The 57535-nt window shown below is 73.2% G+C and carries 49 protein-coding genes and 1 pseudogene (2 of these 50 cut by a window edge); 28 read left to right on the top strand and 22 right to left on the bottom strand.

The window, feature by feature from the left end; genetic code table 11:
* On the bottom strand, positions 1-903 hold the 5' portion of the coding sequence (locus HIR71_RS04270) for a TerC family protein (RefSeq protein WP_169323744.1). 291 nt of this gene lie to the left of the window's left edge; 903 of the gene's 1194 nt are visible here — the first part of the coding sequence; the start codon lies at positions 901-903; its stop codon lies beyond the left edge, outside the window.
* Positions 904-1062: 159 nt separating this feature from the next.
* Positions 1063-2250, bottom strand: a complete 1188-nt coding sequence (locus HIR71_RS04265) for an AI-2E family transporter (RefSeq protein WP_169323742.1) — start codon at positions 2248-2250, stop codon at positions 1063-1065.
* A gap of 144 nt (positions 2251-2394) precedes the next feature.
* Between HIR71_RS04265 and HIR71_RS04260 the strand changes: the two genes are divergently transcribed.
* From HIR71_RS04260 to HIR71_RS04245, 4 genes and pseudogenes are all read left to right on the top strand, one after another.
* Entirely contained in the window at positions 2395-3054 is a 660-nt protein-coding gene (locus tag HIR71_RS04260; protein ID WP_311836080.1) for an alpha/beta hydrolase, read from the top strand.
* 7 nt (positions 3055-3061) lie between these two features.
* A pseudogene (locus HIR71_RS04255) lies at positions 3062-3457 on the top strand (metallophosphoesterase family protein); the annotation flags it as partial.
* 107 nt (positions 3458-3564) lie between these two features.
* A complete protein-coding gene (locus tag HIR71_RS04250) occupies positions 3565-5175 on the top strand; it encodes an esterase/lipase family protein (RefSeq protein ID WP_169323738.1) in 1611 nt (536 codons plus the stop codon).
* Positions 5176-5263: 88 nt separating this feature from the next.
* The gene (locus HIR71_RS04245; RefSeq protein ID WP_169323736.1) at positions 5264-5485 is read left to right on the top strand and encodes a hypothetical protein; all 222 of its coding nucleotides are present in this window, start codon (positions 5264-5266) and stop codon (positions 5483-5485) included.
* A 24-nt stretch (positions 5486-5509) separates the two neighbouring features.
* Here the strand turns inward: HIR71_RS04245 and HIR71_RS04240 are convergent, their stop codons facing one another.
* From HIR71_RS04240 to HIR71_RS04225, 4 genes are read right to left on the bottom strand one after another with little or no spacing between them, the layout of a single operon-like run.
* Positions 5510-6328, bottom strand: coding sequence for a serine hydrolase domain-containing protein (locus HIR71_RS04240; RefSeq protein ID WP_169323734.1), 819 nt, complete (start codon positions 6326-6328; stop codon positions 5510-5512).
* A gap of 29 nt (positions 6329-6357) precedes the next feature.
* Positions 6358-7290: a carbohydrate ABC transporter permease gene (locus HIR71_RS04235; protein WP_169323732.1), complete on the bottom strand. Its 933-nt coding sequence runs from the start codon at positions 7288-7290 to the stop codon at positions 6358-6360.
* Positions 7287-8255, bottom strand: coding sequence for a carbohydrate ABC transporter permease (locus tag HIR71_RS04230; protein ID WP_169323729.1), 969 nt, complete (start codon positions 8253-8255; stop codon positions 7287-7289). The genes HIR71_RS04235 and HIR71_RS04230 overlap by 4 nt, the downstream gene beginning before the upstream one ends.
* Positions 8256-8272: 17 nt before the next feature.
* Positions 8273-9718 (bottom strand): ABC transporter substrate-binding protein, encoded by a 1446-nt coding sequence (locus HIR71_RS04225; RefSeq protein ID WP_311836079.1) that lies wholly within the window; start codon positions 9716-9718, stop codon positions 8273-8275.
* Between the two features lie 381 nt (positions 9719-10099).
* On the opposite strand from HIR71_RS04225, the gene HIR71_RS04220 reads away from it, so the two are divergent.
* A complete protein-coding gene (locus tag HIR71_RS04220) occupies positions 10100-12217 on the top strand; it encodes a thioredoxin domain-containing protein (protein WP_169323725.1) in 2118 nt (705 codons plus the stop codon).
* Here the strand turns inward: HIR71_RS04220 and HIR71_RS04215 are convergent.
* The 5 genes from HIR71_RS04215 to HIR71_RS04195 form a co-directional block, all read right to left on the bottom strand.
* On the bottom strand, positions 12195-12644 hold the full coding sequence (locus HIR71_RS04215; RefSeq protein WP_169323723.1) for a hypothetical protein: 450 nt from the start codon (positions 12642-12644) through the stop codon (positions 12195-12197). The two genes, HIR71_RS04220 and HIR71_RS04215, sit on opposite strands and share 23 nt — an antisense overlap.
* A gap of 129 nt (positions 12645-12773) precedes the next feature.
* The gene (locus HIR71_RS04210; protein WP_169323721.1) at positions 12774-13463 is read right to left on the bottom strand and encodes a class I SAM-dependent methyltransferase; all 690 of its coding nucleotides are present in this window, start codon (positions 13461-13463) and stop codon (positions 12774-12776) included.
* Positions 13463-14302 (bottom strand): ChbG/HpnK family deacetylase, encoded by an 840-nt coding sequence (locus HIR71_RS04205; RefSeq protein ID WP_169323719.1) that lies wholly within the window; start codon positions 14300-14302, stop codon positions 13463-13465. Before HIR71_RS04205 ends, HIR71_RS04210 begins: the two co-directional genes overlap by 1 nt.
* Positions 14299-15060 (bottom strand): glycosyltransferase family 2 protein, encoded by a 762-nt coding sequence (locus HIR71_RS04200; RefSeq protein ID WP_169323717.1) that lies wholly within the window; start codon positions 15058-15060, stop codon positions 14299-14301. Before HIR71_RS04200 ends, HIR71_RS04205 begins: the two co-directional genes overlap by 4 nt.
* A complete protein-coding gene (locus HIR71_RS04195) occupies positions 15057-16322 on the bottom strand; it encodes a hypothetical protein (protein ID WP_169323715.1) in 1266 nt (421 codons plus the stop codon). The genes HIR71_RS04200 and HIR71_RS04195 overlap by 4 nt, the downstream gene beginning before the upstream one ends.
* A gap of 168 nt (positions 16323-16490) precedes the next feature.
* Here HIR71_RS04195 and HIR71_RS04190 point away from each other — a divergent pair, with 168 nt between their 5' ends.
* Entirely contained in the window at positions 16491-17357 is an 867-nt protein-coding gene (locus HIR71_RS04190; protein WP_169323713.1) for a hypothetical protein, read from the top strand.
* Between the two features lie 51 nt (positions 17358-17408).
* Here the strand turns inward: HIR71_RS04190 and HIR71_RS16695 are convergent, their stop codons facing one another.
* Entirely contained in the window at positions 17409-17813 is a 405-nt protein-coding gene (locus tag HIR71_RS16695) for a Fur family transcriptional regulator (RefSeq protein WP_311836078.1), read from the bottom strand.
* A 156-nt stretch (positions 17814-17969) separates the two neighbouring features.
* Here HIR71_RS16695 and glgX point away from each other — a divergent pair, with 156 nt between their 5' ends.
* The 6 genes from glgX to HIR71_RS04155 are packed head-to-tail and all read left to right on the top strand — an operon-like array spanning position 17970 to position 26161.
* Positions 17970-20117 carry a glycogen debranching protein GlgX gene (gene glgX, locus HIR71_RS04180; protein ID WP_169323711.1) on the top strand — a complete coding sequence of 716 codons (2148 nt, stop codon included), beginning with the start codon at positions 17970-17972 and terminating at the stop codon, positions 20115-20117.
* On the top strand, positions 20114-22645 hold the full coding sequence (treY, locus tag HIR71_RS04175; protein WP_169323709.1) for a malto-oligosyltrehalose synthase: 2532 nt from the start codon (positions 20114-20116) through the stop codon (positions 22643-22645). Before glgX ends, treY begins: the two co-directional genes overlap by 4 nt.
* Before the next feature lies 1 nt (position 22646).
* A complete protein-coding gene (gene treZ / locus HIR71_RS04170; RefSeq protein ID WP_169323707.1) occupies positions 22647-24461 on the top strand; it encodes a malto-oligosyltrehalose trehalohydrolase in 1815 nt (604 codons plus the stop codon).
* A 25-nt stretch (positions 24462-24486) separates the two neighbouring features.
* Positions 24487-25344, top strand: coding sequence for a PPK2 family polyphosphate kinase (locus HIR71_RS04165; protein ID WP_169323706.1), 858 nt, complete (start codon positions 24487-24489; stop codon positions 25342-25344).
* Positions 25341-25511: a hypothetical protein gene (locus HIR71_RS04160; protein ID WP_169323704.1), complete on the top strand. Its 171-nt coding sequence runs from the start codon at positions 25341-25343 to the stop codon at positions 25509-25511. The genes HIR71_RS04165 and HIR71_RS04160 overlap by 4 nt, the downstream gene beginning before the upstream one ends.
* Positions 25508-26161 (top strand): class I SAM-dependent methyltransferase, encoded by a 654-nt coding sequence (locus HIR71_RS04155; RefSeq protein WP_311836077.1) that lies wholly within the window; start codon positions 25508-25510, stop codon positions 26159-26161. The genes HIR71_RS04160 and HIR71_RS04155 overlap by 4 nt, the downstream gene beginning before the upstream one ends.
* Here the strand turns inward: HIR71_RS04155 and HIR71_RS04150 are convergent.
* Both HIR71_RS04150 and zapE read right to left on the bottom strand, forming a co-directional pair.
* Positions 26154-27692, bottom strand: coding sequence for an alpha/beta hydrolase domain-containing protein (locus tag HIR71_RS04150; RefSeq protein WP_169323701.1), 1539 nt, complete (start codon positions 27690-27692; stop codon positions 26154-26156). The genes HIR71_RS04155 and HIR71_RS04150 overlap by 8 nt on opposite strands.
* Positions 27693-27853: 161 nt before the next feature.
* On the bottom strand, positions 27854-28909 hold the full coding sequence (gene zapE, locus HIR71_RS04145) for a cell division protein ZapE (RefSeq protein ID WP_169323699.1): 1056 nt from the start codon (positions 28907-28909) through the stop codon (positions 27854-27856).
* Positions 28910-28949: 40 nt separating this feature from the next.
* Between zapE and HIR71_RS04140 the strand changes: the two genes are divergently transcribed.
* Positions 28950-29738 carry a dihydrofolate reductase family protein gene (locus HIR71_RS04140; RefSeq protein WP_169323697.1) on the top strand — a complete coding sequence of 263 codons (789 nt, stop codon included), beginning with the start codon at positions 28950-28952 and terminating at the stop codon, positions 29736-29738.
* 30 nt (positions 29739-29768) lie between these two features.
* Positions 29769-30284 (top strand): hypothetical protein, encoded by a 516-nt coding sequence (locus HIR71_RS04135; protein WP_169323868.1) that lies wholly within the window; start codon positions 29769-29771, stop codon positions 30282-30284.
* Positions 30285-30319: 35 nt separating this feature from the next.
* Here the strand turns inward: HIR71_RS04135 and HIR71_RS04130 are convergent, their stop codons facing one another.
* Together HIR71_RS04130 and gndA are read right to left on the bottom strand one after the other, a co-directional pair.
* A complete protein-coding gene (locus HIR71_RS04130; RefSeq protein WP_311836089.1) occupies positions 30320-31537 on the bottom strand; it encodes a carboxylate--amine ligase in 1218 nt (405 codons plus the stop codon).
* A 95-nt stretch (positions 31538-31632) separates the two neighbouring features.
* Positions 31633-33069: an NADP-dependent phosphogluconate dehydrogenase gene (gene gndA, locus HIR71_RS04125; RefSeq protein ID WP_169323694.1), complete on the bottom strand. Its 1437-nt coding sequence runs from the start codon at positions 33067-33069 to the stop codon at positions 31633-31635.
* A 165-nt stretch (positions 33070-33234) separates the two neighbouring features.
* Between gndA and HIR71_RS04120 the strand changes: the two genes are divergently transcribed.
* The 5 genes from HIR71_RS04120 to HIR71_RS04100 all read left to right on the top strand — a co-directional run bounded on the left by HIR71_RS04120 (position 33235) and on the right by HIR71_RS04100 (position 39385).
* A complete protein-coding gene (locus tag HIR71_RS04120) occupies positions 33235-33759 on the top strand; it encodes a DUF3000 domain-containing protein (RefSeq protein ID WP_169323866.1) in 525 nt (174 codons plus the stop codon).
* A gap of 116 nt (positions 33760-33875) precedes the next feature.
* Positions 33876-34424, top strand: coding sequence for a helix-turn-helix transcriptional regulator (locus HIR71_RS04115; protein WP_311836075.1), 549 nt, complete (start codon positions 33876-33878; stop codon positions 34422-34424).
* A gap of 178 nt (positions 34425-34602) precedes the next feature.
* The gene (locus HIR71_RS04110; RefSeq protein WP_169323862.1) at positions 34603-35856 is read left to right on the top strand and encodes a ribonuclease D; all 1254 of its coding nucleotides are present in this window, start codon (positions 34603-34605) and stop codon (positions 35854-35856) included.
* A 98-nt stretch (positions 35857-35954) separates the two neighbouring features.
* Complete coding sequence (locus HIR71_RS04105) at positions 35955-37229, top strand: thiolase family protein (RefSeq protein WP_169323691.1); 1275 nt, start codon at positions 35955-35957, stop codon at positions 37227-37229.
* A gap of 74 nt (positions 37230-37303) precedes the next feature.
* Positions 37304-39385: a 3-hydroxyacyl-CoA dehydrogenase NAD-binding domain-containing protein gene (locus tag HIR71_RS04100; protein WP_249051559.1), complete on the top strand. Its 2082-nt coding sequence runs from the start codon at positions 37304-37306 to the stop codon at positions 39383-39385.
* A gap of 28 nt (positions 39386-39413) precedes the next feature.
* Here the strand turns inward: HIR71_RS04100 and pflA are convergent, their stop codons facing one another.
* From pflA to HIR71_RS04080, 4 genes are all read right to left on the bottom strand, one after another.
* Entirely contained in the window at positions 39414-40295 is an 882-nt protein-coding gene (pflA, locus tag HIR71_RS04095; RefSeq protein ID WP_169323688.1) for a pyruvate formate-lyase-activating protein, read from the bottom strand.
* A 10-nt stretch (positions 40296-40305) separates the two neighbouring features.
* Positions 40306-42576, bottom strand: coding sequence for a formate C-acetyltransferase (pflB, locus tag HIR71_RS04090; RefSeq protein WP_169323686.1), 2271 nt, complete (start codon positions 42574-42576; stop codon positions 40306-40308).
* A 229-nt stretch (positions 42577-42805) separates the two neighbouring features.
* Complete coding sequence (gene dxs / locus HIR71_RS04085) at positions 42806-44701, bottom strand: 1-deoxy-D-xylulose-5-phosphate synthase (protein ID WP_169323684.1); 1896 nt, start codon at positions 44699-44701, stop codon at positions 42806-42808.
* 123 nt (positions 44702-44824) lie between these two features.
* Positions 44825-46924 carry an amylo-alpha-1,6-glucosidase gene (locus HIR71_RS04080; RefSeq protein ID WP_169323683.1) on the bottom strand — a complete coding sequence of 700 codons (2100 nt, stop codon included), beginning with the start codon at positions 46922-46924 and terminating at the stop codon, positions 44825-44827.
* Between the two features lie 206 nt (positions 46925-47130).
* Between HIR71_RS04080 and HIR71_RS04075 the strand changes: the two genes are divergently transcribed.
* The 9 genes from HIR71_RS04075 (at position 47131) to HIR71_RS04035 (ending at position 56510) form a co-directional block, all read left to right on the top strand.
* A complete protein-coding gene (locus tag HIR71_RS04075; RefSeq protein ID WP_169323681.1) occupies positions 47131-48219 on the top strand; it encodes a LacI family DNA-binding transcriptional regulator in 1089 nt (362 codons plus the stop codon).
* A 94-nt stretch (positions 48220-48313) separates the two neighbouring features.
* Complete coding sequence (locus tag HIR71_RS04070; RefSeq protein ID WP_169323679.1) at positions 48314-49576, top strand: extracellular solute-binding protein; 1263 nt, start codon at positions 48314-48316, stop codon at positions 49574-49576.
* Positions 49576-50766: a carbohydrate ABC transporter permease gene (locus HIR71_RS04065; RefSeq protein WP_169323677.1), complete on the top strand. Its 1191-nt coding sequence runs from the start codon at positions 49576-49578 to the stop codon at positions 50764-50766. Before HIR71_RS04070 ends, HIR71_RS04065 begins: the two co-directional genes overlap by 1 nt.
* A complete protein-coding gene (locus tag HIR71_RS04060) occupies positions 50763-51677 on the top strand; it encodes a carbohydrate ABC transporter permease (RefSeq protein WP_169323675.1) in 915 nt (304 codons plus the stop codon). The genes HIR71_RS04065 and HIR71_RS04060 overlap by 4 nt, the downstream gene beginning before the upstream one ends.
* Positions 51678-51709: 32 nt before the next feature.
* Complete coding sequence (locus tag HIR71_RS04055; protein WP_169323673.1) at positions 51710-53155, top strand: GuaB1 family IMP dehydrogenase-related protein; 1446 nt, start codon at positions 51710-51712, stop codon at positions 53153-53155.
* 4 nt (positions 53156-53159) lie between these two features.
* On the top strand, positions 53160-53849 hold the full coding sequence (locus tag HIR71_RS04050) for an NUDIX hydrolase (protein ID WP_169323671.1): 690 nt from the start codon (positions 53160-53162) through the stop codon (positions 53847-53849).
* A 368-nt stretch (positions 53850-54217) separates the two neighbouring features.
* Positions 54218-55090: a hypothetical protein gene (locus tag HIR71_RS04045; protein ID WP_169323669.1), complete on the top strand. Its 873-nt coding sequence runs from the start codon at positions 54218-54220 to the stop codon at positions 55088-55090.
* 122 nt (positions 55091-55212) lie between these two features.
* Positions 55213-56193 (top strand): cytochrome b, encoded by a 981-nt coding sequence (locus HIR71_RS04040; protein ID WP_249051558.1) that lies wholly within the window; start codon positions 55213-55215, stop codon positions 56191-56193.
* A 53-nt stretch (positions 56194-56246) separates the two neighbouring features.
* The gene (locus tag HIR71_RS04035) at positions 56247-56510 is read left to right on the top strand and encodes a hypothetical protein (protein ID WP_211373753.1); all 264 of its coding nucleotides are present in this window, start codon (positions 56247-56249) and stop codon (positions 56508-56510) included.
* A gap of 139 nt (positions 56511-56649) precedes the next feature.
* On the opposite strand, the gene HIR71_RS04030 is transcribed toward HIR71_RS04035, so the two are convergent.
* Together HIR71_RS04030 and acnA are read right to left on the bottom strand one after the other, a co-directional pair.
* A complete protein-coding gene (locus tag HIR71_RS04030; protein WP_169323665.1) occupies positions 56650-57105 on the bottom strand; it encodes a DUF1801 domain-containing protein in 456 nt (151 codons plus the stop codon).
* A gap of 93 nt (positions 57106-57198) precedes the next feature.
* A protein-coding gene (gene acnA, locus HIR71_RS04025; RefSeq protein ID WP_169323664.1) for an aconitate hydratase AcnA crosses the window boundary here: on the bottom strand, positions 57199-57535 show its 3' portion. The gene runs 2501 nt beyond the window's last position; only the last 337 of its 2838 coding nucleotides appear in the window; its start codon lies beyond the right edge, outside the window; the stop codon is at positions 57199-57201.

Here is a 57535-nt window from a genome sequence, read left to right as displayed (position 1 = left end):
CACCGTGAGCGACAGGCCCGTGGTCACCTCGACCGTCTCGACGTGCTCGCCGCCGTTGATGAACGGCAGGGTGTTCTCGTTCAGCGCCTCCAGGATCAGCTTGACGCCGATGAAGCCGAGGATCGCCGCGAGCCCGTACGAGAGGTAGATGAGCCGGTCGAGCAGGCCGTCGATGAGGAAGTACAGCTGGCGCAGGCCGAGGAGCGAGAACGCGGTCGCGGTGAAGACGATGTACACGTTCTGCGTGAGGCCGAAGATCGCGGGGATCGAGTCGAGCGCGAAGAGGATGTCCGTGCCGCCGATGGCGACCATCACGAGCAGCATCGGCGTCATGACGCGCTTGCCGTTCTCGATCGTGAACATCTTGTCGCCGTCGTACCGCTCGGTGGTGTGGAAGAGCCGCTTGGCGATCCGGATGACGAAGTTGTCCGCCGAGTGGGCGTCCTCGCCCTCCGGGCGCAGCAGGTTCCCGGCCGTGAGCAGCAGGATCAGCCCGAACCCGTAGAAGACCCACGAGAAGGTGCTGATCAGCGCGGCGCCCAACAAGATGAAGCCGGTCCGCGCGATCAGCGCGAAGACGATGCCGAAGAGCAGCACCTTCTGCTGGTCGGCCCGCGGGACCTTGAAGCTCGCCATGATGATGAGGAAGACGAACAGGTTGTCGACGGAGAGCGCCTTCTCCGTGACGTAGCCGGCGAAGTACTCGGCCCCCGTGTCCGTCCCGCCGAACACCCACACGCCGATGCCGAACACGATGGCGATGCCGACGTAGAGGGCGGACCACCGCGCGGCCTCGCCGAGCGACGGGGTGTGCGCCTTGCGCACGTGGAAGAAGAAGTCGAACGCGAGCAGTGCGACGATCGCGACGATCGTCAGGGTCCAGACCAGGCCGGACACTTCCATGGGAGTACCACTTTCCATCGGTGGGGACCATAGGTCTCTCCGACAGCGCCGGTGGCGACTGACCGCTGCATCCGGCCGTGCGTCGATACGCGGCGTGTTGACGTCTGCAGCGAAGTGGATACTCCCCTATGTGCGGGCCACTCTAACAACCGACGGCGTTCAGCCGCCCTCCGAGGGCGGCGGCTCCCCCGCGGCCTCCGACGCCGTGGCGGCTCGGGCCTCCACGGCGCCCTCCGCCTGGGACTCCTCGAGCTCGGGCAGGACCTCGTAGCGCGTCCGGTAGATGTCGAGCAGGGCCAGCAGCATCGCGACGAACGGGATCGCGAGGAGCGCGCCCGCGACGCCGAACAGCGACGTCCCGAGGATGACCGAGGCGAAGCTGACGGCCGGGTGCACGTTCACGGCCCGCGCGCTGATGCGCGGCTCGATCGTGAGGTTCTCGACCTGCTGGTACACCACCGCCCACGCGAGCACGATGACGCCGAGCCACGGGTTGGGGCTCAGCAGGCCGACGATCACCGGCAGGACGATCGAGATGTAGGTGCCGATCGCCGGGACGAACTGGGCGACGAGCCCCGTCCAGATCGCCAGGGCCAGCCAGGACGGCAGGTCGATGACGAGGAACACGATGCCGCTCGTCGTGCCGTTGACGGCCGCGAGGATGACGCGTGCGCTCACGTACCGGCCGGTCTTCTCCGCCATCGTGTCCCACACGACGACCGTCTTCTCCTGGACCGACGGCGGGAACAGCGAGGCGAGCCAGCGGCGCAGCCGGGGCCCGTCGGCCGAGAGGTAGAAGAGCAGCAGGGCGAACATGAAGAACGTCGCGACCGCGCCGACCACCGACCCGAGCACGCTCAGCACCCCGCCCGCGAGCTGCGTCGCGTACCCCGCGGCCTTCTCGGGGGTGAGGTTGAGCTGGTCGAGGATGTCGCTCAGCCGGTAGTCCGTCCCGAGGGTCGAGTTGACCCACCGCACGCCGCTCGTGACGAGCTGGGGCAGCCCCTCGACCAGCTGCGCGACCTGCTGGACGAACAGCTGACCGAACAGCGCGAGGAACACAGCGAGGAAGAGCACGACGCCGAGCATCACGAGCCCGGTCGCGGCGCCGCGACGCATGTGGCGCGCCAGCCGGCTGACGGCGGGCTCCATCGCGAGCGACGCGAACCACGCCATGACCACCGTGAACAGCAGCGCCGAGCCCTGCACGAGCACGAAGCGGCCCACCACGACCAGCAGCAGCAGCGCGATGACGACGAAGCCGATGCGCCACACGTTCGCCGGGTCGAGCAGCACGCGGACGTTCCGTGTGCCTCCCCGGCCGGCCACTCGATCGCTGGCTCTCATGCGCCCCTCCTGACGGTCCGCGCCTGATGCTGCCGCACGGAGCGGGAGTCCGCGCACGCGGCGCGCGGATCGGTTATTCGTTGAAGCGTCAACTACTGCGGTACGCTGAGTCAGGTCCCCTCCCCGACACCTCAGGAGCACCCCGTGAGCACCGCCCCCGTCCCGGACGCAGCGCGCCCGACGCTGCACGCCCTCTGGTCGGATGCCGCCGAGCGCGGCGACCGGCCGCTCGTCGTGGCCCTGCACGGCTTCGGTTCGGACGAGCGCGACCTCGCGGGGCTCGCGGGCGCCCTGCCCGACGTCGACCTGGTCGCCCTGCGCGCTCCGCACGCTCAGGGTCGGGGCTTCATGTGGTTCCCCATCACGACCCCCGGCGTGCCCGACCCCGCGACCGTCGACGCCGCAGCGCACGCGGTCGCCGCCTGGGTCGACGACGAGGTCGCGCCCGGGCGGCCGGTGCTGCTCCTGGGCTTCTCCCAGGGCGGCACCGTTGCGCTCCAGGCGCTGCGGCACCGTCCCGACCGGTACGCCGGCGTGGTCCTGCTCTCCGGCTTCGTGGCCCCCGGAGCGGCTCCCGGCGACGACGCCCTGGCCGCACAGCCCGTCCCGGTGTTCTGGGGCCGCGACCCGCAGGACCCGGTGATCGCCCCGGTCGCCGTCGAGCGGACGAGCGCCTGGCTCCCGGGCCACGCGGCTCTCACGGAGCGGACGTACGCGGACATGAGCCACGGGATCAGCCGCGCCGAGCTCGACGACGTCGTGACGTTCCTCCGTGACGCCGCGGCGCTCTCGACCGGACGCTGACCACGCCGTGCGGGGACCCGAGCGTGCGGCGCGTCTGCTGCTGCTCGCGGACACCCACGTCCCCACCCGAGCTCGCGACCTCCCCGCCGCGGTGTGGGACGAGGTGGACCGGGCGGACGTCGTCGTGCACGCGGGCGACTGGGTCGACGTCGCGCTGCTCGACCGGCTCGAGGACCGGTCCCGACTGCTGGTCGCGTGCCACGGCAACAACGACGGGCCCGCGCTCCGCGCGCGGCTTCCGCTCGTCGCCCGCCACGACGTCGACGGCCTGCGGCTCGGCGTCGTGCACGAGACCGGGCCCGCGGCGGGGCGTGAGGTACGCGCCGATGCGGCGTACCCGGACCTCGACGTGCTGGTCTTCGGGCACTCGCACATCCCGTGGGACTCCACGACCCCGCGCGGGACCGCCGTATCTGACCGCTGACATGGGTGCTCGTTCGTCGTGATGTGACCCGCTCGTGGACGCCGCGCACCGCACGGCCGGCGGGTCCGGTGGTCCAGGAGCGTCCCATGGCCTATCCGGGCGACGGTCACCTGCCGGTCATCTACGTGCGGGGGTTCGCGGGGAGCGGCGCGAGCATCAACACCGCGGTCGCCGACCCGTTCTACGGGTTCAACGAGGGCTCGGTGCAGGTCCGCCTGGACGGCTCCGACCGGCCGGCGTTCCACCAGTTCGAGAGCCCCCTGCTGCGCCTGATGATCGACGAGGGCTACCAGCTGCTGGTCCACGGCGACCAGGGCGCCTACCTCCGCAGCCAGCCGGCGGGCTCGGTGCCCGCCGCGACGATCTGGGTGCACCGCTTCTACGACGAGGTCGCGTCGACCCTGACCCACGACCCCGGCGGGTTCTCGCTTGAGCGGGCGGCCGCGAGCCTCCTCGACCTCGTCCGGCTGGTCCGGCTCAAGACGGGCGCCCCTCGCGTCTTCCTCGTGGCCCACTCGATGGGAGGGCTGATCGTCCGCTCGCTGCTCCAGCGGATCGTCCCGGACGACCCGGAGCTCGGCGGCTCGCTGGACGCCGCGACCTCCGTCGTCGACCGCGTGTTCACCTACGCCACCCCGCACGGCGGGATCGAGTTCGCGGGCTTCGGGCTGCTCGAGCGGCTCCGTGACCTCACGGGGGTCCTGGGCGCCGACGTCTTCGGCCCCGACCGCATGTTCGAGTACCTGACGCCGCGCTCCGTCCCCGGCGCGCCGGGTCGCGACGCGTTCGACCCGACGCGGATGCCGACGGACGGGTTCCCGCTGGACCGCGTCTTCTGCCTGGTGGGCACCAACTCCGACGACTACACCACGGCCCTCGGCCTGGCGACCCAGGCGGTCGGGCCGCGCAGCGACGGCCTGGTGCAGATCGAGAACGCCTACGTGCGAGGGACGCCGCGCGCGCTCGTGCACCGCAGCCACAGCGGCCGGTTCGGCATCGTGAACTCCGAGGAGGGGTACCAGAACCTGCGCCGCTTCCTGTTCGGCACCCTGTCCGTGGAGGCGAGCCTCGTGGGCCTGCAGCCGGGGCACGCCTCGGACGACACGTCGTGGCAGCTCGAGACGTCGCTGTCGGTCCGGGGCCTCCCGGTCGTGCTCCACGAGCAGAGCGCCGCGCACCTGTGCCCGGTGCGGGTCGAACGACGACCGCGCGACGACACCGTCGACACGCCCGTCCCGCTCGTCTCCACGTTCCTCTCGGCCGCGGCCGCCCGGCCGGTGGACCGGGCGACCGGGAGGCAGCTCGGCACGTTGCGGCACGTCCTGCACCTGCGTCTGATCTCGCTGCGGGAGTCCGACGGGGTCCTGTCGTTCCTCGACCACCTCGAGCAGACGGCGGACTGGTCCGACGCCCTGGTGGTCGACGTCGACGCGGACGCCCGCGGCCGGTTCGCGACCTGGGCGACGTGGTCCTCCACGATCCAGAGCGCCATCCGCGACTGGGACCCGGCCGGCTCCCCCGCGCTCGAGGACCTCGACGACCGGCCGAGCAGCTGGCGGGTGCGGGTGCCCGTGCCGTGGGCCGCGCGCTCGCTGCTCGGGCCCGACGCCGCGGTCGAGATCGTGGTCACGCCGCGCGGGACGTCGGACCAGGAGGCGGCGCGGGTCGCGCGGGCTCCCGTCCTCGTCGGGCGATAGCCTGGACCGCCGGTCGACCGCACGCGGCCGACCCACCCCGACCCACGACGACCGACCACGACCCACCGACGAGCCCGGGAGCGCCACCATGTCCACCCTCGATGACCGAGCCGCCGAGCAGCCCACGACCACCGCAGGTGTGGGCAACGTGATGACGTTCGTCGTCGGCTTCGTCCTGCTCCTCGGCGGCTTCTGGCTGATGGACCGCTCCTTCGCCCAGGGCTCCGGCCTGCTCTTCGCGGCCGGGATCGTGGCGTGCGGGCTCGCCTACTTCATCCCGACGTCGATCCTCGGCAGGACGCGTCGCTGAGGCACCCGACAGCCGGGCCGCGCGTCAACCGCGGAGCTCGGCCAGCACCGCGTCGGTGTAGACCGGCCAGCTCTCGGCCGCCCAGGGGCCGAAGCTGCGGTCCGTCAGCGTGACGCACGCGACCTGAGCGTCGGGGTCGACCCAGAGGAACGCGCCGGCCTGGCCGAAGTGCCCGAAGGTGCGCGGCGAGCTGGTCGCACCGGTCCAGTGCGGGTCCTTGTGGTCGCGGATCTCGAAGCCCAGCCCCCAGTCGTTGCTGCGCTGACGACCGAAGCCCGGCAGCACGCCGTCGAGGCCGGGGAAGACGACGGAGGTCGCCGCGGTGACGGTCGACCCGTGGAGCAGCTGCGGGCGCTGGACCTCGGACGCGAAGCGCACGAGGTCGGCGACCGTCGAGCTCGCCCCTGCGGCGGGCGAGCCGGTGAACGACGTGGCGTCCATCCCGAGCGGCTCGAGCAGCGCCTCGCGCACGTAGGCCGCGAACGGGATGCCGGAGCGCGCGGCGACCGTCTCCCCCAGCACCTCGAAGCCCGCGTTCGAGTAGATGCGCCGGCGCCCGGGGGTCGACCGGCGCGCCGAGGGGTCCGAGAAGTCCAGGCCCGAGGCGTGGGCCAGGAGATGGCGCACGGTCGCGCCGTCGGGCCCCGCGGCGTCGTCCAGCCCGACGGCGCCCTCCTCCACCGCGACGAGCGTCGCGTAGGCGGTGAGCAGCTTGGTCACCGAGGCGAGCCGGTACACGCGCGCCTGGTCCCCGTGCGCGCCGAGCATCTCCCCGGCCGCGGAGACCACCGCGGTCGAGGCGTTGTGCACGGGCCACTCGTCGATCGTCCGGACGCTTCGCATGCCCCGACGATAGGCGAGCCGGGACGCCGTCAGCCCTTCGTGCCGGTCGTCGCGATGCCTTCGACGAAGTGCCGCTGGCCGAGGAAGAACAGGATGATCATCGGCACCGTCGTGATGACGCTCGCCGTCACGATGATCTCCCAGTGCCACTCCCCGCCGAACCCGAACTGGTCGACCAGCGCCTTGAGCCCGCGGGGGATGGTGAACGTGCTCGAGTCGCGCAGGTAGATGAGCGGGCGCATCAGGTCGGTCCATGCCGCCTGGAACTCGAACAGCAGCGTCACCACGAGAGCCGGCTTCGTGAGCGGCAGCGCGATCCGGCGGAAGATCGTCCAGTTGTTCGCCCCGTCGATCCGGGCCGCCTCGAACAGCTCGCGCGGCAGGCCGAGGAAGAACTGCCGCAGCAGGAAGATGTAGAACGCGCTGCCGAAGAGGTTCCCCGCCCACAGCGGCGTGAGGGTGCCCGTCATGCCGAGCGCGTTCCAGATGAGGAACGTCGGGATCATCGTGACCGCGCCCGGCAGCATCATCGTGGCCAGGACGAGCCCGAACAGCACGCCGCGGCCCCGGAACCTGAAGTACGCGAAGCCCCACGCGACCAGCGCGCTCGAGATCGTCACCGTCACGCACGCCAGCACGGTGACGATCAGGGTGTTGAGCAGCCAGAGCGCCATCGGCGCCTCCTGCCACACCTGCACGTAGTTGTCGAGCGTGAAGGTCTGCGGGACCAGCCGGTTGTCGAACACCTCCCCGCGCGGCTTGAACGACGCGCTGACGAGCCACACGAACGGGTAGATGAAGACGATCGTGGACACCACCAGCAGGGTGACCACGAGGATCCGGACCGGCGTCGGTCGCTTCGGACGCCGCTCGGCAGCCGGCGGGGTGCGCGCCTCGATCTCGGCCTGGGCGGCGACGCGGCTCGCGTCGGCGCGCCCGGCGTCGAGCGTTCCGGAGCTCATCGTCCCTCCCCCTCGTAGTAGACGTACCGGCGGGAGACGGCCAGCTGGATCGCCGTGAAGATCAGGATGATGACGAACAGCAGCCAGGCCAGCGCCGAGGCGTAGCCCATGTTCAGCGCCTCGAAGCCCTGCTGGAACAGGTAGATGACGTAGAACAGCGCGGCGTCGTTCGAGTAGGTCGTGTTGCCGGAGCCGAAGAACGCGGTGTACGCCTCGGTGAAGATCTGGAACGAGGCGATCGTGTTGACGATCACGACGAAGAAGATCGCGCCGCTGATCATCGGGACGGTGATCCGCCTCGTCTGCTGCCAGAAGCTCGCGCCGTCGACCCGGGCCGAGTCGTAGAGCTCGGCGGGCACGTTCCGGAGGGCGGCGAGCAGGATGATCACCGACGAACCGACCGCCCACAGGCTCATCAGGACGAGGCCAGGCTTGATCCAGTTCTGGTCCGTGGTCCAGTTCGGTCCGTCGATGCCGAACCAGCCGAGCACCTCGTTGATGAGCCCGTCCTGCCCGTTGAACAACAGCAGGAGGAGCACGCCGACGGCGACTGGCGGGGTCATCTTGGGCAGGAAGAAGGCCGTGCGGAAGAACCCGGACGCGCGGCCGGCCTGGTTGAGCAGCAGGGCCAGGCCGAGCGAGAAGATCGTGTACAGCGGGACGTGCAGCACGGTGTAGACGAACGTGTTCCACAGCGAGAGGCGGACCTTGGGGTCCTCCATCATGCGCTGGTAGTTCTCGAGCCCGACGAACGTCGGGTCGTTGATGACGTCGTAGTCGGTGAACGACAGGTAGGCGCTGTAGATCACCGGCCACGCCGTGAAGACCAGGAAGCCGAGGATCCACGGGCTGAGGAACAGCAACGCAGCGCGCAGGTTCTGCCGCTTGCGGGCGCGCCGGGCCCGGAGCCGCTGCGGGTTCTCCGCGGCGACGCCGGGCCCCGCCACCCGGGCGACTGTGCTCATCGCCGGATCACCGCCGGTCAGCCCCGCGCATCCCAGTCGGCCCAGGCCTCGTCGAGCGCCGCCTGCGCCTCCTCCTGGGCCTGGGCGAGCGCCTCCGCCGGCTCCTGCTGCCCGTTGAGCACCCGGTTGACGCCGTCCTGCCACGCGGTCTTGAACTCGGCGTCAGCCGGGTTCGCGGGCAGCGTGAAGGTCTTCTCGAGGCCCGCGTACATGGCCTCGAGGCCGGGGCCGAACTTGGGTTCGTCGAGGTCGACCATCGCGCGGATCTGCTCGTCGGCCTCGGTGTTGGCCGTCGGGGACATCGTGAAGGGCTTGCCCTCCTCCGCACGGATGTCGGCGCGCGCCTGCGCGGCGGCCATCCAGCTGTCCGTCGCGACCATCGTGGCCGCGAACGTGCAGGCCGCCTGCGGGTTGGCGCTCCCCTTCGGGATGGCCCATGCCGAGCCGGACGAGAAGGCGAGCGGTTCGCCGTCCCTGCCACGGAAGCTGTCGTAGACCACGGGCGCGTCGGGTGAGACGTCGTTGACGACGTTGATGTACCACTGCTCCATCGGCATCGCGCCGAGCGTCGAGGTCGCGAACTGGTTGTTCTCGCCGAAGAAGTCCGCCGAGTCCCGGAAAGCCTTGACGGCGGGGAAACCGCCCTGGGCGTCGTAGATCCCGACGGCGAACTCCAGCGCCTCGACGACCGCCGGGTCGTCGAGCTGTGCTGTGCGCCCGTCCTGCGAGAGGAGGTCGGCACCGTTCGCCTTGGCCCAGAGCGGCAGGAACTCGGGCAGCTTGCTGTCGTAGCCGATCACGGAGACCTTGCCGCCCTCGCTCTTCGCGAGCGCCTGGTTCGCCGCCGCGATGCGCTCCCAGCTCGAGCCGTTCACGTCCTCGATCGTCAGGCCCGCGGCCGCCAGCAGGTCGCCGTTGGCCTGGGTCAGCTGCACCTGGTTGAACTCGGGGATGCCGTACACCTGGTCGTTGAACGTGACCTGCGCGAGGGCCGCCTCCTGGAACACCGACGTGTCGACGCCCTCGGCATCGAGGCAGTCGTCGAGCGGGATGATCGCGCCGCGCGAGGCGAACGTGCCGATCTGGTCGCGGTTCGCAGAGATGAGCTCCGGCGGGTCGTCCGCGGCGACGGCCGACAAGAACGCCTGGATGTCGAGGTCGCCCTCGATGAGCGAGACGTCCACGCCGTCGCCGAGCGCCTTCTGGGCGGCCTCCATCCGGACCTGGGCGATCTCGTCACCCGCGCCGAAGCCCATGACCGAGAGGTTGCCGCTCAGCTCAGTGTCCGATCCGAAGCTCACGTCCTCGGCGGCGTCGCCCCCGCCGCTCCCCTGCGCGCAGGCCGCGACGAGCGCGGTCGAGAGCGCCACGACCGAGGTGAGGAGGAGACGTCGACGTCGCCGCCCGGTCGTGCGTCCGAGGGGCGGGACCGGACCGTCCTGAGCGCGATGCGTGACCGTCACGGGAGTCTCCTTCTCGACAACCGGCGCCCTGGGGCGGCGACCAACGACGGGTTCGAGGACACCGTGGGAGCGACCGAGACGTGCACCCGCAGGGTGACCCGACTGGCGCCGGCGGCTTCCTGCGCCGGTGCTGAACGACGGCGGATCCCGCCGTCGAGACGGAACCGAAAGTAGCACCGGACCGGAGAAGCGCATCTCGAACCGCTTCTCGGCATCGCGGCGCTGACGTGCGGCTTTGCGCCCCCGGCCGATGGTGGCTGAGCACCACGTCGTCGAGTCGGAGCACCCGCGTCTGGCGCGAGCCGGCCGTCGTCGACGGCTGACGGCGCCGGTCGCCGACCGCGGATCGCCGATCGCCGACGGCCGGGAGACAGTGGTGCGATGACGAACCGCCTGGCCGCTAGCACCAGCCCCTACCTGCTGCAGCATGCCGAGAACCCGGTCGACTGGTTCGAGTGGGGCGACGAGGCTTTCGCCGAGGCCGAGCGGCGCGACGTCCCCCTGCTCATCTCCGTCGGCTACGCCGCGTGCCACTGGTGCCACGTCATGGCCCACGAGTCGTTCGAGGACGAGGCGACGGCGTCGTACATGAACGAGCACTTCGTCAACGTCAAGGTCGACCGCGAGGAGCGGCCCGACGTCGACGCCGTCTACATGGAGGCGACCCAGGCCACGACGGGCGCGGGCGGCTGGCCCATGACGGTGTTCGCGACGCCCGAGGGCGAGCCCTTCTACTGCGGCACCTACTTCCCGCCGCGCCCGGCGCACGGGATGCCGTCGTTCCCCCAGGTGCTCGCCGCGATCGCCGCCGCCTGGGCCGAGCGGCGTGCCGAGGTCACCGCGAGCGCCGCCGGCCTGCGCCAGGCGCTCGCCGACCGCCCGGGGACCCTGCTCGGCACCGACCCGGGGGCGCCGCGCGAGCACCGCGTCGAGGAGTCGCTGGCCGCGATCTCCCGCGACTTCGACGCCACGCGCGGGGGCTTCGGCGGAGCACCCAAGTTCCCTCCGTCCATGGTCCTCGAGTGGCTCCTGCGGCACCACGCGCGCACCGGCGACACGGACGCGCTGACGATGGCGACCTCGACGCTCGAGGCGATGGCGCGCGGCGGGATGGTCGACCAGCTCGGCGGCGGCTTCGCGCGCTACTCGGTCGACGCGACGTGGACCGTCCCGCACTTCGAGAAGATGCTCTACGACAACGCGCTGCTCCTGCGCGCGTACACCCACTGGTGGCGGGCGACCGGTGACCCGCTCGCCCGCCGGGTGGCACAGGAGACCGCGGACTGGATGCTCCGCGACCTCCGGACACCGGAGGGCGGCTTCGCGTCCTCGCTCGACGCCGACAGCGACGGCCACGAGGGCACCTACTACGTGTGGACCCCCGCGCAGCTGCGCGAGGTGCTCGGCTCCGACGACGGCGCGTGGGCCGCCGAGCTCTTCGGCGTCACGGACGTCGGGACCTTCGAGCGCGGGACCTCGGTGCTCCAGCTGCGTGCGGACCCCGGAGCCGATGAGCACGAACGGTTCGCCTCCGTGCGCCGTCGTCTCCTCGCCGCTCGGCACCGGCGGACCCCACCCGCCCGCGACGACAAGGTCGTCGCGGGCTGGAACGGCCTCGCGATCGGCGCGCTCGCCGAGGCCGGCGCGCTCCTCGACCGGTCGGACTGGGTCGACGCCGCGTCAGCCTCGGCGGGGCTGCTCGCGGACCTCCACGTGCGGACGATGTCCGCTGCGTCCCCGCGCTCGGACGGGCGTCACCCGGCAGACGGGCCGACGGTCCGACTGGCCCGCACGTCGCGCGCCGGCACGGTGGGCCGCTCACCCGGCGTGCTCGAGGACTACGCGAACCTCGCCGACGGCCTCCTGGTGCTCGCGGCGGTGACCGCCGACCACCGGTGGACCGGGCTCGCGGGCCGGCTCCTGGACGCCGCGATGACGCGCTTCCGCGACGAGGCAGGCACGTTCTTCGACACCGCCGAGGACGAGACCGACCCGGTGCTCGCCCGGATGCGCCGACCGCGCGACCCTGCCGACGGCCCGACCCCGTCGGGGCCCGCGGCCGTCGCCGGAGCCCTCGTCGCCTGGGGCGCGCTGACCGGGTCCGAGGACCACCGTGAGGCGGCCGAGCAGTCGCTCGACGAGCTCCTCGCGATCGCGGTCCGGTACCCGCGCGCGGCAGGCACGGCGCTCGCCGTCGCCGAGGCGCTCGCCGACGGTCCACGCGAGGTCGCGGTCGTCGGCCCGCTCGACGATCCTGCGACCCGGTCGCTCCAGGCCGCCGCGCTGCGCGGCACGGCACCGGGCGCCGTCGTCGCCGTGGCCGACCCGGTCGACCTGGCCGCGCACGGTGCGCCCGTGGCACTGCTCGCCGACCGCCCCCTCGTCGGCGGCAGGCCCACCGCCTACGTGTGCCGCGGGTTCGTCTGCGGGCTCCCGACGACCGACCCGGTCGAGCTCGCCCGGGGCCTCGGTGCGCTCACACCGGCGACAGGACCCTGAACCCGCCCGTGACCAGAGCGACCGTCCCACGCTCGTGCCAGCCGGCGGCGTGCGCGATCGCGTGCAGCACGAGCGTCGTGCCGGCCTGGTCGAGGCGTCCGATCAGCTCGCCGAGGGGCGGCGCCACCGGCTGACCCGCCAGCCCGAGCGCGACGCGCAGCACCGCGACGTCGGCCCCGTCCGTCCGGATCCGGCCCGCGTACCGGGCGGCCCGCTCCCAGTCGACCGCGACGAGGTGGTCGTCCGAGGCGTCCGCACCGGGTCCGTCGTCGACCACCCGGAGCGCTGTCACGACGAAGTCCGGGCGGTGCAGCCAGCCGCGGTGCCCCACCAGCAGCTCGACGGCCGCTTCGGCCTGGTGCCCCGACGCCCAGCGGCGCATGCCCGTGACGAGGTGGTCGACGTGCAGATCCGTGATCTCGCTCATGACCTGGCCCTCCGCGGTGTCCTGTGCACGGAAGGTGCGCCGCCTGCGCGCCCAGATTCCACTGTCGCCCTCTCGCGCCCGCGTGTGATCACGACACGCGGGTGGAATCGCCTCGCGATGCGGGTGAGATCAGCCCGGCAGGGTGCCGACGAGCAGGTGGTGCGGGTGCAGGCGACCGCGGTCGAGCCGGCGGGTCGCCGTGGTCATGCCGAGCTCCTCGAGCCACCGGGCGGTCTCCGCGGGGTCCACGAAGTCGAACGAGGAGCCCGCGGTGATCCGGAGCACCTTGACCGAGAGCGTCTCCTGCCACGTGTTCCAGCGCAGCTTCCAGCGCGGCTCGGTCCCCATCTCCTTGACCACGAGCCGACCGCCCGGCGCGAGCGCGGCGACGGCCTCCTCGAGCAGGCGGCGCTGCCCTGCCTCGGGGAGCAGGTAGAGCATGTCCACGACGACGACGGCGTCCCACGGCCCGGGCGGTACCGCGCCCGACGGGGCGACGGCGAACGACAGGCGCCCGACGCCGTCCGCGGGGTCCCAGCGGCGTGCGGCGGCCTTCGCGGCGCGGATCTTGTCCGGGTCGATGTCGACACCGACCACCTCCCGCCCGGGCGCGGCCAGGGCGGCGTAGGCCGAGAAGAGCCCGTGACCGCACCCGATCTCGAGGATGCGGCCGGCTCGGGGCAGGGCGTCGGCCACCGGTACGAACGGGGCGCTCCACCAGCGGACGTGCACGTGGGCGCGCACCCCTGCCGGGGCACCCGCGTACAGGCGCAGCGCACCGCGACCCGCAGCGGTCGGGACGCGCGCCGCGAGGCTCATCACCGCACCGCCCCGAGATCGCCGAACGCGGCGAGCCGGAAGCCGCGTCGTTCGACGAGCTCCCGCGCGCGGGGGTCCGTGAGCGCCGCGAGCTCGTCCGCCCAGCGGTAGCCCCACGCGAACCGGTGCAGCTCGGGTTCCCCCGCCTCCCCCGGGTGCGCGTTGACCTCGAGCGAGGCCACGCCGTCCCGAGCCGCGCCCGCGAGCGCGGCGTCCAGGCGGCCGAGGTCCAGGGAGCCCGCCTCGTCGAGGCCCGCGTAGCCGTCCGTACGGGCGAGCCCGTGCGCGTCGAGCCGTCGCTCGAGCCGGCGGGACAGGGTGCGGACCGCGATCCCGACCGGTCCGCGCGCACGGCTCGACGGCAGCCGTACCGCCGGGATCTCGTACCGCCCGGCGAGCTCCGTGACGACCTCGCCCACGACCGGCCACAGGTGCGTGTGCTGGTGGGTGTCGAGGTGCGTCACGGGCACGCCCACGCTCAGCACGCGCTCGAGCTGGGCCGTCAGCTCGCGTCGGACGTCGTCGGGGTCGATGCGGCCGGCCAGCCCCCGCGCGACGACCGTGCGGTAGGTGAGCGGGAAGGCGCCGCGCGCGTCGACGAGCGTCGGGACCCGCCTCGCGGGGAGCAGCGGCGGGTCCTCGCCGACGAGGGCGAGGTGGGCACCGAGCTCCAGGGTCGGCGTCGCACGCAGCATGGCCGCGGCCGTGTCGAACGCCTGCCCGACCGCCAGCAGCGAGGTCGCCGTGACGATGCCCCCGGTGTGCGCGGCGTGGACGGCGCGGCACACGCCGTCGGTCAGCCCCAGGTCGTCCGCGGTGACGACGAGCAGGCCGCTCATTCGCGCGCGACGGGCGTCACGGAGCGCAGGTCGCTGCGCAGCGCGGTCATCTCCCGGAGCATCGTGCGGATCACCGCGAACGACGACAGGGTCGAGACGCCCCGGGTCCGCGGGAAGTAGCCCACGCCGATCTGGGCGATCTCGAACCCCGAGCGCTGCGCCCGGATGATCAGCTCCGCATCGATGAACGACCCCTCGCTCGCGAGGTGCACGTGGTCCAGGACGCGTCGCCGGCACAGCTTGAACGCGAAGTTGATGTCGCGCAGCCGGGTGCCGAACATCGCGCGGATCAGCCCGTTGTAGACCCACGAGTAGACCGCCCGGCGCGGGCCCTCGCCCGTGCGGTCGAGCCGGTAGGCGCTCACGATGTCGACCTCGTACGTCCGCAGCACGCGCACCGCCCGCACCAGCTCGATCATCTCGAACGGGAGGTCGGCGTCGGTGTAGAGGACGAGATCGCCCTTCGCCGCCTCGAAGCCGCTCTTGATCGAGCCGCCGAGCTTGCGGTTGGTCGTGTGATGCACGACGCGGACGTGGTGGTCGACCTCGGCCAGGGCGTCGGCGAGGGCGCCGGTCGAGTCGGTCGACGCGTCGTCGACCACGACGATCTCGTAGTCCCCGATCTCGTCCTCGGCGATGAGCCGCTCGCAGATCTCGCGCGCGGCCCCGACCGCCCGGTGGAGGTACTGCTCCTCGTTCCACATGGGGAAGAAGATCGACAGCAGGCCGAACCGCTCCCGCTCGAGCTGGTGGGTCATGAGACCGCGATCCCCCGTCCGTACAGCGTGGTGAGCACCACGAGGAGTGTCCCGCACGCGACCAGCGCCACGGGTCGCGCCCAGCGGCGCTCGGTGGTGGCCAGGAGGTCGCCGGCCGCGGCCATCACGGGGAACGCCACGAGCACGTACCGGCCGGTCCCCATGAAGTCCTTCGTGCCGATCACCGGGATCGCGAGCACGACCGCGGCGTACGCGAGGTAGCCCCAGCCGAACCGCCGCCAGACCCGCCGCAGCAGCAGGATCGCGGCGAGGCACGCGAGGGCCTGGAGCGTGAGCAGCGCAGCGACGTCGTACGGTCCCCTCACCAGGGTCCCCAGGAACGTGATCTTGAACCACGTGCGCGGCCCGACGCCCTGGTTCCAGCCGGGAGCCGACTCCACCTCGACGAAGGCCAGCGGGTTCCCGAACTCGATCCACAGGAAGACCGACCAGGCCAGCAGCCCCGCCCCCGAGAGCAGCACGCCGGCCTCGCGCCAGCGCACAGCGGTGACGGCCCCGACGAGTGCGCGCCAAGGGATCGGGGCAGGTGGCACGAGCCCGGCACGGCGCTGCGGCGAGCCTGGTGCGCCGGGCGAGGACGGCACGCGCGTGTCCGCCGACCCACGCAGCCGAGCCGGGGCGGGCGACTCGACGCGGCTCCGCACCTCCACGTCGGCCCGGTCCTGGGCCCGCAGCTCGAGCATCCTGACGACGAGGCCGATCGCGACCGCGACGCCGACCGGTCGACCCGCCGTCGCGAGAGCGCCGACGAGGCCCGCGAGCCAGTACATGCGCCGCTCGAGGAGCAGGAACGCGCCCACGGCCGTGAGCAGGAACAGCGAGTCGGCGTACATCGCGCCGTACAGGAAGAACGCGTAGGGGTACAGCATCAGCACGGCGATCGCCGTGACGGCACCGGCGCGGGGCAGCCGTCGCCAGACCCAGCCACCGAACAGCGCCACCGCGGCGGCGCCCGCGAGCACGCCGACCAGCGAGCCGGCGAGCTGGTAGTCGCCCAGCACGCCTCCGAGCCCGCGCACCGTCAGCGGGTAGGTCGGGAAGAACGCGATCGAGGACTGCTGCCCGGGGGTGTACGAGTACCCCGACGTGGCGATCGCGTGGTACCAGCCCGCGTCGTACTGGAACCAGCCGTCGAGCCAGGACGGACCCTGGAGGATCGGCTCGGCGCGCGGCACGGTGCGCGAGGCGAGCGCGACCACGATCGACAGGATGACCGTCATCGCGGCGAAGAGGACGAGCACGACCCGCCACGGGAACGCAGAGACCGCGGCTGCTGTGCCGCGCTCCGCTGGCGCTACCGTTCCCACTGGTTCCCCTCGTGACTGTGCCTCGCTGCCCGCGGGGTCGGGCGTAGCCTACGCAGGCCGCGTGGCTACCTGGGCGAATTGTCGGGTCCCTGGAGGAGTGTCGTGTCGCTTGCCCTGATCGGCGTAGCCGCCGCCGCGCTGTGCTCCGGGGCTGCCGCGGTGCTCCAGGCGCGCGCGGCCCGCCAGGAGCGCACGCGTCCGGGTCTCGACGCCGGTCTGCTCGTCCGGCTCGCACGGCGACCCGTCTACCTGGCCGCGCTCGGTCTCGTCGCGACCGGTTTCGCGCTCTCGTTCCTCGCGTTGCGCACGCTGCCGCTGTTCGTGGTCCAGTCGGGCCGCGCGTCGAGCCTCGCCGTGACGGCGGCGCTGTCGGTCGTGCTGCTCCGCACGCGGCTGAGCCGCCTGGAGGCAGGCGCCGTCGTGGGCGTGGTCGGCGGGCTGGTGCTCCTCGCCGCCTCCGCGAGCGCCCACCGCTCCGACGCCGTGCCGGCGGGCACCCGGCACGGTCTCCTCGTCGCGCTCGCCATCCTGGTGCTCGCCGCGGCCGCGGCCGCGCGGAGACCGGCGGGGCCGCGCGTGGGGCTCGTGCTGGGCGTCCTGTCGGGCGCGGCGTTCGCGGTGCTCGCGCTCGGCGCGCGCATCCTGCGTGGGTACGCACCCGACGTCGTCGTCGCCGACCCGGCGGCGTGGGCCATGGGGTTCGGGGGCCTGCTCGGGCTCCTGCTGGCGGCCATGGCCCTCCAGCGGACGACGGTCGTGGCGGCGACCGCAGCGATGGTCGCGACCGAGACCGTCGTCGGTTCCGCGCTCGGTGCGCTGCTCGCGGGGGACCGAGCGCTCCCGGGTGCCACCGGGACGGCGGTCGCCGGTTTCGCCCTGGTCCTGGCCGGCGCGATGAGTCTCGCGCGGTTCGGCGCACCCGACCAGGTGACGACCGCGCTGGACGCGTCGACGACCGTCGAGCCTTGATCGTGCATGCGATCGCGTGCGGGACGGCGCGCGAACCACGCGCACGGGCCGTCAGTCCGGGGCGCCCGCCCCGCACGACCCGCACGTGCCGAACAGCTCGACGGTGTGGTCGATCTCGGTGAACCCGTGCGCCGCCCCGACCGTCGCCGCCCACGCCTCGACGCCCGGACCGTCGATCTCGATCGCCGTCCCGCACGTGCGGCAGACGAGGTGGTGGTGGTGGGCGCGCCGGACGCACCGCCGGTAGAGCGCCTCGCCGTCCCCCGCCCGCAGCACGTCGACGTCCCCGCTCTCGGTGAGCGCCTGCATCGCGCGGTACACGGTGGCCAGACCCACGGTCGACCCCTTGGTGGTCAGCAGCTCGTGCAGCTGCTGCGCGCTGCGGAACTCACCGACGTCCTCGAGCAGGTCGACGATCGCCGCCCGCTGACGGGTGCTCCGCTGCTGCACCGCCACGTCCGCACCCCTCTCCACGCACCACCGACGGCGACGTCGCGCCTGCGCGGCCGTCGTCCCGGCCGTCGCGCCGCCATGGTATCTCCGCGTGTGACGTCGGCCCCGGTCCGGTCGTTCGCCGCGCGGCCCGGGCCGATCGCCTGGCACCCTGTGCACATGCAGATCTGGCCTGGACACCCCTACCCGCTCGGCGCGACGTTCGACGGGACGGGCACGAACTTCGCGCTGTTCTCCGAGGTGGCGGAGCGGGTCGAGCTGTGCCTCATCGCCGACGACGGTGGCGAGACCCGGATCGAGCTGACCGAGGTGGACGGCTTCGTCTGGCACGCGTACGTCCCCGGGCTGAACCCCGGGCAGCGTTACGGCTACCGCGTGCACGGCCCGTACGACCCCGCGAACGGGCACCGGTGCAACCCCAGCAAGCTGCTGCTCGACCCGTACGCCAAGGCGATCGACGGGCAGATCGACGGCGACCCGTCCCTGTTCTCCTACCGGTTCGACGCGCCCGACGAGCGCAACGACGACGACTCCGCGGGCCACACGATGACGTCGGTCGTGATCAACCCGTTCTTCGACTGGGGCCACGACCGTCCCCCGCAGCACGAGTACCACGCGAGCGTGATCTACGAGGCTCACGTCAAGGGCCTGACGATGCGTCACCCGGACGTCCCGGAGGAGCTGCGCGGCACCTACGCGGGCATCGCGCACCCGGCGATCGTCGACCATCTCGCGTCGCTCGGCGTGACCGCGATCGAGCTCATGCCCGTGCACCAGTTCGTCAACGACCCCCACCTCGTGGAGAAGGGGCTCTCGAACTACTGGGGCTACAACACGATCGGGTTCTTCGCCCCCCACAACGGCTACAGTGCCCTCGGCCAGCCCGGCCAGCAGGTCCAGGACTTCAAGGCCATGGTCAAGGCGCTGCACGCCGCGGATATCGAGGTGATCCTCGACGTCGTCTACAACCACACGGCCGAGGGCAACCACCTGGGCCCGACGCTCTCGTTCCGCGGCATCGACAACGCGGCCTACTACCGGCTCGTCGACGACGACCAGGCGCACTACTTCGACACGACCGGCACCGGGAACTCGCTGCTCATGCGCCACCCCCACGTGCTGCAGCTGATCATGGACTCGCTGCGTTACTGGGTGCAGGACATGCACGTCGACGGGTTCCGCTTCGACCTCGCGTCGACGCTGGCGCGCCAGTTCCACGAGGTCGACCGCCTGTCCGCGTTCTTCGACATGGTCCAGCAGGACCCGGTCATCAGCCAGGTCAAGCTGATCGCCGAGCCGTGGGACCTCGGCGCGGGCGGGTACCAGGTCGGCGGGTTCCCGCCGCTGTGGAGCGAGTGGAACGGCGACTACCGCGACACGGTCCGCGACTTCTGGCGCGGCGAGCCCTCGACCCTCGCGCAGTTCGCGAGCCGGATCGCGGGCTCCTCGGACCTCTACGAGCACACGGGCCGCAAGCCGATCGCATCCGTGAACTTCGTCACCGCGCACGACGGCTTCACGCTCGCCGACCTCGTCTCCTACAACGAGAAGCACAACGAGGCGAACGGCGAGGACAACAAGGACGGCGAGAGCCACAACCGCTCGTGGAACTGCGGGGTCGAGGGGCCGACGTCGGATCCGGAGGTCCGCGCCCTGCGCGGCCGCCAGCAGCGCAACTTCCTCACGACCCTGCTGCTCTCCCAGGGGGTCCCGATGATCGCGCACGGCGACGAGCTCGGACGGACCCAGCAGGGCAACAACAACGTCTACGCCCAGGACAACGAGCTGTCGTGGATCGACTGGAACCTCGACGCGCCGCGCCTCGCGCTGGTCGAGTTCACGCAACGGCTCGTGCGACTGCGGCGCGACCACCCGGTCCTGCGGCGCCGCCGGTTCTTCGCCGGGCAGCCCGACCAGGACCGCGAGTCGAACCTGCGTGACATCGCCTGGTTCACGCCGTCCGGTGAGAACATGCGCCAGGAGGCGTGGGAGGTCGACCACGCCCGCGCGGTCATGGTGTTCCTCAACGGCGAGGCGATCAGCGAGCCCGACCCGCGCGGCGAGCCGATCGTCGACGACAGCTTCCTGGTCATGTTCAACGCGAGCCCGGACGACCTCACGTTCACGCTGCCGCCGGCCGACTTCGGGGCCGAGTGGACCTGCGTCCTCGACACCGACCACAACCTCGAGGTCGGCGAGAGCGTCGACGCCGCCTCCGTGGTCAAGGTGACCGCCCGCAGCACCGTGGTGCTCACCCGCCCGGCAGGGACCGCCGGCGCCGGTGCGTCGGGGCTGGGCTCCGCGTGAGCGAGGCGCACGAGCCCACGCCGACCGGGTCGGCGCGGCGTCGTCCGGCTGCCGGTCGTCCCACGCCGGTCTCGACGTACCGCCTGCAGCTGGGCGCCGACCTCACGCTGGACGACGCCGCCGCGCTCGTGCCGTACCTCGCGGACCTGGGGGTCACGCACGTCTACCTCTCCCCCGTCCTGCGGGCGGCACCGGGCTCGACGCACGGGTACGACGTCGTCGACCACGACGAGGTCTCCCCCGTGCTCGGGGGCCGCGAGGCCCTGGACCGCCTCCGCGCCGCCGCGACGGCCCGGGGCCTCGGGCTGATCCTCGACATCGTGCCGAACCACATGGCCGTGCCGACCCCGGCCTGGCACAACCGGGCACTGTGGTCCGTCCTCGCGCACGGGCCGGAGTCGGCGTACGCCGCCTGGTTCGACGTCGACTGGTCGGCCGGCGACGGCGCGCTGCTCATGCCGGTGCTCGGCGACCGGATCGGCGCGGTCCTCGGCCGCGGCGAGGTCACCCTCGACCGGATGGTGGTGCCCGGCCTCGAGGACGGGGGCGAGGTCGACGTGCTCCGCTACTACGACCACGTGTTCCCGGTGCGCGCCGGGACGTCCGCGCTGCCGCTCGCGGAGCTGCTGGACCGCCAGCACTACCGGCTCGCGTACTGGCGCGTCGCCGACGAGGAGCTCAACTACCGGCGCTTCTTCGACGTGGGCACGCTCGCCGCGGTCCGGGTCGAGGACGCCGAGGTCTTCGACGCGACGCACGCGCTCGTGCTCGAGCTCGTGCACGACGGCACGCTCGACGGGCTCCGGATCGACCACCCTGACGGCCTCGCCGACCCCACCGGGTATCTCGCGCGCCTGGCTGAGCAGAGCGGTGGCGCGTGGGTCGCGGTCGAGAAGATCCTGGCCGGCGACGAGGAGCTGCCTCCCGACTGGGCAACGGTCGGCACCACGGGCTACGAGTCGCTGTGGCGGCTGCAGTCCACGTTCACCGATCCGGCAGGCACGGCGACCCTCGGTGCGGTGATGCACCGCGTCGCCGGCGACAGCCCCGACGCGTTGCCCCACGTGATCGAGCGCGCGAAGCGCGAGATCGTCGACGGCGCCCTCTACGCCGAGGTCCACCGCCTCACCGAGCTCGCCGCGGGGATCTGCCGGGACGACCTGCGGCTGCGGGACCACACCTGGCGCGCGCTCGAGGACTGCCTGGTCGAGCTGCTCGTCGCCTTCGACCGCTACCGGGCGTACGTGGTGCCGGGCGAGGAGGTCCACCGGGACAGCGTCGACGCGATGCTCGCGGCGGCGGAGGTCGCCCGCTCGCGCCTCGCGGAGGAGCGCTGGGCCACCATGGACGTGCTGGTCGACCTGCTCCTCGGCCGCGAGGCCGGGAGCGCCGGCCAGACGCGCGGCGCACGTCGCGACGAGCTGGTCGTGCGGTTCCAGCAGACGTGCGGCGCCGTCATGGCCAAGGGCGTCGAGGACACGGCGTTCTACCGCTGGACCCACGAGGTCGGGCTGTGCGAGGTCGGCGGCGAGCCGGGCAGGTTCGCGGTCAGCCCGGACGAGATGCACGCCTGGGCCGCGCGCGCGCAGTGGCAGACGCCCGTCGGGATGACCACGCTCTCGACGCACGACACGAAGCGCGGCGAGGACACGCGCGCGCGGCTGGGCGTGCTGAGCGAGCTGCCCGACGAGTGGGCCGAGCTCGTCGAACGGCTGCGCGACGCGACCGCGGGCTACCGGACGGCGCTCCTCGACGGGCGCACCGAGAACCTGCTCTGGCAGACCCTCGCGGGCACCTGGTCGGACGACGGCCCGATCGCCGTCGAGCGTCTGCACGAGTACCTGACCAAGGCGATGCGCGAGGCGAAGAGCCGCACGCGGTGGACGGCGCCCGACGAGGCGTACGAGTCGGCCGTGCTCGGCGTCGCCGAGCGCGCGGTCGAGGACCCCCGGGTCGCGCTGCTGCTGGAGGGCTGGCTGGCGCGGGCCTCCACCGGCGTGCGCGCCGCGACCCTCGGCACCAAGCTCGCCCAGCTCACGCTCCCGGGCGTCGCGGACGTGTACCAGGGCACCGAGGTGCCGGCCCTGACGCTGGTCGACCCGGACAACCGCCGCCCCGTCGACCACGTGGCGCTCAGCGAGCGTCTCGAGCGGCTCGACGCAGGCGCCGGTCCGCGCGACCTCGCCGACGAGAAGCTCCTGGTGACGTCGCGCGCGCTTCGCGTGCGTCGGGACCGGCCGAACGTCTTCGTCGGCGCCCAGGCGGGGTACGTGCCGCTCGCCGCGTCGACCGGGCACCTGTTCGGCTTCGCCCGGACCGAGGCCGGCTCGCCCGAGGTGATCACGCTGACGACCCGGCTCGCGATCGGGCTCGAGCGGCTGGGCGGCTGGGCGGGGCACACCGTCGCGCTCCCCGAGGGCGCGTGGGTCGACGTGCTGTCCGACCGGCCGGTCCAGGGCGGGGTGCAGCCGATAGCGCCGCTCCTCGACCGGCTGCCGGTCGCCCTGCTCGTCCGGACGGAGGCCTGACGTGCGGCCGAGGGTGTGGGCCCCCGACGCCGGGGCCGTGGAGCTCGTGCTGACGGATCCGGACCGCCGGCTCGCGCTCGAGCGGGCCGGCGACGGCTGGTGGGCGCCCCCGGTCGGCTCGGCGGACCTCGAGCACGGGACGGACTACGCGTTCGCGGTCGACGACGCCCCGCCGCGGCCGGACCCGCGTTCGGCGTGGCAGCCGGCCGGCGTGCATGCGGCGAGCCGGGTGTTCGACTCCGGGCGCTTCACCTGGACCGACGCGGGCTGGCGCGGCCGTGACGTGCGCGAGTCGGTCGTCTACGAGCTCCACGTCGGCACGTTCACCTCCGGGGGCACGCTCGACTCGGCGGTCGAGCGCCTCGACCACCTCGTGGACCTCGGCGTCGACATGGTCGAGCTCATGCCCGTCGCGGCGTTCGACGGCGAGCGGGGCTGGGGGTACGACGGGGTGGCGCTCTACGCGGTGCACGAGGCGTACGGCGGCCCCGAGGCGCTCCAGAGGTTCGTGGACGCGGCCCACGGGCGCGGTCTCGCGGTGTGCCTCGACGTCGTCTACAACCACCTGGGCCCCTCGGGCAACTACCTCGACACGTTCGGCCCGTACTTCACCGACCGGCACGAGACGCCCTGGGGCCGGGCGGTCAACCTCGACGGCCCCGGCTCCACGGGGGTCCGCCGGTGGATCTGCGACAACGCCCTGCACTGGCTTCGTGACTTCCACCTGGACGCCCTGCGCCTCGACGCGGTGCACGCGCTGGTCGACGACTCCGAGGTGCACGTCCTGGCACAGCTCTCGGACGAGGTCGCGACCCTCGCGGCCGAGCTGGGTCGTCCGCTCTCGCTGATCGCGGAGTCCGACCAGAACGACCCGGCGACCGTGAGCCCGACGGCCGACGGCGGCAAGGGCATGACGGCCCAGTGGGCGGACGACGTGCATCACGCGGTGCACGCGCTCGTCACCGGCGAGCGGCACGGCTACTACGCCGACTTCGGGGCCCCCGAGGTTCTCGCTCGCGCCCTCACGCGCGTCTTCGTGCCCGACGGCGGGTGGTCCGGCTTCCGCGACCGGCCGTGGGGCGCGCGTGTGCCGGCCGGGATGGACGGCCACCGGTTCGTGGTGTTCGCGTCCGACCACGACCAGGTCGGCAACCGCGCGCTCGGGGACCGGCCGTCGGCCCGGCTCGACGGCGGCGCGCTCGCCGCCTCCGCGGCTCTCGTGCTCGTCGGGCCGTACACGCCGATGATCTTCATGGGCGAGGAGTGGGGCGCCCGAACGCCGTGGATGTACTTCACCGACCACCAGGACCCCGAGCTCGCCGCGGCCGTGCGGCGCGGCCGCCACGACGAGTTCGCCACGCACGGCTGGGCCGAGCTGTACCCGGACCAGACGGTCGAGGGCGAGCTCGACGTGCCCGACCCGCAGAGCCCGTCGACGTTCGAGGCGAGCCGGCTCGACTGGTCAGAGCCGGCTCGGTCCGCGCACGCGCGCCTGCTCGCGTGGTACCGCGACCTCCTCGCGCTCCGGCGCTCGACGCCCGACCTCGCGACGGGCGACCGCGCCGCCACGACCGTCCGGTGGGACGAGCTCGCCGCCTGGGACGACCCGACGGGCGCCTCGTGGGTCGTGGTGCGACGGGGCGGCGTGCACGTGGCCGTCAACCTGTCCTCGGTCGAGCAGCGCGTGCCGGTACCAGGGGCCGGCGTCGCGGCCGTGCTCGCCGCCTGGGGACCCGTCCGCGTCGAGCCCGACGTCGTCGTCGTGCCGGCACGCGGGGTTGCCGTCGTCGGCCCGGGTGCCGCACCCGCCACCTGACGCGACGGCCCGACGAGGAGGAGCCATGGCGAGGCCGCAGTGGACCGTCCCCGCGCACCAGGTGCTGCGGGTCGGGCCGGACTTCCGTCTCGGTGACCTCGACCATCGCGCGACGCCGGGCTGGGGGGCAGGTCGCACCGCGGCAAAGGAACGGATGGCGGCCGCCGGCGACGAGCTCTCCGACCTCCAGGAGCGGCTCTTCGCGCACGGGAGGACTGGGGGGAGCCGGTCCGTCCTGCTGGTCCTCCAGGGCATGGACACGTCGGGCAAGGGCGGGATCGTGCGCCACGTCATCGGCATGGTCGATCCCCAGGGCGTCCAGCACCGCTCGTTCGGCGTGCCGACCGACGAGGAGAAGGCGCACGACTTCCTCTGGCGCATCCGCAGGGCGCTCCCCCGGCCCGGGATGATCGGCGTGTTCGACCGGTCGCAGTACGAGGACGTGCTGGTCCCGCGGGTCCACGAGACGGTGCCGGCAGAGATCTGGGAGGAGCGCTACGAGCGGATCGTCGACTTCGAGCGCGAGGTCGTCGCGTCCGGCACGACGATCGTCAAGGTCGTGCTCGCGATCTCGCCCGAGGAGCAGCGCGAGCGGCTGGCGGCCCGGCTCGACCGCCCGGACAAGCACTGGAAGTACGACCCGGGAGACCTCGACGAGCGGCTCCTGCGGCCGAGGTACGCGGAGGCGTACCAGGCGGTGCTCGACCGCACGTCCACGGACCTCGCCCCGTGGCACGCGGTCCCGGCCGACCGGAAGTGGTACGCCCGCCTCGCGGTGAGCGAGCTGCTGCTGCACGGGCTGGAGGAGCTCCGGCTGGAGTGGCCTGCCGCGAACTTCGACGTCGAGGCCGAGAAGGCCCGGCTGGCGGCGCAGCCGTGGTGAGCACCAGCCCGTCCGGGCGACGCACCGGTGTGCGGTTCGGAGCGGCCCGGCAGGCTACCGACGAGCGCGCGCTGTCGGCGGTACCGCCCTGGCTCGTCGTGGTTCCAGGGCTGCTCGTCGCGGGGTCGGAGTCACTGCTCGCCGGGCGTGGCAGCATGGTCCGGTGACCGACCCTGACGACCTCGTGCCCGACGCCGCCGAGTGGGACGAGCGCTACGGCGCCACCGAGCGGGTCTGGAGCGGGGAGCCGAACGGCACACTCGTCGCCGAGGTGGACGGCCTGTCGCCCGGCCGGGCGCTCGACGTGGGCTGCGGCGAGGGCGCCGACGCGGTGTGGCTGGCCAGCCGGGGCTGGCGGGTCACCGCGCTCGACGTCTCCCGCGTCGCGCTCGACCGGGCGGAGCGGCACGCCCGGAAGGCCGGGGTCGAGGTGACCTGGCGGCGCACCGGTCTGGTCGAGGCCGGCCTTCCGCGCGGCGTCTTCGACCTGGTCTCCGCCCAGTACCCCGTCCTGCGCAAGACCACCGACGCGTCGGCGGAGCACCTCCTCCTCGATCTCGTGGCACCGGGCGGGACGCTGCTCGTCGTCCACCACGACGTCGAGCGGGAACCCGACCACGCCCACGAGGGCGGGTTCGAGCCGTTCGACCCCGCGCTCTACGTTCTCCCGGCCGACGTCGCAGCGGTCCTCGGCCCGCAGTGGCGGATCGACGTCGACGAGCGCCGCCCCCGCGTGGTGCACGGGGGCGGCGGCGCCCACCACCAGCTCGATCTCGTGCTGCGCGCCGAGCGGCTCCGACACCCCGCCTCTACCTGATGTCGACCCGGGTCGCCTCACGGAACAACCACCGCGCGTCGTACTCCGTCAGCCATCGCTGGTCGACGAGCTCGTTGATGCTCGCCCGCACCGCCCGGATGTACACGCCCTCGTTGCCGTACAGCTCCGTGAGCGTCGCCGTGTCGAACGGCACCTCGTAACCGGCGATGAAGCAGAACGAGGCTCCCGTGGCGGTGCCGAACCAGGTGCTCGTCGGGACGTCGAGGTACGGCGAGCGCAGGCCGCCCTGGACGTTGCCGAACTCGTCGAGCACCGGGGCGCCGTCCTGCACGAGGATCGGCTCGGCGCGAGGGGGTGCTGTGCCCTCGCGCACCCAGAGGTCGAGGTTGCGCAGCGCGGCGTCGAAGAAGATCGCGCTGGGGAAGCGGCTGCGGGGACCCTCGTTGCACGACATGGGCGGGACGGAGCGGCCGGCCTGCACGATGTCCTCCGGAGCGGCCGAGAAGTACAGCTCGTCGGGCGTGGCGTGCCCGGCGCCCGCCATCTCGTAGTGACGGTAACGGTCGCCCGGCGCGTCGCTGTCGGGGCGCCGTGAGCCGATCCCGGGCAGGTAGTCGGACTGCGACATGATCCGCATGACCGGGACGCCGACGTCGGAGATCTGACGGCGCGCGTCCGTCGCAGGCGGCGCCGGCTCGCACTGGTTCATCGGGTAGGCGCCCGCGAACGCGCCGCCCGCGACGGCGACCAGGTAGGCGTCGTAGATCGGTTCGCCGTCGGACTCCACCACGAGCGGGTGCACCGCGTTGATGTAGTTGACGAGGTAGCCGCCCGTCTGCGAGTACCCGAACCCGTACGCGTACTCGACCATGCTCTCGGACGACCGGTAGCGCAGCGGGTTCGTCGGGGCGTCGCTCTTGAGCCACGCCCCGACCTGGCTGTAGATGTCCCAGACCAGGCCGTTCTCGGTCGTCCGCGAGCTGTCGGCCGCGACGGTCGCGCAGTTGCGCGGGTCGTCGAGCGGCAACGGGTTGGCGAAGGACAGTGCGGCGTAGCGGTCGGCGTCGAAGTTCTTCAGCGCCTCGACGGAGATCGGCTTGGCCGTGATGCCGACCCAGGCGTCACCGTTCTCGATGATCTGCCGGTGCGCGACCGCCCACCCGATGTTGAGGTCGAACAGGTTCGACGGGTTGAGCATCTCGACGACGACGTTCCCGCTGAAGCGCACCCCCTTCTCGGGACGGCGGACCAGCACGCGGGTCGTGTACGGCGCGTCGGGCGTCCGCACGACCGCGGGCCCCTCCTGCGGCCACGAGTACACGTTCGACGTCCCGCTGACGAGGAACTCCTCCTCGACGTAGTGCTCGCGGGACAGGTCCTGGGGCACCAGCTGGTGGTCGGCCGCGCCGAACGGGTAGGAGTCCGCCGTCACGGCGAGCGGCCCCTGGACCTGCGGGACCGGCGTCGTCGCGTCGGCGTCGGCGCCGGATGCCGGCGCGACCCCCACGCCGAGCCCGGTGGCAGCGAGCGCCAGCGCAGTGAGGACCGTGAGTGACCGTGGACGATTCATGGGTGCCCCCAGACGCCGACCGGCGGCTCGGGCGCGGCGTCGTCGCCACGTCCTGGCCCCCGTCGCAGCGCCTCGCGGGCGGCGTCCGCCCACCGACGGGGGCTTTGCCACGGTAGGACCCGGTGGTCGGGACCGCAATCAGTGCGGTGCGGCCGTCCGCGTCAGGCGGCCAGCTCGCGTCCCTGCTCGGCGAGCGACCCGAGACGGGACAGCGCCCGGTGGTACTTCTTGCGATAGCCCCCGCGCAGCATCGCCAGCGAGAACAGCTGGCGGTCCTCCGTCGCACCCATGAGCACCGGGACGTCGCGGTCGTACAGCCGGTCCACGAGGACCACGAAGCGCAGCGCCGTGCTCTGCTGCCGGATGGGCCGGACGCCGGTGAGGCCGACCAGCGTCACGTCGTCGAGCAGCGCGCCGTAGCGGCTCGGGTGCACCTCCTTGAGGTGCCGCAGCAGCGTGCCGAAGTCGTCGAGAGTCGCCCCGGGGTCGGCCGCCACGGCGGCCCGCACCAGCTCCTCCGGCACGCACCCGCCGGCCGTGACGACGGCGCGGTGCCGGTAGTCCTCGCCGTCGACCCGCAGCACCTGGAACCGGTCCGCCATCGCCTGGATCTCCCGGAGGAAGTCCTCGGCCGCGAACCGGCCCTCGCCGAGCGAACCGGGGAGCGTGTTCGACGTCGCGGCGAGCGCGACGCCCCGGTCGGCGAGCTCGCGCAGGAGGCGCGACATCAGGACGGTGTCCCCCGGGTCGTCGAGCTCGAACTCGTCGATCGCGACGAGCCGGTGGGTCGCGAGCGCGTCGACCGTGGCGCCGAACCCGAGCGCGCCGACGAGGTTCGTGTACTCGACGAACGTGCCGTAGGCCGCGGCCTCCGGACCGACGGCGTGCGCCAGGGCCGCGAGCAGGTGGGTCTTCCCGACGCCGAAGCCTCCGTCGAGGTAGACCGCGGGCGGCTCGGCGCGCCTGCGCCGCCGCAGCCACGACGCCGTCCGCTCGCGCCGCACCTCGTCCGCGACCGCGCGCAGGCGGTCCGCCGCGACCTGCTGGCTCGCGAACGCCGGGTCGGGGACGTAGCTCTCGAACGACGCGGATGCGAAGTGGCGTGGCGGGACGAGCTCGGCGAGGAGGCGATCGGTCGGCACGTGCGGTCGACGGTCCGCCAGGTGACGGGCCGCCGGGTGACGGGCCGCAGCGGCGCCGGGGTCAGCGGGTCTCACGACCGTCCAGCCTAGGCGCTCCGGTCGCTAGCCTCGTGTCATGCCCTCGGCCGAGCGACCCGACCTGGACGTCCTGCTGCCGCTCGACGGCGCGCCTCGGCGCCTGACCGGCGAGGACGCCGCGGAGCCCGCGCTCTGCGAGCTCTACGCGCACCCCGAGCCGCGCCCCGGGGACCCGGTGTGGGTGCGCGCGAACATGATCGGGACCCTCGACGGCGCCGCCACGGGGGCCGACGGCCGCTCGGGATCGATCAACGGGGACGCCGACCATCGCGTCTTCCGCGTGCTGCGCGCCATGGCCGACGTCGTGCTCATCGGTGCCGGCACGGCGCGGGCTGAGGGCTACGGCGCGCTCGCGGTGGCACCCGAGCTCGCCGCCGCGCGTGCCGCCCGTGGACAGCGGGTCGACCTCGAGCTGGCCCTCGTCAGCCGCACCGGCCCGCTCCCCGACCGGCTGCTGGACGCGGACCGGCCCCCGCTGGTCGTCACGGTCGCGGACCGACCCGACCTCGACGCCCTGAGCGACCGCATCGGCGCCGACCGGGTGCTCGTCGCGGGCCCCGACCGGGTGGACCTCGGGCTCGCGCTCGCGGGACTCGCCGCGCGCGGACTCGTGCGGGTGCTGGCCGAGGGCGGGCCGGGCGTCCTCGGCCAGCTGCTCGCCGCGGGGCTCGTCGACGAGCTGTGCCTCACCTGGAGCCCGCTGCTCGTGGGCGGACCGGCGCCACGTCTGGTCGCCCACGACGACTGGTTCGCCCCGCCGCTCGAGGCGCGGCCCGCGCACCTGCTGCACTCGGGCGGCGTGCTGCTCGGTCGGTGGCTCCTCTAGGCTCGCGGCGTGACCGACTCCGCGTTCCCGATGCCGTCCGAGCCGCTGCCCCCCGCGTCCGTCGCGACGACCGTCCTGGTGCTCACCGAGGACTCGTTGACGGCTGCGGACGTCGCCCACGTCCTCGCCCTGCACGACGGCGAGGGCCTCACGTACCGCGTGCTGGTGCCGGCCGACACCGAGCGCAACCTGCTCGTCTCGTTCGTCGACCACCTGGGCCTCGGGGAGCTGCGGGCCGCGCTCGACGACGTGCTCGGCCGTGAGCCGAAGCCCGCCGAGGCGCGCAAGGAGGCGTCCGAGCAGCTGGTCGAGAGCCTCGCGGCGTTCGCGGCGTCGGGAGCCACCGCCGAGGGCGCGGTCGTCGAGGACGACCCGCTCCCCGCCCTCGCCGCGGCCGTCGCGGCGGGCGGCGTCCGCGAGATCGTCGTGGTCACCTACCCGCACGCGGTCGAGGACACGTTCCACCGGGACTGGGCCTCTCGCGCGCGCGACGAGCTGCAGGTCCCCGTGCTGCACCTGTACGCGGGGACCAGCGAGCTCGGCTGAGGTCCAGCCCACCGGGACCTCAGCGCGCCGGGTCGTCAGAACCCGGTCTGCGTCGGCTCCGGGTAGTACGTGCGGAACTTGCGGACCTGGTTGAGCATCGCCGCCAGCACGTACGCCCGCCGCGCGACCGAGCCGTCGCCGCGGTAGCGCAGCGGGTGGGCGACGGCGCCCGCGCGGACCAGCGTGCGCACCCTGGCCCTGAGAGCGGGGTCGAGCACGTACCTCAGCAGCAGCCGGTGCGGCAGGATCGAGTAGAGGATCTCGCGGTCGACCACGACCGGCTCGACCGCACGACCCTGCACCCGGTCCTCGACGAGGAACCGCATCGGGTTCGCGCCCGCAGCCGTCACGTAGTAGTTGTTGCGGCCGATGCGGGGGTTCACCTCGAAGAACCGGAACGACCCGTCGCGCGGATCGACCTTGACGTCGAAGTTGGCGAACCCGACGTAACCGGTCGACGTGAGGAACCGCCGGGCCTGCTCGAGCATCGCGTCGACACGCTGCGTGATCATGGCGGCGGGGTTCCCGAGCCCCGACGGCGTGTGCTCCTCGAGCAGCACGTGCGCCGAGCACATCAACGTGAGCTCGCCCCGGCTGTCGACGTACGCGGTGATCGAGCGCATCTGCGTGTCGTCGCCCGGGATGAGCTCCTGGACCACGAACCGCCCGCGGAAGCCGGCACCCGCCAGCGCCGTCCAGAGCGCGTCGAGCTCGGCCGAGGTCGAGATCTCGAAGACCTTCTTCTTCCCGGGGAAGTGCACGTCCTGGTAGTCGGCGCTGCTCGCGGCCTTCGCGATGAGCGGGTAGGCGACGTCGACGGGACGGGGGCGCCAGTCGTCCTCGCCGGCCCCGGAGAAGTCCTGGACGACCGTGCGCGGCACGTCGATGCCGAGCCCGGTGCAGATCTCGGCGAACGTGGCCTTGTCCGAGATGCGGTCGAGCAGCGCCTCGTCGAGGAACGGCACGACGTAGTGCGGCTCGAGCCGCACGCGATGACGCACGACGACGCGGACGAGCCAGTCCGAGTTGGCGAGCAGGACGAGCCGACGCCCGGGCAGCTCGCCCGCGAGCGTGACGAGCCGGTCCACGAGGTCCTCGGGCGACGCGGCCGGGCCCAGCAGCACGTTGTCGAGGATCCGCGAGCGGGCCACGGGCCCGAGCGCGGCGCCGCTCACGACGATCGACCGCACGCCGTACGCCTCGTGGAACGACCGCGCGAGCGCGTACACGCCGATGTCGGCGCCGAGGATCACCGGCTGGAGCGGGGCCGAGCCGCGCCCGGCGGCGTCGGCGGTCGCGTCGTCGTCGGGCCCCGTGGCGTCCGGGACCGGGGTCCGGCCGCTCGCCGTCACTGGGCCGTCTCGCTGCGGTCACCCGTCCACTCGGTGTGGAACGTCCCGTCGCGGTCGACCCGGTGGTAGGTGTGCGCTCCGAAGAAGTCGCGCTGCGCCTGGACGAGCGCCGCGGGCAGCCGGTCGGCCCGGACGCCGTCGTAGTAGGCGAGCGACGACGAGAACGCGGGCGTCGGCACGCCGTTCTGGGCCGCGGCCGCGACGACGCGACGCCACGCGGCGACCCCGTTCCCGACGGCGCCCGTGAAGTACTCGTCGGCGAGCAGCAGCGGGAGGTTCGCGTCGCGCTCGTACGCCTCCGTGATCCGGTTGAGGAACCGGGCCCGGATGATGCAGCCGCCGCGCCAGATGCGTGCCATCGCGCCCCGGTCGATGTCCCAGTCGTACTCGGCGCTGGCCGCCGCGATCTGGTCGAAGCCCTGCGAGTACGCCACGACCTTCGACGCGTAGAGCGCAAGCCGCACGTCCTCGACGAAGGCGTCGCGGTCCTGGACGTCCCATGCGGCGGCGTGCGCCGGCAGCGCCCCGCGCGCCGCCTCGCGCTGCGGCACCGAGCCGGACAGGGCGCGGGCGAACGTCGCCTCCGCGATGCCGGTGATGGGCACGCCCAGGTCGAGCGCGTTCTGCACCGTCCACCGGCCCGTGCCCTTCTGCTCCGCCCGGTCGAGCACGACGTCGACGAAGGCCTGCCCGGTCTCCGCGTCGACGTGGCGCAGCACGTCGGCGGAGATCTCGATGAGGAATGACTCGAGGTCGCCCGAGTTCCACTCGGCGAAGATGTCGCCGATCTCGCTCGCGGACGCCCCGAGCCCCTGGCGGAGCAGGTCGTACGCCTCGGCGATGAGCTGCATGTCCGCGTACTCGATGCCGTTGTGCACCATCTTCACGAAGTGACCGGCGCCGTTCGGGCCGACGTAGGCGCAGCACGGCACGCCGTCGACCTTCGCGGAGATGTCCTCGAGGATCGGGCCGAGCGTCGTGTAGGACTCGCGCGAGCCGCCGGGCATGATGCTCGGCCCGTTGAGGGCGCCCTCCTCGCCGCCGGAGACGCCGGTGCCGACGAAGTGCAGCCCGTGGGCCTTGAGCTCGGCCTCGCGCCGGATCGTGTCCGGGAAGTGCGCGTTGCCGGCGTCGATCACGATGTCACCCTCCTCCAGGAGGGGCACGAGCTCGGCGATCACGGCGTCCGTCGGTCCGCCGGCCTTGACCATGACGACCACCTTGCGCGGCCGTTCGAGCGAGGCGACGAACTCCGCCATCGACTCCGAGGGCACGAACGTCCCGTCCGCGCCGTGGTCCGCGACCAGCGACTGCGTCCTGGCCCAGGAGCGGTTGTGCACGGCGACGGTGTACCCGTGCCGCGCGAAGTTGCGGGCCAGGTTGCGGCCCATCACGGCAAGGCCGGTGACGCCGATCTGCGCGGTTGCAGGCATGGGGGGTGCTCCTCGCTCGGGCGGTGGTGACGACGGCTCAGCCTATCGGCGGAGGGCGACACCGCCTCGGCGTGCCGGGGTCGGGGGCGCGTCGGGTCGCCGTACGCTCGGCCGGTGGTCACCCCCGGTCAGAGCGACGTGCCGGCCGAGTTCGTGCGCGCGCTCATGGCGCTGCGCGAGACCCGCCTGCGTCCCGAGGTGCACCTCGAGGAGGTGCCGGCGCCGGGCCGGATCGCGCCCTGGAGCGTGGCGCTCACCGCGGACGTGTCGGCCCCCCGCTCGGCCGACGAGCTCGCGTCGGGCCGGTTCGTCGTGCTCCACGACCCCGCGGGTCAGGAGGCGTGGGACGGCACGTTCAGGCTCGTGACGCTCGTGCGGGCGACGCTCGAGGCGGAGCTCGGCGCCGACGGCCTCCTGGCCGAGGTGGCGTGGACGTGGTTCGAGGACGCCCTCGCCGACGCGCAGGCGCCCGCGCGCGCGGCCGGCGGCACGGTGACCCGGGTGCTCTCGCAGAGCTTCGGGGCGCTCGAGGACCGTGCGGACGAGGTCGAGGTCGAGATCCGCGCGTCCTGGACGGCGCCGGACGGTGATCTCGGGCCGCACCTGCAGGCGTGGGCGCGACTGCTCTGCCAGGCCGCGGGTCTCCCGCCGCTCCCGCAGGGCGTCACGGCGATCGCGCCGCGTCGCTGACCCGCGACGGGCGTCGCGGCTCGGCGCGTCCGCGCAGAGGTACGCCGTCACCTCAAGTTTCCGGGGGTTCCGGCCGATAGGAGAGAGGTACCGTCCCCGTCCGCAGGAGAACCGTCGTGAGCATCGAGCCCCTGCGCAGCAGCTCAACCCTCCAGCGCGCGGTCGTCCCGGTCAGCCAGGCCCGGCGCCCGGCGCCCCTGGGGCAGATGTGCATCGTCGTGAACGAGCTCGGCGACGGCGACGGCACGACGCTCGTGCGCAACCTCGGACGGCGCGGGACCCCCCGGGTCGTCCTGCTGGCTCGCCGGGCGGCCCGTCGCGAGCTCGTCCAGCTCCTCGCCGGCGGCCTGCGCGGTGCCGTCGCGAGCGACTCACGGCGCATGCAGCTGGTCGGCGGGGACGAGCGGCCTGCCGGGGCCGGGTCGGGGCTCGCCCCCGTGGCACCGGCCGTCCCGACGGTCCCGCTGCAGACCGAGCTGACCGCGCGCGAGCTCGGGGTGCTCAAGCTCGTCGCGGACGGCCGGAGCAACCGACTCATCGGCGACGAGCTGGGCCTGTCGGCGCTCACCGTCAAGAGCCACCTCGCGCGGATCTCCCGCAAGCTCGGGACAGGTGACCGCGCCGAGCTCGTGGCGATGGTGATCCGCAGCGGGCTGATGCCCTGACCCGCGGGCCGGCGGCCGAGGGTCGCCGCCCGGGCACCGTCTCCTCGAGGCGCTCCGCGCGGGCTGGCGCTCGCGCGGCGTCCGACGACCTACGGTAGAAGCCGTGGGCGCACCCGATCTCGAACACCCGACCGACGTCGCGGACCCGCGTGACGCCGTCGTCGGGCCACCCAGCCCCATGGCCGGGCCCGACGACGCCCCGGCCGAGCCCCAGCCGGCCCCCGCGCGTCCCGCCGTGGTGCCCCTCGTCGAGCCCACCGAGGGCGTCCCCCCGGTCGTCGAGACGCGCGAGGCGCTCGAGGCGGTGGTCGCTGCGTTCGGCGCCGGGACGGGTCCGGTCGCGGTGGACGCGGAGCGAGCGTCGGGGTACCGGTACGGCCAGCGGACGTACCTCGTCCAGCTGCGCCGCGAGGGTGCCGGCACTGCCCTGATCGACCCCATCGCGCTGCCGGACCTCTCGCGCCTCTCCGACGCGCTCGTCGGGGTCGAGTGGGTGCTGCACGCCTCGTCCCAGGACCTTCCCGGCCTGGCGGAGCAGGGCATGCGCCCGAGCCGCGTCTTCGACACCGAGGTCGGCGCCCGCCTGCTCGGGCTCGAGCGCGTCGGGCTCGCGGCGGTCGTCGCCGAGCTGCTGGGCCTCGGGCTCGCGAAGGAGCACTCGGCCGTCGACTGGTCGACGCGCCCGCTCCCCGAGGGGTGGCTGCGCTATGCAGCCCTGGACGTCGAGGTGCTCGTGGAGCTTCGCGCCGTGATCGCCGAGCGGCTCGCGGAGGCCGGCAAGGCCGAGTGGGCGGCGCAGGAGTTCGAGGCGCTGCGGCTCGCGCCGCCGCCCGCGCCGCGGGTCGAGCCCTGGCGCCGCGTGTCGGGCCTGCACGTCGTGCGCGACGCGCGCCGCCTCGCCGTCGTGCGCGAGCTGTGGACCACCCGCGACGAGAACGCCCGCCACCGCGACCTCTCGCCCGGGCGGGTGCTGCCCGACCACGCGATCGTCGCGGCGGCGCAGGCGCTGCCGCGCTCCGTCGACCAGCTCACCGCGCTCCCCGCGTTCGCGGGCAAGGGCGCCCGGCGTCGCGCGGCGATGTGGCAGCAGGCCATCGACCGCGGGCTCGCCCTCGGCGAGAAGGAGCTGCCGTCCGTGCGCGGACCGCGCTCCGACGCGCCGCCGCCCCCGCGGGCGTGGCCCGACCGCGATCCCGCGGCGGCCGCGCGGCTCGCCGCGGCTCGCGAGGCGATGGCGTCGCTGTCGGCGGAGCACGACGTGCCGGTCGAGAACCTCCTCCTGCCCGACCTGCTGCGCCGGCTCTGCTGGTCGCCGCCCCCAGGCCTCGGGGGGGCGGAGGTCGCGGAAGCGCTCGCGGCGGGTGGCGCGCGGCCGTGGCAGGTCGAGCTCGTCGTGCCGCGGCTCGCCGCGGCACTTGCTACTGGTCAGTAACACCGGCCTGGTTCTTACCCGGTACGCCGGGTATCGTGTGTCTGCCCGCCGGGGACCGGCGGCACCACCCGGACACCGCTGTCCTGCCAGGAGGTCTGATGCCCAGCCCAGCCGCGCGCCGCCCCACGGTTCGCCCGGTCGTCTTCGTCGAGGGGGTCCGGACGCCGTTCGGACGCGCCCGCGAGGACGGTCTCTACGCCCACACCCGGGCGGACGACCTCGCGGTGAAGGCGGTGCGCGAGATCCTGCGCCGGCACCCCGAGCTCCCGCCCGAGCGGATCGACGAGGTCGCCGTCGCGGCGACGACGCAGTCGGGCGACCAGGGCCTGACGCTCGGTCGCACCGTCGGAGTGCTCGCCGGGCTTCCGCGCTCGGTGCCCGGCTACGCCATCGACCGCATGTGCGCCGGAGCGATGACCGCCGTCACGACGACCGCGGCCGGGATCGGCGTGGGCGCCCAGGACGTCGTCCTCGCCGGCGGCGTCGAGCACATGGGTCGGCACCCGATGGGGCTCGACGCGGACCCGAACCCCCGGTTCGTCTCCGAGAAGCTCGTGAGCGCCGATGCGCTCAACATGGGCAACACCGCCGAGAACCTGCATGACCGCTACCCCGCCCTGACCAAGGAGCGTGCGGACCGGTACGGCGTCGCGAGCCAGGCGAAGTACGCCGCCGCGCTGGCCGCCGGCCAGATCGAGCCCGACCTCGTGCCCGTCGCCACGCGCGACCCCGAGCGCGGCTGGGGGCTCGCGACGGCGGACGAGCCGCCGCGTCCGGGGACGAGCTTCGAGTCGATCCAGGACCTCAAGACGCCGTTCCGCCCCGGCGGCCGGGTGACGGCCGCGACGGCCGCGCCGCTCACGGACGGCGCCGCCGCCTGCCTGCTGGCCGCCGAGGACGTGGCCGAGGAGCTCGGCCTCCCGGCCCGGATGCGGATGGTCTCGTTCGCGTACGCGGGAGTCGCGCCCGAGGTGATGGGGATCGGACCGGTGCCCGCGACCCGCAAGGCGCTCGAGCGGGCCGGCCTGACGATCGAGGACATCGGCCTGTTCGAGATCAACGAGGCCTTCGCCGTGCAGGTCCTCGCGTTCCTCGACGAGTTCACGATCGAGGACGACGACCCGCGCGTGAACCCCTACGGCGGGGCCATCGCCGTGGGGCACCCGCTCGCCAGCTCGGGCGTGCGCCTGATGACCCAGCTCGCGCGCCAGTTCGCCGAGCGACCCGACGTCCGGTACGGCCTCACGACCATGTGCGTCGGCCTCGGCCAGGGCGGCACGGTGATCTGGGAGAACCCGCACCACGCCGACTACGAGGGCTACCGCCCGCCCACCACGACGTCCGCCACGACCACCGACGGGGTGCAGCGATGACCGGCACGAGGACCACGAGCGCGTCCACCGACGCGTCAGCCCGCCAGCCGAGCGGCCCCCGGCCGGAGCGGGTCATGCACGCTCTCGTGCGCGACGTCGCCCTCCCGGGGCGGGCCGGGACGCTCGCCCTGGTCACGGTCGACAACGGGCTCGACCACACCAAGCCCACGACGATCGGCCCGCTCGGTCTCACCGAGCTGCGGGCCGTGCTGGTCGAGCAGCAGCGGCGCGCGGCCGCGGGCGAGATCGTCGCCGTGGCCGTGACCGGCAAGCCCTACTACCTCGCGGCCGGGGCCGACCTCACCGCGGCCGCCGCGACCACGGACGAGTCCGACGCCCGGGCGCTCGCCGAGCTCGGCCACGCCGCGTTCCGGCTGCTGGGCGAGATGAGCGTGCCGACGTTCGCCTACGTCAACGGCGCGGCGCTCGGCGGGGGCCTCGAGCTCGCGCTGCACTGCACCTACCGCACGGTGGCGGGCGACGTCACTGCCCTCGCGCTCCCCGAGACGTTCCTGGGCCTCGTGCCCGGCTGGGGCGGCTGCTACCTCCTGCCCCGCCTGGTCGGGGTGCGCAACGCGCTCGAGCTCGTCCTCACCCGGCCGCTCGCGAACAACCGGATGACGAGGGCCGCCGAGGCGGTCGAGCTGGGCGTCGCGGACGTCCTGCTCCACCCGGCCGACTTCCTCGAGCGGTCGATCGCGTGGACGGCGGACGTGCTCGCCGGGCGCGTGCAGGTCGCGCGCCCGGTGGACCCCACGGACGACCCGGCGTGGGACGCGGTGATCGAAGGCGCTCGCGCGCAGCTCGACCAGCGCCTGCACGGCGCGCGGCTCGCGCCGTACCGCGCGCTCGACCTGGTGGCCGCGTCGCGCGCGCGCGGCCGCGAGGAGGCGTTCGCCGCCGAGGACGACGCGCTCGCGGACCTCATCATGTCCGACGAGATGCGCGCGAGCCTCTACGCGTTCGACCTGACCACGCGGAAGTCCCGCAAGCCCGCCGGCGCGCCGGCCGCGGAGCTCGCGCGGCCCGTCCGCTCGGTCGGCATCGTGGGTGCCGGTCTGATGGCGGGCCAGCTCGCGGTGCTCATGGCGCGTCGCCTGCGCGTGCCGATCGTCATGCGCGAGATCGACGACGACCGCGTGGCCGCGGGGCTCGCGGGCATCCGCTCGCTCGTCGAGGGGATGGCGAAGAAGGGCCGCATGTCGCAGGACGAGGCCAACCGCGTCCTCGGCTCGATCAGCGTCAGCACCGACCTCGGCACCCTCGCGGGCGCCGACCTCGTGATCGAGGCCGTCACCGAGGTGCTGGCGCTCAAGCAGCGCGTGTTCGCCGAGCTCGAGGACGTCATCGCGCCCGACGCGATCCTCGCGACGAACACCTCGGCCCTCTCGGTCGCCCAGATGTCGACGCACCTGCGCAACCCCGAGCGCGTCGTCGGCCTGCACTTCTTCAACCCGGTGGCGCAGATGCCGCTCGTCGAGGTCGTGCGCACGCCCGCGTCGAGCGACGCGGCGGTCGCCACCGCGTTCGCCGTCGCGAAGAAGCTCGGGAAGACGGCCGTCGGGGTCGCCGACCGCCCCGGCTTCGTGGTGAACCGGCTGCTGCTGCGGATGCTCGCCGAGGTGGCGGCCGCGGTCGAGGGCGGAACGCCGGTCCAGGTGGCCGACGTCGCGCTGCGTCCGCTCGGCCTGCCGATGAGCCCGTTCGCGCTCATCCAGCTCGTCGGGCTGCCGGTGGCGCTCCACGTGCTGGGCTCGCTGCACGAGGACCTCGGGGCGCGCTATCCGCTCTCCCCCGGGCTCGAACGGCTGGCGACGGAGGGTCGTCGCGTGGTGCCCGAGCCCGACGGACGCGGCGCCGAGCACGCGGTCGACCCCGCCATCCAGGAGGTCTTCGGCGAGCCCGGCGCCGGGTCGCTCGACGAGGCGGGCGTGCTCGACGCCGTGCTCGCGGGCCTCACGCAGGAGATCGGTCTCATGCTCGACGAGAAGGTCGTCGCGAGCCCGGACCAGATCGACCTCTGCATGATCCTGGGCGCGGGCTGGCCGTTCCACCTCGGCGGGCTCTCGCCGTACCTGGACCGGACGGGGTACTCCGAGCGGGTCCTCGGACGGCGGCTGCTGCCCGACGGCGTCGCGAACGTCCCGCAGGCCTGACCCCTCGCCGGGCGCGGCCTGGCGGTGCCTAGTGCACCGTCAGGCCGCGCGCCCGGAACTGCCCGCGAACGCGTTCGACGAGCTCGGGGGACGGCGGCTGCGTCTGCCCCAGCTCGTAGCGCATCCCGAGGGACTCCCACTTGTCGCGGCCCATCTGGTGGAACGGCAGGATCTCGACCCGGGAGACCGAGCCGAGCGTGGCCACGTACTCGGCGACGGCGTCGACGTTCCCCTCGTCGTCGGTGAGACCGGGGACCAGCACGAAGCGGATCCAGGTCTCGGTGCCCCGGGCGGCCAGGCGCCGGCCGAAGTCGAGCGTGGGCGCCAGCTCGTGCCCGGTCACGCGACGGTAGGTCTCGGGGTCACCCGACTTCACGTCGAGGAGCACGAGGTCGACGTCGTCGAGCATCTCGTCCGAGCAGTGCGCGCCGAGGTAGCCCGAGGTGTCGATCGCCGTGTGGATTCCGAGCTCCTTCGCCCCGCGCAGGACGCGCCGGACGAACGCGGGCTGCATGAGCGGCTCGCCGCCCGAGAGGGTGAGACCACCGCCGGTCACCTCGAAGATCGTGCGGTAGCGCGCGAGCCGGGCGAGAAGCTCTACCGCCGTCACCGGCTCGCCGTGGCGCATCTCCAGCGTGTCGGGGTTGTGGCAGTACAGGCAGCGCAGCGGGCACCCCGCGAGGAAGGCGGTCATGCGCGTCCCGGGCCCGTCCACCGCGGTGACGAGCTCCCACGAGTGGAGGGAGCCGAGCTCGCCCGCACGCATCTGCGCGAACCGCGTCGACCGGTCGGCCGCGCTCACCTCGAGACCGGCCGTCCCGGCCGAGGCCCGCCGGTGCGAGCCCCCGACCAGCGGGACGGCGAGCTCGATGACCGGTGCTCCGGCGTCGTGCGGGGTGACCACGCTCATGGCTGCCGCCTCAGACGCCGGCGTGGAACGTGCGGGAGAGGACGTCGAGCTGCTGCTCGCGGGTCAGCCGCACGAAGTTCACCGCGTACCCCGAGACCCGGATCGTGAGCTGCGGGTACTTCTCGGGGTGCTCCATCGCGTCCTCGAGCGTCTCGCGATTGAGCACGTTGACGTTGACATGGAACCCGCCCGAGACGGTGTAGCCGTCCAGCAGCCCGACGAGGTTCTCGACCTGCTCGGCGCGGTCGCGACCGAGTCCCGAGGGCACCACGGTCGAGGTCAGCGAGATGCCGTCCATCGCGTCGGAGTAGGGCAGCTTGGCGACGCTCAGCGCGCTCGCGAGCATCCCGTGCACGTCCCGGCCGTTCATCGGGTTGGCGCCGGGGGCGAACGGCTCGCCGGCGCGTCGACCGTCGGGGGTGTGCCCCGTGGCCTTGCCGTAGACGACGTTCGACGTGATCGTCAGGACCGACTGCGTGTGCAGCGCGTCGCGGTAGGTCCGCTGGCGACGGATCTTCGCCATGAAGCTCGACACGAGGTCGACGGCGATGCGGTCGGCGCGGTCGTCGTCGTTGCCGTACGTCGGGAAGTCGCCCTCCACCACGTAGTCGACGACGAGGCCGGTCTCGTCCCGCACCGGGCGCACCGCGGCGTACCGGATCGCCGAGAGCGAGTCGACCACGACGCTCAGCCCCGCGATGCCGCACGCCATGGTGCGCAGGATCTCGCCGTCATGGAGCGCCATCTCGAGCCGCTCGTACGCGTACTTGTCGTGCATGTAGTGCACGCAGTTGAGCGCGTCCACATAGGTCTCGGCGAGCCAGTCCAGCAGCACGTCGAGCTTCGCCGTCACGTCGTCGTAGTCGAGGACGTCGCCCTCGACCGGGGCCGTGGCCGGCGCGACCTGCTGGCCCGACACCTCGTCGCGGCCGCCGTTGATCGCGTACAGGAGCGACTTGGCGAGGTTCACGCGGGCGCCGAAGAACTGCATCTGCTTGCCGACGCGCATGGCCGAGACGCAGCAGGCGATCGCGGCGTCGTCGCCCCACGCGGCCCGGATGAGCTCGTCCGACTCGTACTGGATCGCGGAGGTGTCGATCGAGACCTGCGCGCAGAACGCCTTGAAGCCCGCGGGCAACCGGTGGCTCCACAGGACCGTGAGGTTCGGCTCGGGCGCGGGGCCCAGGTTGTAGAGGGTCTGGAGGAAGCGGAAGGACGACTTCGTCACGAGCGGACGTCCGTCCTCCCCGACGCCGCCGATCGACTCGGTCACCCACGTCGGGTCGCCCGAGAACAGCGCGTCGTACTCCGGCGTGCGCAGGAACCGCACGATCCGGAGCTTGATGACGAGGTCGTCGATCAGCTCCTGCGCGTCGGACTCGGTCAGGACGCCGTCGTCGAGGTCGCGCTGGAGGTACACGTCGAGGAACGTCGACGTGCGGCCCAGCGACATGGCCGCACCGTTCTGCTCCTTGACCGCGCCGAGGTACGCGAAGTAGAGCCACTGCACGGCCTCGCGACCCGTCGCGGCCGGACCTGAGATGTCGTAGCCGTACGAGGCGGCCATCGCCTTGAGCTCGCCGAGCGCCCGGATCTGCTCGGCGTTCTCCTCGCGAGCCCGGATCACGTCGTCGAGCGAACGCTCCATCCCGAGGGTCGCGCGCTCGACCTTCTTGGCCTCGATCAGGGCGTCGACGCCGTACAGCGCGACGCGCCGGTAGTCGCCGATGATCCGGCCGCGCCCGTAGGCGTCCGGGAGCCCGGTGATGATGTGCGATCTGCGAGCCGCCCGGACGTTCGGTGGGTACACGTCGAAGACGCCGTCGTTGTGGGTCCTGCGGTACTCGGTGAAGATCCTCCTGACCTGCTCGTCGGGCTCGTAGCCGTACGTCTGGAGCGCGCCCTCGACCATGCGCCAGCCGCCGTTGGGCATGATCGCCCGCTTGAGCGGGGCGTCGGTCTGGAGCCCCACGACGAGCTCGTTCGCCTGGTCGATGTAGCCCGGTGCGTGCGAGGTGATGGTCGACGGGGTGTGGGGGTCGACGTCGTAGACCCCCTTCTCCCGCTCCTGGGGGAACATCGCGCTGAGCTTCGCCCAGATGCCCGTCGTGCGTCCGGTGGGCCCCGCGAGGAACGCGCCGTCGCCGAGGTACGGCGTGTAGTTGCGCTGGATGAAGTCGCGCACGTCGATCCGGTCGTTCCAGGGGCCGGGGACGAAGCTGCGCCACGCGGGGTGCGCCTCGGTCGTCGTCGCGGGCTGCGGGACTGCGGTGGTGGTCATCGCGGGTGCTCCTCGTACGCGTCTGGTGCCTTCGACGCTACGAGCCGGGTCATGGGATGACTTGGGACCTTGGCCCCGAGTCGGACCGCGCCACGTCCGGATCGGCGAGATCCGCCTCACACCGGTTCCCCTGCCGGGCGTGGACCGCCCTCGGGAGCAGGCTGTGCTCGCGGCGGCACTCGGTCGACCGCTCGACGAGCTCGATGAGGACGGCGTCGACCGTCCCGCGTCAGCCCTCCGTCGGTGCGGTCGGCTCGTTCAGCGCCACGAGCACGTCGCGCACGATGTCCTCGGGCCGCAGGCGCAGGTCGGCGACGATCTGGTCGCGGGTGGCGTGGTCCAGGAACCCGAGCGGGACACCGACCGACTGGACCGGTGTCGCGACGCGCGCCTCGCGCGCCCGCTGCGCGAGCAGCGCACCGACGCCCCCGTCGACGAGGCCGTCCTCCATCGTCACGACGTGGTCGTGCTCGCCGGCGAGCTTCACGAGGGCCTCGGGCACCGGCAGCACCCACCGCGGGTCCACGACCGTCACCCGCAGCCCGTGCGCCGCGAGGAGCTCGCCCACCCCGAGCGCCGACGGCACGAGCGCGCCGACGCCCACCACGAGCACGTCCCGCGCCGTGCCGGCACCGTGGCGCGCGAGCACGTCGACGCCGTCGACGGTGTCGATGGCCGGGATGGGGTCGACCAGCGGGCTCTTCGGGTACCGCACGACGGTCGGCGCGTCGTCGACGTCGACCGCGAGCCGGAGCGCCGCGCGCAGGGTCGGCTCGTCACGGGGTGCCGCGAGGCGCAGGCCCGGCACCACCGAGAGCATCGCCATGTCCCACATGCCGTTGTGGCTCGCGCCGTCGTCGCCCGTGATGCCCGCCCGGTCGAGCACGAACGTCACCCCCGCCTTGTGCAGCGCGACGTCCATGACGACCTGGTCGAACGCGCGGTTCAGGAAGGTCGCGTAGACCGCGACGACGGGGTGCAGCCCGGCGAACGCCATGCCTGCCGCCGAGGTCGCGGCGTGCTGCTCCGCGATGCCCACGTCGAACGTGCGGTGCGGGAACTCGGTCGCGAACGGGGCGAGCCCGGTGGGCGCGAGCATCGCGGCGGTGACGGCGACGACGTCGGGCCGGCGTCGGCCGATGCGCACCATCTCGTCGGCGAACACCGAGGTCCACCCGAACCGCGACGGCGCGATCGGCAGGCCGGTCTCGGGATGGATCCTGCCGACCGCGTGGAACCGGTCGAGAAGGTCCTGCTCGGCGGGGGTGTAGCCGCGGCCCTTCTCGGTGATCACGTGCACGATGACCGGGCCGCCGAACGCCTTGGCGCGCGCGAGGGCTCGCTCGACCGCGGCCGTGTCGTGCCCGTCGACCGGGCCGATGTACTTCAGGCCGAGGTCCTCGAACATGCCCTGCGGCGCGACGATGTCCTTGACGCCCTTCTTGAGCCCGTGCAGCGCGTCGTACGCCAGCCGCCCGGGGGGCCCCGACCGCTTGAGCGTCTTCTTGCCCCAGGACAGGACGTTCTCGTAGCCGCGCGTGGTGCGCAGCGCGGTGAGGGCGTAGGCGAGCCCGCCGATGGTCGGCGCGTAGGAGCGCCCGTTGTCGTTGACGACGATGACAAGCCGGCGGTCGTGCCCGGCCGCGATGTTGTTGAGGGCCTCCCACGCCATGCCGCCGGTGAGCGCGCCGTCACCGATGACGGCGACGACGTGCCGGTCCGTGCGGCCGCGGACCACGTTGGCCTTGGCGATGCCGTCCGCCCAGCTCAACGCGGTCGACGCGTGGGAGTTCTCGACGATGTCGTGCTCGGACTCGGCGCGGCTCGGGTACCCGGACAGCCCGCCGCGCTTGCGGAGGTCGGCGAAGTCCTTGCGTCCCGTGACGAGCTTGTGCACGTAGGCCTGGTGCCCGGTGTCGAACACCATCGAGTCGCGCGGCGAGTCGAACACGCGGTGCATCGCGAGCGTCAGCTCGACGACGCCGAGGTTCGGCCCCAGGTGCCCGCCGGTGCGCGAGACCGACTGCACGAGGAACTCGCGGATCTCGGCGGCCAGCTCGTCGACCTGCGCGGCGGTCAGCCGTCGGACGTCGGCCGGCGACTCGATGCGGGCGAGCAGACCCATGACGTGCCACCTCCGGGAGTTGCGCGACGCCGTCGCTCGGGGTGCGGACGCCTGCTGGCAAGGGTCCACTGTAGGTTGTGCGGTCGCGCCCGCGCAGGCTGGGGCTCCGGGCGTCAGCCCGCGTCAGTCAGCGCACGGACCCCGCAGCACGCGGACGTCGACCTCGGCCGACACCTCGACGACGCTGCCCGACGCGTCGACCGCCACGCCCAGCGGGCGCCCGCCGAGAGCCAGCCCCGTCACCCGGATCGCGCCGACCGGGGAGGGCGTGACGGGAGCGACCCGCAGCTCGCCGCGCGGCACGTCGGGCGCGAGCCCGAGCGCCGCACCGAGGACGGCCACGGCCGCGGCGGCCGACCAGGCCTGCGGCCGGCACGCCGCGGGGTACGGCACGAGCGTCGGCACGGTGCTGCGCTCGTCGCCCGAGTAGAGCTCCGGCAGGCGGTAGCCGGTCGCGTCACCCGCCGCGAGCAGACCGTCGACGAGCACGGCCGCCGCGTCGACGTGGCCCGAGCGCGTCAGGCCGAGCACGGCGATCGCCGTGTCGTGGGCCCAGACCGAGCCGCCGTGGTACCGCAGAGGCCAGTAGCCGCCGGACGTCGTCGCGAGCGTCCGCAGGCCGAACCCCGAGCTCATCCCCGGCCCGCGGAGCCGCTCGGCCACGAGCCGCTCCTCGCGCGCGTCCAGCAGGCCCGTCCCGAGCAGGTGGCCGATGTTGCTCGTCAGGCTGTCGACCGGGCGCTTGGCGGCATCCAGCGCGATCGCGGGGTACGGACCGCTCGCGTCCTCGACCCAGAACCGGGCGCGGAACCGCTCGGCGAGCGCCGCGGCCCAGCTCCGCCAGCGCCCGGCCCCCGGACGACCGAACGCGTCCAGCAGAGCGGCCCCGCCGAGCGCCGCCTCGTGCGCGTACGCCTGGACCTCGCACAGCGCGATCGGCCCCGTCGCGAGGGTGCCGTCCCGCCACTGGACGGAGTCCCCCGAGTCCTTCCAGCCCTGGTTCGCGAGTCCCCGTCCCGTGGCGTCGACGTACTCGAGGAACCCGTCACCGTCCGCGTCGCCGTGGTCGGTCATCCAGGCGAGCGCGCGCTCCATGGCGGGCAGCAGGGCCTCGACCTGGTCCGCCGGCAGGCCCCAGCGCCAGGCGTCGTGCAGCAGGCAGACCCACAGCGGGGTCGCGTCGACCGTGCCGTAGTAGAGCGGCGGCAGCACGCGGTCGCCCTCGCCGAGCGAGAGCGGCCGGCTGCGGACCTCGTGCAGGATCTTGCCGGGCTCCTCGGCCGTCTCCCGGTCGACGACCGTGCCCTGCCGGGCCGCGAGGACTCGGAGGGTGCCGGCGGCCAGGTCCGTCCCGAGCGGGAGCAGCATCCGGGCCGCCCAGATCGAGTCGCGTCCGAACAGCGTGAAGAACCAGGGCGCACCGGCCGCCAGGAACGTGTCGCCCGGGGCGAAGTCCGCCGTCATCCGCAGCGTCGAGAGGTCGGCGAGCGCGCGGTCCAGCAGGGCCGGCAGCCGCCGGTCGTCGCTCTCGACGGTCGGCACGGACCACTCCGGTTCCGCGGTGGCGGGCGGGCCGACGACGCCCGCAGGCGCCTCGACGCTCACGCCCCACTCGAGGACCAGCGGCACGCCGGGCTCGAGGGCCACGTCCCAGCGCAGCCGCGGCGCAGCCGTCGCCGCGTCGACCACCCGCGCCGAGCCCGCGTCGAGCGCGACCCGGGTCCCGGCGTCGTCGGTCCACGTCGGACCGCCCGGAGCGGACAGCGACGACCCGGCCTTCCCGTCGCCGCCCCAGGCCGCACGGGCCGCCGTCGCACGGCCTTGCTTCACGTGGTCCATGGACGCGAGGTCGCACGCGAGCTCGAGCCCGACCGTGCAGCTGACGGGGTGCGAGGTGGCAGCGACGAGACGGAGCTGCTCGCGCACCTGCCCCGGCCGCACCTCGCGGGTGCGACGCAGCTCGATCCGCGGGTCGGCGCCGTCCTCCGCGAGCCCGCGCAGGAGCGCCACGACCTCCACCGCGCCGGGGCCCGCGGGACCGCCGGCGATCGCGTCGGGCTCTCTCCCGTCCACGGTGAGCAGCGCCTGCGAGAGCACCCGGACGTCCCCGTGGTACCAGCCCTGCGCCCCGCCGGGGCGCACCTGGCCGTCCGGCGCCGACCACGCCTGCGTGGGGGCCATGGTCGCGACCAGGAGGTCGTGCAGGAAGGGCTGAAGCTCCATGGGTCCTCCGTCTGAGCCGCTCGACGTGATCGTGACCGTTCCGTGATGCCGGACAGGGCGGTCCCCGCTTGACAGCGGCCGACCGCCGATCCACGCTGACCTCAGGATTTGATCGATCCAACCGGGCTACCGTACTGCGCCTCACGGGTCGACGACATCCCGGGCGGCCCGGCCGTCCGGACCCCGCAACGACGCGAGGAGACGACGTGGTCGAGGACCGCAGGCCCACCCTGCAGACGGTCGCCGCGCGCGCGGCCGTCTCGAAGCAGACCGTCTCGAACGCGCTCAACTCCCCCCACCTCGTGCGGCCCGACACCCTCGACCGCGTGCTGGGAGCCGTCGCCGAGCTGGGGTACCGGCCGCACGCTGCCGCCCGGCAGCTCCGCACGAGCCGCTCGCACGTCGTCGCGCTCCGGCTCGAGCCGACCGCCGACGGGATCAGCGGCGCGGTGCTCGACCGATTCCTGCATGCGCTCACGGAACAGGCCCAGCTGCGCGGGTACCGCGTCATGCTGTTCACCGCCCGTGACGACGCCGCGGAGATCGCGCAGTACGGCGAGCTCGTCGACGAGCTGCGCGTCGACGGCGTGGTCCTGACGTCCACCCACCGTGGCGACCCCCGCACGCACTGGCTGGCGGAGCACGGGGTGCCGTTCGTCACCTTCGGTCGCCCGTGGCGACCGGACGGCGGTATGGACCTGTCCCCGGCCGCCGCGCACGCCTGGGTCGACGTCGACGGCGCGACCGGCACGCGCGCCGCCGTCGAGCACCTCCTCGCGCTGGGCCACCGCCGGATCGCGTACGTCGGGTGGCCGGCCGGGTCGGACACGGGCGAGGACCGGCGCGGCGGCTGGGTGCGCGCGATGCTCGCTGCCGGCACGGTGCCGGACGGCGAGCTCGAGTCCCTGTGGCTCGGGGTGCCGGACGGCGCCGGCGCCGGGGCCGAGGCCGCCGAGCACCTGCTCGCGACCGCCGCCCCCACGGCCTTCGTGTGCGCGAGCGACTCGCTCGCGCTGGGCGCCCTCGCGGCGGCTCGCTCGACCGCGGACGCCGCCCGCTCCGGGGTGCTGCCCGCGGTCGTCGGGTTCGACGACACGCCCGTCGCGCGCGCCGTCGGCCTGACCTCCGTCGCGCAGCCGCTCACCGAGGCCGCGGACCGCGTGCTCGGGCTCCTCCTCGGGCAGCTCACGGGTGGGTCGACCGGGCCCGACCTCGACATCGCCGACCGGCAGGTCCTGCTCTGCCCGAACCTCGTCGTCCGCGCCTCGAGCGCACACCGGACCCCGCCGCCCTGACCGCTGCCTTCTCGAACTTGGACCGACCTGCCCGGCGCCCGCCGAGCACCCGCCCCTCCCGGGTCCTGCCGATCCGGACGTCGAAGGAGACACCATGCACGGACCTGCACGTACGACCGTCGTCACCGGACTCCTCGCCGCGAGCGCCCTCGCCCTCACGGGCTGCGGAGGTGGCTCCGGGTTCGACGACGGGGGTGGCGATGGCGGCGGCGAGGGCGAGGCGACCGGCGGCGGGCTCCGCGTCCTCATCGGGTCGAGCGGCGACGCGGAGACCGACGCCGTCACCCAGGCCCTCGCCGCGTGGTCCGAGCAGTCGGGCACCGAGGCCACCCTGAGCGTCGCCTCGAACCTGCCGCAAGAGCTGAGCCAGGGATTCGCGGGGGGCGACCCGCCGGACGTGTTCTACGCGAGCCCGGAGGGGCTCCCGGGGTGGGCTGCCAACGGCTCGGTGGTCGCGTACGGCTCCGAGCTGCCGAACGCCGACGACTTCTACCCGTCGCTCGTCGAGAACTTCACGATCGACGACCAGTTCTACTGCGCGCCCAAGGACTTCTCGACCCTGGCGCTCGTCATCAACACCGCCGCGTGGACCGAGGCGGGCCTGACCGACGCCGACTTCCCGACCGACTGGGCCAGTCTCCGAGACGTCGCCCAGCGACTCACCAGCACGGACCGCGTCGGCCTGACCTTCGGCCCCGAGTACCAGCGGGTCGGCGTGTTCATGGAGCAGGCGGGCGGCGGACTGCTCGACGACGACGGCGCCACGGCGATCGCCGACAGCCCGGAGAACGTCGAGGCGCTGACGTTCGTCAAGGAGCTTCTCGCCGACGGTGTGCTCGCCTACCCGTCCCAGATCGACGCGGGCTGGGGCGGCGAGGCGTTCGGCCTCGGCAAGGCCGCCATGACGATCGAGGGCAACTGGATCATCGGGGCGCTCACGAACGACTTCCCCGACGTGCAGTACCGCGTCATCGAGCTCCCTGCCGGTCCCGCGGGCCAGGGGACGCTCCAGTTCACGAACTGCTGGGGCATCGCAGCCGACAGCCCGAACCAGGAGGCCGCGCGCGACCTGGTCGAGTTCCTGACGTCGACCGAGCAGCAGGTCGAGTTCACGAAGGCGTTCGGCGTCATGCCGTCCGTCGAGTCGGCGGCCGAGCAGTTCAGCGCCGAGTTCCCGGAGCAGGAGGCGTTCATCGCGAGCGCCGACTTCGCGACCGGCATCCCGCCGCTCCAGGGTTTCACCGACGTCGTCGCCGACTTCAACGGCCAGATCGAGGCGCTCGAGACCGGCGACCCGCAGCAGATCCTCGCGGGGGTGCAGACCAACCTGGAAGCCGCGCTCGGCTCCGCGGGCTGATGACCAGCCCGGACGTCTTCGTTCCCGCGTCGCTCCCCACCGTGCCCCGCCGCCGTCGCGGCGGCGGTGTGCGGGGCCGGGAGGCGGCCGCGGGGTGGCTCTTCGTCGCACCGATGCTCGTCATCCTCGGGCTCTTCCTCGTGGTGCCCGTCCTGATGGCGGCCTGGGTGAGCGTCTCCGACTGGAACGGACGCGGCAGCCCCCTGTCGTCGTCCGTCGGGTTCGTCGGGGCGGAGAACTACCGTGACCTCGTCGCAGGGGGCGGGCTCGCGACGCAGGACTTCGGCATCTCGTTGCGCAACAACGCCTGGTACGTCTTCCTCGTCGTGCCGATCCAGACGGCGCTCTCGCTGTTCCTCGCCGTGATGGTGAGCCGCAAGGTGCTGCGCGGCCGCGGGTTCTTCCGCACCGCGTTCTACTTCCCCTCCGTGACGAGCTCGGTCGCGATCACCGTGCTGTTCCTCTTCCTGTTCTCCGCGTCAGGCGCCGTCAACCGGCTGCTCGAGGCGCTGAGCGTGAACGGGCCCAACTGGCTCGCCGACCCGCGCGGCGTGGTGCACGTCGTGCTCGGCGCGCTCGGGGTGGACGCACCGGCCGTGCTGACCGGGAACGGGTTCGTCGGGATCCCGTGGTGGCAGTGGGTCGCCGGGCCGAGCGTGGCGATGTGCGTCTTCATCACGATGGCGGTCTTCACGACGTCGGGCACGTTCATGCTGCTCTTCATCGCGGCGCTCCAGGCGATCGCGGGCGACGTCGAGGAGGCGGCCACCATGGACGGGGCGACCTCGTGGCAGCGGTTCTGGCACGTCACGCTGCCGATGCTCCGCCCCACCCTCTTCACGGTCATCACGCTCGGGCTGATCGGCACGTGGCAGGTGTTCGACCAGATCTACACGGGCACCCAGGGCGGCCCGACGAAGACCACGCTCACCCCGGCCTATCTCTCGTACCAGGCGTCCTTCGAGTCGCAGCAGTGGGGCCGCGGCGCCGCGATCGCCTTCGTGCTGTTCGCGATCATCGTCGTGCTGACCCTCCTGCAACGGCTGATCCTGCGCGAGCGCGACACGCCGCCGCGGCGCCGGCGCGACGTGCTCGTCGGGGTGGCGGGCGCGGGCGGGGCCCGTGGGGCGGGCGGCGCCCCGGACGCCGGCGCCGTCGCTCCGACGACGGGGACGGAGGACCGGCGATGAGCACGACGACGACCGCACCCGGGAGCTCCCAGGCTCCCCCGCGCCCGCCCGACCGGCCCCGGGACCGGGCCGACCGCTCGGCCCGCCGGCGCACCCTCGGCACCGCCTTCGTCTACGCGGTCCTCGCCGTGGTCGCACTGATCTACGTCTACCCGTTCCTCATCACCGTCGCGACGTCGTTCAAGTCCGACGCCGAGGCGGTCGCCTCCCCGCTCTCGCTCGTCCCGGCCACCTGGACGACCGCGGCGTACGAGCGCCTGTTCGTCCGGTCCGACTTCCCGCTCTGGTTCCAGAACTCCGCCATCATCACGGTCAGCGTGACGATCGGGCGCGTGCTCATCAACTCGATGGCCGGCTACGCGCTCGCGCGTCTGCAGTTCCGCGGGCGCACGGTGATCTTCGCGGGGCTGGTGGCAGTCATGGCCGTGCCGAGCGTCGTGCTGCTCATCCCGAAGTTCCTGGTCGTCAACCAGCTCGGCATCTACGACTCGTACGCGGGCATGATCGTTCCCCTGCTGGCCGACGCCGCCGGCATCTTCATCATGAAGAACTTCTTCGAGTCGATCCCGCGGAGCGTCGAGGAGGCCGCACGCATCGACGGCGCGGGGCCGTTCCGCACGTACTGGTCGGTCGTGCTGCCCATGGCCCGCCCCGCCCTCATGACGCTCGTCATCCTGTCGTTCCAGGGCTCGTGGAACGAGCTCGCGCACTTCATCGTCGCGTCGCAGGACCCCGAGCTGCGGACGCTGACCAAGGGCGTGGCGCAGCTCGCCTCGGGTGCGCTCAGCCAGGGGAGCCAGTACCCGCTCAAGCTGGCGGCCGCGGCGATCATGACCATCCCGGTCGTGGTCGTCTTCCTCGTGTTCCAGCGCCGGATCATGAACGTCACGACCGGAGCCGTCAAGGAGTAGGGGTCCGTCGCCCCGAACGTAAACTGCTACCCATGCGTTTCCTCCCCGGCCACGAGCCGTCCTCCGACCTGACCTACGGCGACGTCTTCCTGGTGCCGTCCGCGAGCGAGGTCACGTCGCGCTTCGACGTCGACCTCGCGACGGTCGACGGCACCGGGACCAGCATCCCGGTGGTCGTCGCGAACATGACCGCGGTCGCCGGCCGTCGCATGGCCGAGACCGTGGCCCGGCGCGGGGGCATCGCGGTGATCCCGCAGGACGTCCCGACCGACGTCGTCGCCGACGTCGTCGCGTCCGTCAAGGCGCGGCACACGGTGGTCGAGAGCGCCGTCGTCGTCTCCCCCACCGACACCGTGCACACCGCGCTGACGCTCATCGGCAAGCGCTCGCACGGCGCGGCCGTCGTGCTCGTGGACTCCAGGCCCGTGGGGGTCGTGAGCGCGGCGGACTGCCAGGGCGTCGACCGGTTCACGCAGATCGGCGACGTGATGACCCCGAACCCGACCGTGGTCGAGCTCGAGGTGCTGCGCAGCGGCGGGCTCGAGGCCGCGTTCGAGACGCTGCACGGCTCGCGCCGGCGGTTCTCGCCGGTGGTCTCGGACGGCGCGCTCGTCGGCGTGCTGACCCAGATCGGCGCCCTGCGGTCCTCGATCTACGCGCCCGCGGTCGATGTCGAGGGCCGGCTGCGCGTCGCCGCGGCGGTCGGGATCAACGGTGACGTGGGTGCCAAGGCCAAGGAGCTGCTCGCCGCGGGCGTGGACGTGCTGGTCGTCGACACGGCGCACGGCCACCAGCGCAAGATGCTCGACGCACTCGCGGCGGTGCGCGCGCAGTCGCCGGACGTGCCGGTCGTCGCGGGCAACGTCGTCACGGCCGCGGGGACGCGCGCCCTCATCGAGGCAGGTGCCGACATCGTCAAGGTGGGCGTCGGCCCGGGGGCGATGTGCACGACCCGCATGATGACCGCCGTCGGGCGCCCGCAGTTCTCCGCGGTGCTCGAGTGCGCCGCCGAGGCGCGCCTTCGCGGCAAGCACGTCTGGGCCGACGGCGGGGTCCGCCATCCGCGCGACGTCGCCCTCGCGCTCGCGGCCGGCGCATCGCAGGTGATGGTGGGCTCGTGGTTCGCGGGCACGCACGAGAGCCCGGGCGACCTGCACGAGGACGGCGACGGGCGGATGTACAAGGAGAGCTTCGGCATGGCGTCAGCCCGCGCGGTCGCAGCCCGCACCCGCGGCGGGTCGGCCTTCGAACGCGCTCGCAAGTCGCTCTACGAGGAGGGCATCTCAAGCTCCCGGATGTACTTGGACCCCGAGCGGCCCGGCGTGGAGGACCTGCTCGACCGCATCACGTCCGGCGTGCGCTCGGCCTGCACCTACGTCGGCGCGACGACGCTCGAGGAGCTCCACGAGCGGGCGGTCGTGGGCATCCAGTCGGTCGCCGGGTACGACGAGGGTCGCCCGCTCCCTGACGGCTGGTGAGCCGGTGAGCGCGGCATCCGGCCGACCTCCGCAGCAGGGGGCGCGCGACGAGCTCGTGGGGCTCGCCCGGCGCGGCGTCTCCTGGGACGGCCTCCTCGGTCGCCGGCCGGGCACGGACGCGCGTCCCGCCGCGGTCCTCGTGCTCTTCGGGGTCCTCGACGGCCTACCGGGTCGCCACGTCGCCCGCGCCGTCCCGGCAGACCTCGACGTGCTGCTCGTGGGGCGCGCGGCGACGCTGAGCCACCATTCCGGCCAGGTCGCGTTCCCGGGAGGCCGCGTCGACGCCGGGGACGACGGTCCCGTCGCGGCGGCGGTCCGCGAGGCCGTCGAGGAGACCGGGCTCGACGCTGCCGGGGTCGAGGTCCTGGGCACCCTGGGCGAGCTCGCCGTCCCGGTGAGCAACCATGTGGTGACACCGGTCCTCGCCTGGTGGTCGCGGCCGTCCCCGGTCGGGGTGGTCGACGTCGGCGAGTCCGCCGCCGTGTTCCGGGCCCCGGTCGCAGACCTGATCGATCCCGGGCGTCGCCGGACCGTCGCCATGGACCGCGCAGGCGCGACGTACCGCAGCCCGGCGTTCCTGCTGAACGGATGCACGGTGTGGGGGTTCACGGCGATCGTGCTCGACGGGATCCTCGACGCGCTGGGGTGGACCGAGCCCTGGGACAGCTCCCGCACGATCCCCGTGCCGGTCTGAGCAGTTTCCGCGAGTAGTGCGGTCAGCGGTGCGCCGAGTTGGTTTCTGGGCTCCGTGGTGGGGTGTTTTCGCGTTGCGGGCAGCGAGCGCGAGCCACTGCTCGCCGGTCAACCGGCCCGCGAGGCCCGCCGCCGTCCTCGAGGACAGGCCCGCCACCGGCGTCAACTGCTGACCGGCCACGTCCGCGCGCTGCCGGTCCAGCCCGACCAGGAAGTCCTCACCGCCAAGCTGGGCCGCGGCCAGCCCAACCAACAGCTCATCGGCGCCATAGCCTCGATCGCGTTGCTTGATCGCGCCCACCGCGCCGTCCACCCCCTCGATCACACCCAGCCGGTCCACCCAGCTCGCTGATCGCCACCAGCCCCGAGTTGGGCATCAATGACGGAGCCGACGCGCCGACGCGCACCGGCTTTCGGCCACGCTTTTCGTTGCGTACGCTCATCACCCAGAACGTGTCCTTCCCGTGTGGTTTCTCGATTGTCGTCGTTTCTGGGCTAATGTCAGATGCCGGACCCGCGACGATGCGTCACATCGCGACACGTCGACGGGGAACCGAAGGCAAGAGTGGGCCGAAGGAGGCGCGCATGTCGTTCACCCGGGGAATCCGGCTGAGGAGAAGTTCCGCGCAGTGGCGGGAACGGGCCGGGATGTCGCCGTCCGGCGCCGGGCACGGCGGGAGGGCGGTTCGTTCCGCCCTGCTGGCCGTGGCGGCCCTGCTGCTGATGACGGCGCAGGCGCTGCCGGCGGCCGCGAACCCGCAAGAGACCGACGAAGGTCGCCTCCTCGTGGTGCAGGCCGTCTCGCTCATCGCGAACAGGGCGGCGCCCGAGACCGTGCAGGATCGGATCCAGGACTCGCTGATGGCCCCGGACCTCACGGGTGTCGACCTAGACAAGGTCGAGGCGGCGCTGGCCCTGGTCGAGGAGTCCCCGGGCGACCCTGAGGCCCTCGGCGAGGCCCGCGGGCTCCTGGAGTCCGCGGTGTCCATCCGGGCAGCCACCGGCTACGGGGAGATCCCGGAGCCGGGTGAGGTCGGCACCGGGGAGCAATTCGCGGCCGGCATCGCTACGGGCACGACGGTCATCCTCGATCCGCTCGATCCCGAGCTGGGCATCGGCGACGCCGGGGACGTGATCCTCATCGTGCTGGCCGCGGGCTCGATCGTGCTTGGCCTGTACCTGAGCCGCAGATGGCGGCCCGATCACACCGTCAGTGAACTCCGTCGAGAGGTGCAGTCATGAGCGCTGGTGCGCGAGCCGGGGCGCCCGGAGCCGGAACCGTCCCCGAGGCCGGAACCTCCCCCCAAGGCGACGAGCGGCCTCGCGGCCGGTGGCGCCGGGCGGTGGACGCGGTGGACGAGCGGATGGGGCTGAAGGCTCTGGCGTATGAGGTGCCCGAGCACGCCAACAACCTCGGGTGGAGCCTGGGGGCGCTGACCGCGATCTCGTTCTTCACGCTGCTGGTGACGGGGATCTACATCGCCCAGTGGTACAACCCGATGCCGGAGCTGGCGAACCAGTCGGTGCGGACGATCATGAGCAGCGTCCCGCTGGGGTCGTTCGTGCGGGGCCTGCACTACTGGGCGGCCCAGGCGATGTACGTGCTGGCGCTGCTGCACATGGTCCGGGTGTTCTCGCACGGGTCGTTCAAGCGCCCGCGGGAGGGCAACTGGATCGTTGGGGCGTCGATGCTGCTCCTGACCTTCCTCGCCGTGTTCACCGGCACGGTGCTCAAGTGGGACCAGGAGGGCTTCGAGGCCCTGACGCACAACATCGAGGTCGCCGAGCTCGTCGGCGGGCTAGGGGTGTGGTTCACCGGCAACCTCGCCCCCGAGGTGCCGATCCTGCTGCGCCTGTACACGGCCCACGCGGTGATCATCCCTGGGCTGATCCTGGCCCTGTTCGTCATCCACGCCCTGCTCGTCAAGCGGCACAAGATCTCCCCGCACCCGGAGATCCCGGCCCCGGCCCGTGAGGGCGTCGCCCCGTTCACCGAGCACCTGAAGCGGGCCGGGGCCTTCGGGCTGGTGCTGCTGGGGGTGCTCGCGGTGCTGGCGGTGCTGATCCCGCCGATCCTCGGGCCCACCCCCGTGGAGGGCATCGAGGTCACCCGGCCGATGTGGATGTTCTGGTGGTTCTTCCCGTTCGAGGGCTGGTTCGGGGTCGCCTCGGTGGGCGTCATCATGGCCGTCGTGTTCGGTCTGCTGTTCCTGGTCCCGTTCCTCGACCGCGGCCCGAAGCGACGCTGGCGGGACCGCAAGGTGGCGGTGACGGTGCTGGCCCTGATCGCCGTGGGCATGCTGGTGATCAGCGTCTACGTGTGGACCGGTGGCGGGGGCCACTGATGCCGACACGACCGGGGGGGCGGCGGGCTCGGCGCTGGTTCTGGATCCTGGTGGTGACCGCCGTCGCCGCGATGGGGACGCTCTACCGGGCCATCCAGGCCGAGCCGGGGCCCGCCGCCGGGATCCTCTTCCTGGTCAGCGCGCTGGTCCTGGTGGCCGCGCTGGCCCAGGCGTCGCGGATCTGGCTGGCTCTGGCGGGTCCGGTCCCGTGGTCGCAGCTGCGACGTCGTCTTGCCACCCTCGACGACGGGAGGCCGTCCAAGCGGGGCGAGGCGGCCCCCGGCTCCAAGAGGGCCGCCCGGCGAGCTCGCCCCTGAGGTGGCGCCACGGCCTCGATCGCGGGCACTTTCCTCGTCTCGCACGCCGAACAACACCCCAACTCCTCTGGATCGGGTCTGAGCGGCCTGTACGAGGCACGGTCAGGCACGCGGCGCTGGTAGACGCAAGTAGGCGCGGTCAGCGGTCCGGCGCCTGACCGGACGCCGCCTCGTCGCGGCCCGTGACCGCGCGGCACGAGCGCCGCACCAGTTCCGCGAGCACACCCAGGTCCACCGCGTCGAGGTTCTTCAGGTACAGGCACGACTTGGCCGTGGTGTGCGGCCCCAGGCGCCCGAGCAGGTCGCTCTGGTCCGCGAAGCCCTCGACCAGGTAGACCGTCGTGGCCGCCTTGCGGGGCGAGAAGGCCGCCGCAGGAGCGTCACCCTCCCGGCCGCTGGAGTAGACGTAGTGGTAGCGCCCGAAGCCGACGATCGAGCGCCCCCACATCCGCGGCGGCTCCCCCGTGATCCGCCGCATGAGGTCCACGAGCCTGTCGGCGTCCCGGCGTCGGACCTCGCTCGGCACCTGGTCGAGGAAGGCGTCCACCTCGACGTCGGTCTCGACCATCACGGGCGTCTTCTTCTCGGTGCTCATGACCCCCATTGAAGCGCGACGGGGCGCCCACCTGGGAGAGGTGGGCGCCCCGGGCGTCGACAGGGCGGACGGGCTGCTCAGGCGCTCAGGCGCTCAGTCGCTCACGAGCGAGCGCAGCACGTACTGCAGGATGCCGCCGTTGCGGTAGTAGTCCGCCTCGCCGGGGGTGTCGATGCGGAGCACCGCGTCGAACTCCACCGTCGAGCCGTCGCCCTTGGTGGCCGTCACCGTGAGCGTCCGCGGCGTCGTGCCCTCGTTGAGCGCCGTGACGCCCGCGATGTCGAACGTCTCGGTGCCGTCCAGGCCGAGCGAGTCCGCCGACTCCCCCGCCGGGAACTGCAACGGGAGCACGCCCATCCCGATGAGGTTCGAGCGGTGGATGCGCTCGAAGCTCTCGGTGATGACCGCCCGGACGCCGAGGAGGCTCGTG

It is taken from the genome of Cellulomonas fimi (assembly GCF_012952065.1).
Lineage (GTDB): Bacteria > Actinomycetota > Actinomycetes > Actinomycetales > Cellulomonadaceae > Pengzhenrongella > Pengzhenrongella fimi_A.
The sequence above is the reverse complement of the archived record's forward strand: the minus strand, read 5'-3'. Positions and strand labels throughout refer to the sequence as shown.

Bases quoted from the DNA above. Each gene is read 5' to 3' on its own strand.
- HIR71_RS04165 (WP_169323706.1), top strand. From the start codon at position 24,487: ATGGCGAGGCCGCAGTGGACCGTCCCCGCGCACCAGGTGCTGCGGGTC.
- HIR71_RS04100 (WP_249051559.1), top strand. From the start codon at position 37,304: ATGCACGCTCTCGTGCGCGACGTCGCCCTCCCGGGGCGGGCCGGGACG.
- glgX (WP_169323711.1), top strand. From the start codon at position 17,970: ATGCAGATCTGGCCTGGACACCCCTACCCGCTCGGCGCGACGTTCGAC.
- gndA (WP_169323694.1), bottom strand. From the start codon at position 33,069: ATGCCTGCAACCGCGCAGATCGGCGTCACCGGCCTTGCCGTGATGGGC.
- HIR71_RS04205 (WP_169323719.1), bottom strand. From the start codon at position 14,302: ATGAGCGGCCTGCTCGTCGTCACCGCGGACGACCTGGGGCTGACCGAC.
- HIR71_RS04210 (WP_169323721.1), bottom strand. From the start codon at position 13,463: ATGAGCCTCGCGGCGCGCGTCCCGACCGCTGCGGGTCGCGGTGCGCTG.
- HIR71_RS04080 (WP_169323683.1), bottom strand. From the start codon at position 46,924: ATGGAGCTTCAGCCCTTCCTGCACGACCTCCTGGTCGCGACCATGGCC.
- pflB (WP_169323686.1), bottom strand. From the start codon at position 42,576: ATGACCACCACCGCAGTCCCGCAGCCCGCGACGACGACCGAGGCGCAC.
- HIR71_RS04060 (WP_169323675.1), top strand. From the start codon at position 50,763: ATGAGCACGACGACGACCGCACCCGGGAGCTCCCAGGCTCCCCCGCGC.
- HIR71_RS04200 (WP_169323717.1), bottom strand. From the start codon at position 15,060: ATGACCCACCAGCTCGAGCGGGAGCGGTTCGGCCTGCTGTCGATCTTC.
- pflA (WP_169323688.1), bottom strand. From the start codon at position 40,295: ATGAGCGTGGTCACCCCGCACGACGCCGGAGCACCGGTCATCGAGCTC.
- HIR71_RS04150 (WP_169323701.1), bottom strand. From the start codon at position 27,692: ATGAATCGTCCACGGTCACTCACGGTCCTCACTGCGCTGGCGCTCGCT.
- HIR71_RS04230 (WP_169323729.1), bottom strand. From the start codon at position 8,255: ATGAGCACAGTCGCCCGGGTGGCGGGGCCCGGCGTCGCCGCGGAGAAC.
- HIR71_RS04040 (WP_249051558.1), top strand. From the start codon at position 55,213: ATGGGGCTGAAGGCTCTGGCGTATGAGGTGCCCGAGCACGCCAACAAC.
- HIR71_RS04110 (WP_169323862.1), top strand. From the start codon at position 34,603: ATGGCCGGGCCCGACGACGCCCCGGCCGAGCCCCAGCCGGCCCCCGCG.
- HIR71_RS04250 (WP_169323738.1), top strand. From the start codon at position 3,565: ATGGCCTATCCGGGCGACGGTCACCTGCCGGTCATCTACGTGCGGGGG.
- HIR71_RS04105 (WP_169323691.1), top strand. From the start codon at position 35,955: ATGCCCAGCCCAGCCGCGCGCCGCCCCACGGTTCGCCCGGTCGTCTTC.
- HIR71_RS04030 (WP_169323665.1), bottom strand. From the start codon at position 57,105: ATGAGCACCGAGAAGAAGACGCCCGTGATGGTCGAGACCGACGTCGAG.
- HIR71_RS04120 (WP_169323866.1), top strand. From the start codon at position 33,235: ATGGCGCTGCGCGAGACCCGCCTGCGTCCCGAGGTGCACCTCGAGGAG.
- HIR71_RS04245 (WP_169323736.1), top strand. From the start codon at position 5,264: ATGTCCACCCTCGATGACCGAGCCGCCGAGCAGCCCACGACCACCGCA.
- HIR71_RS04265 (WP_169323742.1), bottom strand. From the start codon at position 2,250: ATGAGAGCCAGCGATCGAGTGGCCGGCCGGGGAGGCACACGGAACGTC.
- HIR71_RS04135 (WP_169323868.1), top strand. From the start codon at position 29,769: ATGCCGTCCGAGCCGCTGCCCCCCGCGTCCGTCGCGACGACCGTCCTG.
- HIR71_RS04235 (WP_169323732.1), bottom strand. From the start codon at position 7,290: ATGAGCTCCGGAACGCTCGACGCCGGGCGCGCCGACGCGAGCCGCGTC.
- HIR71_RS04215 (WP_169323723.1), bottom strand. From the start codon at position 12,644: ATGAGCGAGATCACGGATCTGCACGTCGACCACCTCGTCACGGGCATG.
- HIR71_RS04220 (WP_169323725.1), top strand. From the start codon at position 10,100: ATGACGAACCGCCTGGCCGCTAGCACCAGCCCCTACCTGCTGCAGCAT.
- dxs (WP_169323684.1), bottom strand. From the start codon at position 44,701: ATGGGTCTGCTCGCCCGCATCGAGTCGCCGGCCGACGTCCGACGGCTG.
- HIR71_RS04070 (WP_169323679.1), top strand. From the start codon at position 48,314: ATGCACGGACCTGCACGTACGACCGTCGTCACCGGACTCCTCGCCGCG.
- HIR71_RS04140 (WP_169323697.1), top strand. From the start codon at position 28,950: ATGCCCTCGGCCGAGCGACCCGACCTGGACGTCCTGCTGCCGCTCGAC.
- HIR71_RS04055 (WP_169323673.1), top strand. From the start codon at position 51,710: ATGCGTTTCCTCCCCGGCCACGAGCCGTCCTCCGACCTGACCTACGGC.
- HIR71_RS04240 (WP_169323734.1), bottom strand. From the start codon at position 6,328: ATGCGAAGCGTCCGGACGATCGACGAGTGGCCCGTGCACAACGCCTCG.
- HIR71_RS04065 (WP_169323677.1), top strand. From the start codon at position 49,576: ATGACCAGCCCGGACGTCTTCGTTCCCGCGTCGCTCCCCACCGTGCCC.